We start from the raw sequence: 57,671 nt of genomic DNA on the forward strand, positions 1-57,671 counted from the left end.
TAATTCAGCGGGAAGGGAAATGCTGGCATCAGGGTTAGCCTGCCGTAATCGTTGAATATCAGCCTCAATACGCAGCTTCAATACTGGATTGCTGCCCGCCAGATTACTTCCTCCGGAAGAGAGCGAGTTGTAAGGTTCGGTGGCGGTGGCAGAAGGGCGCCCGCTAAAGTAGCTCGCCTGACTGAAAGCCTGTCCAATCAGGGCTGAGCCCACAATTTTATTCTGCACCGTGATTAAGGAACCGGCGGACTGCTGAGGAAAGAACAAGTGAGCCAGTCCGGTTACCGCCAGAGGATAAATGAGTCCGGTAATCAGTGTGATAAATAACAAAAGCACGATAGAGGGACGTAAATAGTTCATATACAGGTATCCAGTTTAAGGTGTTATGCCAGACCAATCAGGGTTAACAACATATCGAGCAGTTTGATGCCAATAAATGGCACCAACAGACCACCCAATCCATAGATAAATAAATTGCGGCGTAGCAGCGCTGGAGCCGTCATTGATTGATAACTCACGCCTTTTAATGCCAGCGGAATCAGAAAAATAATAATCAGCGCATTAAAGATAACCGCAGCAAGAATGGCGGAAGTCGGCGAACTTAACTGCATAATATTCAGTACATTAAGTTGAGGATAGGTGGCCGCAAAAGCAGCCGGAATAATGGCGAAATATTTGGCAACGTCATTAGAGATGCTAAATGTGGTCAATGCTCCCCGGGTCATTAGCATCTGTTTACCGATATGTACTACTTCAATCAGTTTGGTAGGATTTGAGTCCAGATCCACCATATTCCCGGCTTCTTTCGCTGCCTGAGTACCTGAATTCATGGCAACGGCAACATCGGCCTGAGCCAGCGCAGGGGCATCATTGGTGCCGTCTCCGGTCATGGCGACCAACCGACCTTCCGCCTGATATTGACGGATCAGCGCCAGCTTAGCCTCTGGCGTTGCTTCCGACAGAAAATCATCGACACCGGCTTCGGCTGCAATAGCGCCAGCGGTCAAGTGATTGTCACCGGTGATCATCACGGTTTTTATACCCATTAGCCGTAACTGAGCGAAACGTTCTTTGATGCCACCTTTAACAATATCTTTCAGCGCCACGACCCCTAAAACGGTAAGGTTGTCCGCCACGACTAACGGGGTTCCACCAGTACGAGCCACTCGCTCTACCAGTTCGTTAACCTCCACAGGAAAAACCTGCTGATTAGATTGCAAATAGTTACGGATCGCATCAACGGCACCTTTACGTATTTTTCTCTCCTGAATATTCACGCCGCTCATTCGGGTTTGAGCCGAAAAAGGTATAAAAGAGGCATTCAGGTTGCTGATATCCCGCTCACGCAAATTAAAGCGCTGCTTTGCCAGTATCACAATGCTGCGACCTTCCGGGGTTTCATCAGCCAGTGAGGCGAGTTGAGCGGCATCTGCCAATGTTTTTTCACTCACTCCGGGAGCGGGTAAAAATTCCGATGCCTGACGATTCCCCAGTGTGATGGTGCCGGTTTTATCCAGAAGTAAAACATCAACATCACCCGCCGCTTCAACGGCGCGGCCGCTGGTAGCGATAACATTGGCCTCCAGCATTCTGCTCATACCGGCAACGCCAATAGCAGACAACAAGCCGCCAATGGTGGTAGGAATTAAGCAAACTAACAGCGCTATCAGAGTAATCACGCTAACCGCAACGCCTGAATGGTTACTTTCAACGCTGAAGATAGAAAATGGCAGAATAGTGACGGTCGCCACTAAAAATACAATAGTTAATGCAATGAGCAGAATACTTAGCGCCACTTCATTTGGTGTTTTGCGGCGTTTAGCTCCCTCAACCATAGCGATCATTCTATCCAGGAAGGTTTCTCCCTGATTGACTGTACTGCGAATGATTAACCAGTCAGACAGTAGGCGGGTACCTCCGGTAACCGATGAAAAATCACCACCCGCCTCACGGATAACCGGAGCGGACTCACCGGTGATAGCACTTTCATCGACGGAGGCTCCTCCCTCAACGATCTCCCCGTCACAGGGAATGGTTTCGCCTGCTTTAACCAGTACTACATCTCCTTTTTGCAGCTGTTCAGATGTGACTTGTTCAGAGGAAGCATCAGGATGAGGTTCCAGTAATCGGGTAGCCCAACTGGTTTTCTTGACCCCTTTCAGGCTTTCAGCCTGTGCTTTACTGCGGCCTTCGGCCAACGCTTCAGCCAAATTAGCGAACAAAACGGTAAACCACAACCATAGCGCAATACTGCCGGTAAACAGGGCGTTGCCGTCAGCCATATCGGCCAGAATTGCCAGCCAGATAACACTAGCCATCAGGCTTCCCAGATAGACCACAGACATCACTGGGTTTCGCCACTGAACGCGCGGATCCAGTTTCTTTACTGCTTCCAGTAGCGATTGTTGTATCAGTTTGGTCGCAAATAATGTGTTGTGTTGACGAGTCATAATGATTTCTCTTTGTTTACCTGCGGAATTAAAACTGAAGGTATTCAGCGATTGGCCCCAGTGCCAGAGCGGGAACAAAGGTCAGCGCTCCCACTAACAAAATGGTGCCAATTAACAGGCAAATAAATATCGGGCCATGAGTGGGTAATGTTCCGCTGCTGACAGGCTGTTGCTTCTTCTCTGCCAGCGAGCCAGCGATGGCTAATACCGGTACAATGACGCCAAAACGGCCCGCCAGCATTACTAACGCAAGCAACAGGTTATAGAACGGGGTATTGACGCTAAGTCCGGCAAAAGCGCTACCGTTATTATTGGCAGCAGAAGAAAGGGCATACAGGATTTCGCTAAAACCATGAGCGCCGGGGTTGAGGATGGCTGTTTTGCCGGCATCGACACTAACCGCCAGTGCAGTACCTGCCAGCACCAGAGTTGGTGTAACCAGTATTGCTAAGGCCGTCATTTTTATTTCAAAACTTTCGATCTTTTTGCCTAAATACTCGGGGCTGCGACCAATCATTAATCCGGAGACAAATACCGTTAATAAAACAAACAGCAACATGCCGTAAAGGCCAGAGCCAACGCCGCCAAATATGACTTCGCCAATCTGCATTAGCCAGAGGGGAACCATTCCACCAAGGGCGGTAAAAGAGTCATGCATAGCGTTCACTGCGCCGCATGAAGCTGCGGTAGTGACGACAGCGTATAGTGCGGAAGCCACTAAGCCAAAACGGCTCTCTTTGCCTTCCATATTGATGTTGTTGAGCCCTAACGCTGTCAGGTAATCGGAACCATTCAGTTCAGCATAGAAAACCGCAATAACCGCCACGATAAATATCAGCGACATACAGTATAACAATGCATTGCTTTGGCGGGTGTCACCCACTGCGCGACCAAAAGCCATACACAAGGCACAGGGAATAAGAAATATTGCCAGCATCTGTGCCATGTTGCTAAGGGCGGTTGGGTTTTCAAATAGATGAGCTGAATTGGCGCCAAAGAATCCACCTCCGTTAGTTCCCAGTAATTTTATTGCCTCCTGAGAAGCTACTGGCCCCATTGGCAGAACTTGCGATGTTCCCTCCAGTGTTGTCAGATGAAGATAAGGGCTGACATTTTGGATAACGCCCTGACTGACAAAAAAGAGTGCCAGTAACAAAGAGATCGGTAGCAAAAGATAAATAACAATTCGCGTCAAATCGACCCAGGCATTACCGACCGTAGGAGATAACTTTCGGCTAAAGGCGCGGATAAATACCAGCGCAACGGCAATACCGGTTGCTGCGGATAAGAAGTTCTGCACCGTTAAGCCAACCATTTGACTGAAATAACTGAGGGTGTTTTCACCGCTGTAGGCCTGCCAGTTGGTGTTGGTAACAAAGCTAACGGCAGTGTTTAGCGCAAGATGCCATGACAGGTTAGGCATCTTTTCCGGATTGAGCGGGAGCCATGCCTGAGTCATCAGTAAGACGAAAAGCAAGATGAGCCCACAGAGATTAAATATCACGATGGCCAGAGCATACTGATATTTAGTCATCTCTCTTGGCTTAACGGTACCACAGCGCCACAGCTTTTTTTCTATCTGCATGATGTGGTAGGGCAGTTCACCATCAATTAATCGTACCAGTAAGAGGCTCAATGGCAGCGATAAAATGAGTAATGTGCCCAGGAATGCAGCGATAGTCAGTAGCAGGGTAATGGTCATTAGAAATCCTCCGCATGAAATAGCGCATAAATGAGGTAGCCGAGTAGGGCAACAACAATTAGCACTCCGACAATAAGGCTTAGGCTCATGGTAATTTCCTGAATGGCGTTTTTATGGGTAGTACGAGAAGGGTAGCTATCGGGGTGCAAAGATTTTGATAAAAGACATTTAAAAAACGTAAAAATAATATAAGAATTGAGGAATAACGATGGGTTAACGACAGGATAGGTGTTGTCTGGCAGCAATGGTCAGCCAATTCCTCTTTTCAGGGGATTTCTCCGAGGCTATTAATTGCTATAGTAACCGGGCTCTCGCAACAGAATTCAGAGCCAGGATAACAGGGTCAATTTTAAGCAGTAATAAATTTATCTCTTTTTGGGCTAATTTCATTTTTTATTCTAATTTAAGGTTTTTTTCATGCTAAGACGCATTTCCTGGATTTTAGGAGCATTATCCCTGCTGATTCCCTTTGCTTTATATCTATGGCAATGGTCGCAGCATCAAAAATTACTGGCGTCTGGTTTAGCTGGCGATGAGCTGGGCTGGACCTTAAGCGTGGTATTGGTTGATGTATTTGTTGCTGGCTTTATTGCGTTTATCGCTTTACTGGTGAATGCTATTTCACTGTACCGCTTGCCGGAAGGTGAGGAGTATAATCCGGTGATCAGAATTATTGAGCTGGTACTTTTAGGCCTGCCTCTATTAGCCTGTCTGTTCTTTTTGGGTGTGTCGATGATGCACTAATTTCGGGCGTCAGTGCCACTGCTGCTTTATTAATCCGCTTATTGTTGTTTTCTTACCGAATAGCACAACAATAAGCGGTTTTTGTTTCCTCAAATTACCTCCCGCGTAAAAATCTCTCAAAATTTGATAATAAAAGTTGAAATGGGGGTATATAAGCTCAGATAATCGTTTGCCTTAACTGTTTATATTGATTTTTACTCCTTTTGAGGACATCACCAATGTCGAATGTTAACGATCGGGACACGAGTTCTTCCGATCAGAAAGGTTCTCTTGACCGTTATTTTAAGATTTCTGCTCGGGGCAGTAGCGTCCGTCAGGAAGTTTTGGCTGGCCTGACAACTTTTCTGGCGATGGTTTACTCTATCGTTGTGGTTCCGAGTCTGTTAGGGCAAGCGGGTTTTCCGGTTGAAACCGTGTTTGTTGCCACTTGTCTGGTTGCGGGGCTGGGTTCTTTAGCGATGGGCCTGTGGGCTAACTTACCGATGGCGGTAGGTTGTGCTATTTCTCTCACCGCGTTTACCGCATTTAGTCTGGTGTTAGGGCAGGGGCTGTCTATTCCGGTCGTGCTGGGAGCGGTATTCCTGATGGGGGTACTGTTTACGCTAATCTCTGCTACCGGCATTCGGGCATGGATTTTGCGTAATATTCCTATTGGTATTGCTCATGGTACCGGTATTGGTATCGGGCTGTTCCTGTTAATGATTGCTACCAGCGGCATTGGTGCTGTAGTTAAAAACCCGGGTGCGGGTTTACCGGTACAGTTCGGTGATTTCACGTCATTTCCTGTGATGATTGCTTTTATTGGTCTGGCGGTGATTATTGGTTTAGAACGTCTGAAAGTACCGGGTGGCATTCTGCTGGTGATTGTCGCCATTTCTGCATTAGGTCTGATCTTCGATCCGGCAGTCACCTATAAAGGTATGAGTTCAATGCCATCGTTGGTGGCAAAAGATGGTACCTCGCTGATTTTCAGTCTGGATATCATGGGAGCGCTTCAACTGGCAGTTCTGCCGAGTATTCTTGCATTGGTCATGACGGCGGTGTTTGACGCAACAGGTACTATTCGTGCCGTTGCCGGGCAGGCTAACCTGCTGGACAAAGATGGTCAGATCATTAATGGCGGTCGCGCACTGACAACTGACTCCGTCAGCAGCATGTTATCTGGTCTGGTAGGTGCTTCTCCTGCTGCCGTTTATATTGAATCTGCTGCGGGTACCGCTGCGGGTGGACGTACCGGATTAACCGCGCTGGTGGTTGGGGTACTGTTTCTGCTGCTGCTGTTTTTCTCGCCATTAGCTGGTCTGGTTCCGGGGTATGCCACAGCACCTGCGTTAATGTATGTGGGTCTATTGATGTTGAGTAACGTTGCCCGTCTGGATTTTGACGACTTCGTTGATGCGATGGCCGGGCTGATTTGTGCGGTATTTATCGTATTAACCAGCAATATTGTAACCGGTATTATGCTGGGCTTCGCTTCGCTGGTGATTGGTCGTGTCTGCTCGGGTGAGTGGAGAAAGCTGAATATCAGTATTGTGCTGATTGCTGCGGCACTAGTGACCTTCTACGTTGGTGGTTGGGCTATCTAAGGTTATTTTCTGACTGGCTTCGTTGTTTTATCGTATTTGGGGTAAATCAGCGAAGTCAGTAACACCTTCAATTTCCTTTCTTTTTTTCATTATTTCCTTCTCTCTCTATTCTTGCTGCACTTACCTGATACACGAGTTGTGTTGTAAAAGGCACGTTTTACTTTTAGCTATAAAAGGTATGGTGCTATTTTATTACTACCGCTTTTTAAATGGGTGGCAGGGGCGTTTTTGTCCGGTAGTTATGAGGGATTTATGGAAATATTTTTTACGATTCTGATTTTAATTTTGGTAGTTTCTCTTTCGGGGGTAGTGACCCGAATGTTGCCTTTCCAGATCCCTCTTCCTTTGATGCAAATAGCCTGTGGTGCACTGTTGGCGTGGCCAACTTTTGGTTTGCACGTCAATTTTGATCCTGAGCTGTTTCTGGTTCTGTTTATTCCGCCTTTGCTGTTTGCTGACGGTTGGCGTACTCCGCTACGTGAGTTTTTGCATCATGGCCGTGAAATTTTAGGCTTGGCGTTAGTGCTGGTGGTACTAACGGTGGTTGGTGTTGGTTATCTGATTCATCTGATTATTCCAAGTATTCCACTGGTAGCCGCGTTTGCTCTGGCTGCGGTATTGTCACCAACGGATGCGGTTGCGTTGGGCGGCATTGTAGGGGAGGGCAAGATCCCTAAATCCATCATGGGGGTTCTGGAAGGGGAAGCATTAATGAACGATGCTTCCGGCCTGGTTTCTCTCAAACTGGCGGTTGCTGTTGCCATGGGGGTGATGGAATTTACGGTTTATGGCGCAACGGTGGACTTTTTAATCGTTGCTGTTGGTGGCGTACTGTCGGGTATTGCAATTACCTGGCTATACAGCAAATCCTTACGGCTGCTTAGCCGCTGGAGCAGCGATGATCCGGCAACCCAAATCGTACTGATGTTATTGTTACCTTTTGCTTCCTATCTGGTGGCAGAACATCTTGGCTTCTCCGGTATTTTGGCATCGGTGGCGGCAGGTATGACCATCAGTCAGTCTGGGGTTATTCGAAATGCCCCTTTAACCATGCGTTTAAGGGGCAATAGCGTTTGGGCGATGCTGGAGTTTGTGTTTAACGGCATGGTCTTCATTATGTTAGGGCTACAACTGCCAGATATTCTCTCTGCCTCAATACTTCAGGCGGAAAGCGATCCTAATGTTGAGGTCTGGCATTTGTTTATGGATATCGTCTGGATCTATTTTGCGCTGATGATTATGCGTTTCTTATGGATCTGGCTGATGAAAATCTACAGTAAGCGTTTCCTCAAAAAGCATCCTTTGCTGTTTTCTACCTATGGCATCCGTGAAATCTTTATTGCGACGTTTGCCGGGGTTCGTGGTGCGATTACGCTGGCGGGTGTGCTTTCAATACCGTTGCTGTTAACCAGTGGTCTTCCTTTTCCTGCCCGTTATCAGTTGGTATTCCTGGCGACAGGGGTGATCCTGTTTTCGCTGGTAATGGGGGTGATTATTTTGCCTCTTCTGCTTAGAGGATTAGTGGTGACCGACAAGGCTACTCTGGAGGAAGAGGTTCGAGTGGCCTGGGCATCCATGGCGGAAGTGGGCATTGTGAGTCTGGAAAAACTACGCGACCGTATTGAGGCCAGTAGTGAGGAGAACGTTGATCCCCATATGCTAACGGAGGTCAGTTCAAGGGTTATTGGTACGTTGCGTAAACGCATCTATACCAGTGATGAGCGAGCCAGAGCACTGGAAGATGAACAGCTGGAACGGCGCTTTCGCTTAACGGCACTAAGAGCCGAACGCGGTGAGCTTTACCACCTGCGGGCAACCCGCAAAATCAGCAATGAGACGTTACAAAAGGTGCTGTATGACCTGGATCTGCTGGAGACGTTGTTGGTGGATAAGGTACATTGATATGGTTCGCTGGTAGCGTACTCTGTTTTTTTAGATGTAAAAGGGGCTTTTTAGCCCCTTTTATCGGTGATGTTGATTTCATTACCGGGTCGTTTATTTCCGCCTGAATTATTTCAGACTTTGAGCATTTTCACCGTAGCATCCACGTCTATCTCATCTTCTGAGAAAATTAACGTCGTTCCCTGAAAGGTGGTGATCGCGAGTTTTTTTAGCGTGCGCATTTCACCCGATTTAACGGCTGGTTTCGGTCTGATGCTATTCATCAGTATACCCACAGACAGCACCACATTATCTTTATCAATATGGGGATCGGCGGACACGTCTTCGCTGTAAACCAGATAAGACCGAATCGACGTAAGTTTAATGCGCTCACCCGCGATATAGATGTATTTGCTTTCCGGTACAACTTTCACCGAATGAGCAGATAAACCTTTGTTATTTGTGCCGGGTTCAAAAGTTACTGCGGCATCTTTCTTAATCAGCTCAGGGTTGGCGACTTTAATCACATGAAAATAACGGTTATCACCGTTTTCATCTTTGATAAATCCAAAACCTTTATCTTCAAACCATGTTGTGATCGTTCCATTCATCGCCATTTCCACCTGCTTAATCGTTTATTAACTCAGTTTTTGCAACGCGCAGTGTAAAGCACAATGGCTGCGCAGACTATGTCTTTGGTTTAAGTATGGATGATAAATTTTGGGGATGCGTGGGAAACAATCAGATTCGCCAGTTGGTTTAGAATTGGTTATCATCCGCTCCCACTCTCCATCCGGATAGCCTGATGTCTAAGATTATTGATACCTTTATTGCCCCGCCGTGTCATGAAAAGATAGAGATTCTCTATCAGGATGATCACGTGGTGCTTATCAATAAACCAGCCGGGTTGCTCAGTCTATCGGGAAAAAATCCGCAAAATCTCGATTCGGTACATCATCGGCTGGTACAGATATTTCCTGGTTGTACTCTGGTTCACCGCCTTGATTTTGGTACGTCCGGGCTGATGGTGATTGCCCGCAATAAGGCTATCAATGTTGCGCTCTGCCAACAGTTCAGCCAGCGCACTGTGACCAAAATATACAGCGCACTGCTCTGCGGACATTTGGCCAATAATGAAGGCGTGATAGATATGGCGATTGCCAAAGATCCCGCATTGTTCCCGCTGATGTCAATTTGTGCCACCCACGGCAAACCCGCTCGTTCCTGCTATCGGGTTGTTGAGCGCTTTTATCATGAGTTGAAAGACGGGATATTACTGCCGTTAACGCGGGTAGAGCTAACACCGGAGACCGGACGCACCCATCAGCTTCGCATCCACTGTCAACAGTTGGGGCATCCTATTTGGGGCTGTGATTTGTATGGCGGTCGCCAACTGCCAGGCACTGAATGGACACCACGGCTGATGCTGCATGCCAGTGAGCTGCATTTTATTCATCCTGTCAGCGAAGCGTGGATCAAAGCCCATAATGCCAGTCCGTTCTGAAAGGGAAAGTGTCTGTAATGATGTCGCAACGAAAATATCTGAAGTAATGCTGAAATTCTTAATTAATTGATTTTTATCATATCTTTTGGTTAAAATGGCGACGCGCAAAATACCAATAAGCGAATTTAACCCTTCTTATTAATTATTCAGATGCTAACCGACAAACTGTTTTTTGTGATGTCCCATTTGCATTATTTACATTATGGAACCATTCATTATTGCTGATTTCGACCTGTTCATAGGGAACGGAATAGCCCCTATCTTTATATCTGTTAATAAACATCAGCTCTAACTCTTTGCTTGGTAAACCAGTAATGCTGACATTATCAAATTTCATCATTGAGGCAGAGTCTGAGAACGTAGTGGTTTGAGTACTACTTATTGTTATCGTTTTCCCATTCATAAAAGTCATCATTTCTTTCAGATCGTACGTTATGACATCCTTATCTTTTCCAATTAAAGTCGCGGTGGCTACTTTGGTTACCATTAGCTGAGTGACATCATTGACCTTTTCAAAAAATTCAGTCTGGCAGGTAGCTTCACTTCCAATGACCTGTTTAAAATAAAAGTCTTTAACTTCTTGTTGGGTTGATGCTAAGGCGGATGCTGATACGCTAACCAATAAAATGGTTAAGTAATATTTGCGAGAGATATCCATAATCATTTTTCTATCTTCCATGAATAAAAGCGCTTTCATCATAAACGACAAAAGAGTGACTAAGAAATCTTACATAAGCATAATTTTTTTGCCAGATAGCCTGTTAATAAAAAAGGCGCTTAGCCAAACAGCATAAGCGCCTTCTTAAATCAGTTAACTGATAGTTATCAGTTCATACCGTATTTTTTCAGTTTCTTGCGCAGAGTACCACGGTTGATACCCATCATGGTCGCAGCACGGGTTTGGTTACCGCGGGTGTACTGCATAACCATATCTAACAGAGGTTGTTCAACTTCGGCCAGTACCAGTTCATAAAGATCGTTAACGTCTTGACCGTTAAGCTGAGCAAAGTAGTTCTTTAATGCCTGTTTAACCGAATCACGCAGAGGTTTTTGAGTGACCTGGTCTTGTGAATTTACGGTAGCGACTGTTAGTACGTCAGAATTTACGCGTTGTTCGAACATAGTTCTGTTAGCTCTTCTATCTGTTTAGGCAAAATTTCAAAATATGCCCCCAGTGCATCCAGTTGCTCATTGGCATTCTCGATTGCATTGAAGGTGCGCCGAAACTGGTCATTTGGGGCATGTTCCTGCAAGTACCAGGAGACGTGCTTACGTGCGATGCGGAGTCCTTTGCCTTGACCGTAAAAGTCGTGCAATTCTCTCACATGCGAGGTTAACAAGCGTTCCACTTCGCCGAGTGGCATTGGTGGTAACAGCTCCCCAGTGTCCAGATAATGCTGGATTTCCCGGAAGATCCAAGGTCTTCCCTGAGCCGCTCGTCCTATCATCAGAGCATCGGCTCCGGTATAGTCCAAAACGGTTCTGGCTTTATGCGGGTCGGTGATATCCCCGTTAGCGATAACCGGAATATCTACGTTCTGCTTAACCGATCGAATGCTGTCATATTCAGCCTCACCGTTGAATAAACAACGACGAGTACGTCCATGTATGGTAATGGCCTGAATACCACTGCGTTCTGCCAGTTGGGCAATTTCAACACAATTACGGTTTTCCGGATCCCAGCCAGTGCGGATCTTTAATGTGACCGGAACGTCAACGGCGTTCACCACAGCACTAAGGATCTTCCCAACCAGTTCCGGATACAGCAACAGTGCAGATCCTGCCAGCTTGCGGTTAACTTTTTTGGCCGGACAGCCCATATTGATATCAATAAGCTGTGCTCCGTTTTCCACATTGATGCGCGCCGCTGCCGCCATATCTTCCGGATCGCATCCGGCGATTTGAACGGCCCGAATACCGAGCTCATCAAGGTGTACCATACGCAATCTTGACTTATCGGTACGCCAAACTTCCGGGTTGGAAGAAAGCATTTCCGAAACAGTCATTCCAGCTCCCATCGCATAACACATCGTTCTAAAAGGGCGATCTGTTATTCCCGCCATTGGAGCGGCGATTAAACGATTTGTTAGCTGAAGGTTACCAATGCGCATCGACAACGAAGACCATATATGTCTGCAAGGGCGCGTATATTACGCATTTTTTGAATCAGATGAAAGGACAAACTTTGAACAATCGACGACTAAAATCAAAGAAATAAAAGTGCTGAAGTGATTTATGATTTATTCGCTATATTTAACAATGGGTTATTCTATTGGGCTACTCAGCAGTCTTTTGCAAAAATTCCGCACTATAGGCTAATGGAAAAACGCTTTAGCAGGTTATTCATCTGCACTGGCAGGCAATTGTGGGTAAGTATCAGAGGATGTGCAAAAACTGAAGGGGTGATCTGGCTATACAGACAACCCCTTGCTTATGTTAAGATTTTAGCTAATTTAGTTGGTTTTTACTTTTACGCCAGTGATGCGGCACCACTCTTCTTTTTCCGCGACCGGATCGAGTAGGAACATCTCCTGATAGGCCTGAGCCACACCCTCAGCCTGAGTAGCTAACACGCCTGATAAGCCTAAATGCCTGCCAGCTAATGGCAACTGACTAATAATTGGCGCCAGTTCTCTTAGAGGGCCGGCAAGGATGTTAGCAACCACGACATCGGCTTGTAAGTCCTGAGGTTGGTCTTTGGATAAATAAAGAGATAAACGCTCAGAGACGCCGTTACGCTGCGCATTATCGCGGCTGGCCAGAATGGCTTGTGGATCGATATCAATACCAATAGCTTTTGCAGCACCTAACTTAAGAGCGGCGATGGCTAAAATACCGGAACCACAGCCGAAATCGATAACCGTTTTTCCTGTCAGATCCAGACTATCCAGCCATTGCAGGCAAAGTGCTGTAGTGGGGTGAGTTCCGGTACCAAAGGCTAAACCCGGGTCGAGCATCACGTTGACGGCATTAGCATCAGGTACCTCGCGCCAGCTTGGGCAAATCCATAGCCGTTCGCCAAAACGCATAGGGTGGAAGTTATCCATCCATTCCCGTTCCCAGTCTTTATCTTCCAATTGCTCGATTTTATGTACAAAATTGTTGCCCAACAGAGGGTTGTATTCCAGCATGGCAACCACTTGCTTCATATCTGTTTCTGCATCATACAGACCGATAACGTCAGTATCGCCCCACAGACGTGTTTCCCCCGGTAGTGGTTCAAATACCGGTACGTCGTGGGTATCCTGAAACGTGACAGAAACGGCACCACTCTCAACCAGTGCATCACCAATCTCTTCTGCTTTATCACCGGTGGTATTTAATTTTAACTGTATCCAGGGCATAGCAATTCTCTTTAAGGGATAAGCAAGTTATCCCGGTTGTGTAATGTTTATTTTACCGGAATCACCGGCGCATTGACCGAACGTTCACCCAGTTTATTACCTATCAGGAAGGTAATAATGCCGATGCTTAAGGCGGGAACAATAGGATGAAGGTCGAAAATTTGGATTTTGAGGGTGGCCAATACTGCGTAGCACAGGGCACCACAAACCATTGAGCACAGTGCCCCCTGAGCATTAGCCCGTTCCCAATATAAGCCTAATACTAATGGCCACAGGAATACGGCTTCTAATCCACCAAAGGCTAACAGGTTCCACCAGATAATCATTTCCGGTGGACGCCAGGCTGCCAGAATTAACAACAGCCCCAGAATAAAGGTCACGCTGCTTGATATGCGCGCCAGACGACGCTCATTACGGGCCTGTTCTGGTTTGAGGCTAAGATAGAGATCTTTGATTAATGTTGCCGATGACTGAAGCAACTGGGCATTAATGGTAGACATAATAGCTGCCAGCGGCGCGGCCAGAAAAATACCGGCAGCCATCGGCGGCAGAACTTTAATCATCAGCGTAGGGATCACCTGATCGGGAATGGTCAGGTCAGGCATTATTGCTCTTCCCAACGCACCCGCCAGATGCATGCTGAACATCAGAATCGCAACAATGATTGTTCCGATAATAATACCGCGATGTACTGCCTTACTGTCTTTATAGGCAATACAGCGCACAGCCGTATGCGGCAAACCGATGACGCCAAAACACACCAGTATCCAGAAGGAAGCCATAAACGGCAGGGATAGAAAGTCGTCTGCACCGGTGGGTGATAACAGTTTAGGATCGATTTGTTGTAGTTTATCGACGGCGGTACCTAATCCTCCGGCTGCATAGATTACGGCAACCAGCAGCAAAATGGCACCAATCAACATCACCATTCCTTGCAGGGCATCGTTCAATACGCTGGCGCGAAAACCACCGAAAGCGGTATAGAGCGCAATAGTCACGCCAAATATTAACAGACCAATGTCGTAAGGTACTCCGGCGGCTGTTTCCAACAGACGCGCACCACCGATAAACTGTACTGTCATTGCACCAATAAAGGCTAACAGCAAACTGATACTGGCGAACCAGACCAGCGTTTTACTTTGGTAACGGGCATACAGCACATCATTCAGCGTTACGGCATTGTAACGTCGGGCTAAGATGGCAAATTTCTTGCCTAATACGCCAAGTGACAGCCAAACCGCAGGCAACTGAATCATGGCTAACAGTACCCAGCCCAATCCATATTTATACGCAGCGCCGGGGCCACCGATAAATGAGCTGGCACTGATATAGGTAGCGGTCAGGGTCATTGCCAGAATAAAACCACCCATTGAACGGTCGCCAAGGAAATAGTCGTTAAGAAAATTTCCTTTCTGTCGTTTGGTATAGGCGTAAATCGACAGCCCAAACACCAGTACCAGATAGGCAACCAGTGGCAGTACGATATCAAGTTGCATCGTTATTATCCTCCAGCGGAATATCCCGGAAGACAAAACGCACCATAAACCAGCATAAGAGAATAAAAACCAGAGGAACCAGCAGACAGGCCATCTCAAACCAGTGAGGTAATCCGGTTATTCCCTGTTGGGTGTCTGGCAGATAAGCCGCCAGCGTCCAGGCTATCAGATAGGCTATGGTTAGCCACACTGCCCAGCGCGCTTCTTTATGAGCCTGAAGAAAACGAGGATCCAATATGTACTCCATCACGTTAAACAGTCAGAGGTTATGGGCCAAAGGATAGAATTGTACGGAAACGGATACGTTTGCCTAGGACTTTTTTGTGTTGCAAGAAAAACCAACAGTTTCGACAGATAGCAAGGAAGAGAAGATGCGCTTTAGGGTAGAAAAAAGGCCGATAATTATCGGCCTTTTCGGATGAGATGCTTCAGAAAAATTACTTCTCCTGAATACCCAGCATTTTTTCCAGATAGTGAATGTTGGTTCCGCCTTTCTCGAATCCTTTGTCATTCATAATCCGCAGTTGCAGGCTAACGTTGGTTTTGATGCCATCGATGATCAGCTCAGCCAGCGCATTCTTCATGCGGGAAATGGCGACTTCACGGGTTTCACCATAAGCAATCAATTTACCGATCATGGAATCATAGTATGGCGGTACGCTATAACCGGCATAGATATGAGATTCCCAGCGAATACCGAAACCGCCCGGAGCATGGAAACGGGTAATCTTGCCCGGAGAAGGCAGGAAGTTATCCGGATCTTCTGCGTTGATTCGGCACTCAATAGCATGACCATGCACCTGAACATCTTTTTGTTTGATAGACAGTTTTTGGCCATCTGCCACACGCAGCTGTTCTTTAATCAGGTCAACGCCGGTGATCATTTCGGTAACCGGGTGTTCTACCTGAATACGGGTGTTCATCTCGATGAAATAGAACTCGCCGTTTTCATACAGGAACTCAAAGGTACCTGCACCACGGTAGCCGATTTCTACGCAGGCTTTAGTACAACGTTCACCGATGCTGCGACGCAGTTCTTCAGTGATGCCAGGTGCTGGCGCTTCTTCAACCACTTTCTGGTGGCGACGCTGCATAGAACAGTCACGTTCTGCCAGATACACCGCATGGCCCTGGCCATCCGCCATAATCTGAATTTCGATATGGCGTGGGTTTTCCAGGAATTTTTCCATGTATACCATGTCGTTGTTGAAAGCCGCTTTGGCTTCCGCACGAGTCATGACAATGGATTCTTCCAGATCTTTGTCGCTACGCACTACGCGCATACCGCGACCGCCGCCGCCGCCGGAAGCTTTGATGATAACCGGATAACCGATGCGCTTAGCCAGCTCACGGTTTCTTACCATATCATCATCCAGTGGGCCATCAGAACCAGGAACACAAGGAACCCCAGCTTTCTTCATGGCATGGATAGCGGAAACTTTATCACCCATCATACGAATGGTATCGGCTTTAGGGCCGATAAAGATAAAGCCAGAGCGCTCTACCTGTTCGGCAAAGTCTGCGTTTTCAGACAGAAAACCATATCCCGGGTGGATCGCATCGGCGCCGGTGATTTCGGCAGCGGCAATTAACGCAGGGATATTCAGATAACTTTTAACTGACTGAGCAGGGCCGATACAAACGGTCTCATCTGCCAGCAGTACGTGTTTTAAATCGCGATCGGAGCTGGAGTGAACGGCGACAGTTTTAATGCCCAGTTCTTTACAGGCACGCAAAATACGCAGGGCGATTTCACCCCGGTTCGCGATAACCACTTTTTCGATTTTGTCCATTTTTTTAGACATAGCTCGCCTCGTTATTCAATGATGACAAGCGGCTCGTCAAATTCTACCGGCTGCCCGCTTTCTAACAGGATCGCTTTTACCACGCCTGATTTATCAGCTTCAATTTGGTTCATCATTTTCATCGCTTCAACGATACATAAGGTATCGCCAACAGAAACGGTTTGACCCACTTCAATAAACGCTTTTGCGTCCGGGCTCGGTGTACGGTAGAAAGTACCAACCATTGGCGAGCGAACGATGTGGCCACTGATAGCCGCTGGTGCAGCGGCTTCAGCTGGCGCAGCAGCAACAGGTGCTGGCTGAGCAGCTGGTGCCTGAGGCAGGGCATATTGCTGCATTGGCATAGCATAACTACCAGCAACAGGGCCGCGGCTGATACGTACTGACTCTTCGCCTTCAGAGATTTCCAGCTCATTGATGCCAGACTCTTCAACCAGTTCGATCAGTTTTTTAATTTTACGAATATCCATAGGTGTGATTCCGTATTCTCTTGTTACGTGGAATAAAAAGTTATTGCAAACGGCGCAGGGCAGCTTGCAGAGCAAAGTCATAACCGTCGGCACCGAGGCCACAAATCACACCCACTGCAATATCAGAAAGATAAGAGTGGTGTCTGAATGGCTCACGAGCATGGACGTTAGACAGGTGGATTTCAATAAATGGAATATTGACGGCCAGCAACGCATCCCGAATGGCTACGCTGGTATGGGTAAACGCTGCCGGATTAATCAGAATAAAATCAACTGAGCCACGAGCTTGATGAATCGCATCAATAATCTCGTACTCGGCATTTGATTGCAGATGAGAAAACGCTACGCCTGAGCGCAGAGCTTCACTCTCTAATTTGGTCACGATGTCAGTCAGGGTCGTATGTCCATATTTATCAGGCTCACGCGTCCCTAACAGATTCAGATTAGGGCCATTTAACAGCAAAATGTGCGCTTTCTTCGTCATTGTGCTGACATCTCCGGCAATCAAACAATAATCGGTAAAAATAACTCGATGTCAGCCAATTGTCACTCTTCTTCTTGTGAAATTGTATGAACGGATCAAATTAAAGTGCGCCATTATAACTATTTCGCCGAAATTAGCAGCTGTTTACTGGTCTTATCAGCGAAGATAGTTTAGGCGGTATCAGGCAAAGCCTTGGCAGAGAAGCCTTCTCGGGTCAAAATTATTTGCCTCTTTGGTACTTTTCCCACCACTTTCTCAGCTTTTTATAGCGATATGCCAACAAGAATAGCGAGATTCCGGCATAGATCACCAGCTCCAGCGAGAGCACTTTAGTGGATAACAGGGCGTGTATTGGTGCCAGTATTGCTACCACATAGATAAAGTTATGGATAGTTTGCCAGTTAGAGCCTAATTTTCGCTGGAAGTTCTGTGTTGAAGTCAGAGCCATTATCAATAATATTAACCAACTGATAATACCCAGAATAAGGTAGTTACGTTTAATCAGCTCTTGTAATAGCAGAGAGATATCTAAACCCAGCTCTAAAACGCTGTAGCAAATCAAATGTAAGGTTGCCCATGCAAAACACCATAACCCAAGCAGTCGTCGGCAGCGAATCAGTATGGGCTGATGAAGCATTTTGGCCAAAGGGGTTACTAACAGGGTTGCCAGCAATAGCTTGAGTGCCATTCTGCCGGTGTAATGTTGAATATCTTTTGCTGCATCAGCACTGAGCCACCCCTGATTAATGGAGAGTAGCAACCACAGCAGCGGAATAAACGCCAACAGATGTAATATCAGTTTTAGCCATTTAATGTTTTCTGACCTGATTTTCACTAAAAGTGGCTCCGTAAATCTAACCCTTGATAAAGTGAAGCAACCTGATCGCCATATCCGTTGAACAAGAGTGTGGGCTGACGTTTTACATCCAACAGTCCGCTACTACCAATAACGCGTTCCGTAGCCTGAGACCAGCGGGGGTGATCCACCTGAGGATTCACGTTGGCGTAAAATCCATACTCATCTGGCGCACCTAAATTCCAGGTGGTAGGTGGCTGCTGTTCCACCAGTTTGATCTCCACGATGGATTTAATACTCTTAAAACCATATTTCCAGGGGACAATCAGTCGAACGGGAGCACCATTCTGATTTGGCAATGTTTTGCCGTATACCCCGACAGTTAATAGTGTAAGGGGATGCATGGCTTCATCCATACGCAAACCTTCAACATAGGGATAGTCAAGCCCCCCACCAATATAGCGGCTTTTTTGTCCCGGCATACTTTCCGGATCGTAAAGAGTCTGAAAGGCCACATAGCGCGCTTTGCTGGTTGGTTCTGCCAGTTTGAGTAGTTTGTTTAGTTCAAAACCGAGCCATGGAATCACCATTGACCAGGCTTCCACACAGCGCAGGCGATAAATACGCTCTTCCAGAGGAAAACGTTTAAGGATGTCGTCCATATCCAGCGTTATCGGTTTGGCCACTTCACCGCTGATACGAATTTTCCATCCTTCAGTTTTTAGCGTTCCGGCATTAGCGGCCGGATCGGCTTTATCCAGACCAAATTCATAAAAATTATTGTATCCGGTGACTTTTTCTTCTGGTGTCAAAGGCAGGTTGGGGTGGTAGTTAGCGGATGGGGTAAATACCAGTGTTTTGCCTGCCGGAGTTTTAGGTTTGTTTCCACCGGTTAACCATGAGAGCAGTTCAGCCTGAGCGTGAAGAGGAAGCGCTAATGCAGCAGCACTGATGCCTAACGCCTGCAAAATTTTGCGGCGTTGATAAAACAGGTGCTCAGGTGTTACGGCGTTTTCAGTTAAGTGTGTTTTTCTGACCATGATAGATACTCTGTTAACAGACAATATTACGGATGATTAGACAAATCATTGTCCCAATCGTCCTGTTTTTCCAGAAATTAGGATGGGAATATTCTTATCGAGGGAGAAAGATGATGGTTTGATTTACCCCACCCAGAGACCGGTGGGGTATTATTTAAAGCGAAAAATCAGGCGATACTTACCAGTACCCGGCCGGTAACTTTGCCTGATAATAAGTTCTCTGCCGTTGCAGGTACATCTTTCAGTGTGATTTCGCTGGTGGCTAACTGGTAGAAGTTTTCTGGTAGTAACTCTGCCAGACGTTTCCATGCCTCAATTCGACGCTCTGTCGATATCATGACGGAATCCACACCCTGTAAACGCACATTACGCAGAATAAATGGCATTACGGTAGTGGGGAGTTGGTACCCACCTGCCAGACCACAGGCAGCAACGGTTCCGTTATAATTCATTTGTGCGATAACTTTAGCCAGCAGATCGCCACCGGCAACATCTACGGCACCTGCCCAGCGCTGTTTTTCCAGTGGCTTAGCGGCTTCACTAAAACTCTCTCTTTCCAGTACATACTTCGCACCGAGAGATAACAGATATTCCGCATTATGTAAGCGCCCACTGACAGCGGACACCTGATAGCCCAGCTTATGCAGCAGGGCAACGGCAGTACTTCCTACGCCACCACTGGCTCCGGTAACCAATACTTCACCGCTCTCAGGTAAAACACCACCTTCTTCTAATGCCATGACACACAGCATGGCGGTCAGACCTGCGGTACCAATGATCATTGCTTTGCGCTGATCCAACCCTTCAGGCATAGGAACCAGCCAGTCAGCGTTAACGCGAGCGCGTTCCGCTAAGCCGCCCCAATGAGTCTCACCGACACCCCAACCAGTGAGTATGACATTTTGTCCTGGTGAAAAGCGTGGGTCGTCACTGCTATGAACGGTACCGGCGAAATCGATGCCGGGCACCATTGGAAAATTACGAATAATTTTTCCTTTACCGGTAATCGCCAATGCGTCTTTATAGTTGATGCTGGACCAGTTGATATCAACGGTAACATTGCCTTCAGGCAGCTGTTCGGAGGTGACACCCTTTACTGATGCCAGTGTTTGTCCATCTTGTTGTTCAAGAACCAGAGCTTTAATCATTGTGTTTACTCTTATTCGAAAGTGAAGGGAGGTGAATGAAATAAGGGTCATATCATTCAGAGCAACTTAGCCATTGCCGTTATTATTCTCTTTTGTTGCGCAGGGGGCAATCGGTAAGGTGTGGGCTTTTGCTATGATGATCGAAATAAAAAAAAGCCATTATTAGCTATATTGCTATATGTATAGAAAATGGCTATCACTTTTTGTAGATAAAAGAGTGTTTAAATCTTATTAAAATATGACGTTAAGTCTCGTGTTTTGATAAAGTCTGCTAGAATGTCAGTCAGTTAAGTTGCGATGTAGAGCATTTGTTCTGCAAATTTTGTATTGCTTTCCAGCAAATTAGAATAATTTACTATGGGAATGAGATTTACCGCCAGATTATCTATTTTTATTTCTTTATTAGTTTTTCTTACTATGATTTTGGCACTGATGACCAGTATGTTAAGTGTCTATTTTGTTGGTGAGGAAAAGATGGAGAAGCATTGGTATGCGCTTACTACAACGGTAGATCAGGCATTGATTTATCAATCTCCAGGCGTTTATGACCGTTGGCTTCCGGTGGTGATGTACGCCACAGGCGTGCACCATCTGGTGATTAAAGACGAAAAAGATAAAATCATTTATACCCATAGCAGTGATAATCGTCCCGGTTTTTGGGAAAGATTTCACACCCTTAGCGAGACCGATCTGGAATTACCTCAACATCCCGGTTATCGCATGCAGATCCTCTATGTTAATCCCATTCTCAGCACACTCTTTTCATTACCGATTCTGCTAGCCATTATCACGGTCATTGTTTTTATTGGTTTAGTTATGTTTTGGTGGATTCACTGGCTTAAACAGCAATTCAAAGGATTATTACTGTTGGAGGAGCGTTCCCAACGAATTTTAGCCGGAGAAAGAGAGGGCGCTGAAGTCTCTGATGAACATGAATGGCCCGTGAATACCAGTGCTGCGATTAACCGACTGTTGTCTGAGCTGAGTAATATGAGTAACGAACGGGTCAGGGTAGATAAGCTGATTCGATCGTTCGCCGCTCAGGATGCGCAAACCGGACTGAATAATCGTCTGTTTTTTGATAATCAATTGGCTACCCAGCTTGAAGAACCAAATGCCCATGGTGTCGTAATGATGATTCGCTTGCCTGAGTTGGAGTTGATGGCGAGCGAGCATGGCAAACAGGTGATTGACGATTTGCTGTATACACTGGTGAATATGTTATCGACCTTTATTATGCGCCATCCTGCGGCATTACTGGCGCGTTATTTCGACAATGATTTCAGCGTAATGTTACCTCACCGCTCATTGAAAGAAGCTGACGCGATTGCCGCGCAATTGGTGAATGCGGTGGATATGCTACCGCTATCATCCGGCATTGAAAAAGAGTCACTGATTCATATAGGTATTTGTCTTTACCACGTTGGGCAGACACCGGAACAGATTATGGATAATGCTGAGCAGGCTGCTCGTACCGCAGTATTACAGGGTGGTAACGGTTGGTTTATCTATGACAGTCAGGTAACCAGTACCGCCAGAGGCAGCGTTCGTTGGCGGACTTTGTTAGAACAGATGCTGGATAAAGGTGGGCCGGATATTTATTACAAGCCTGCGGTAACGGTGAAAGGTGAATTGAATCATCGGGAGATACTGCTTCGCATCCATGATGGTAATGATGAATTACAGCCCGCAGAATTTATGCCGTTGATACAGCAGTTTGGCCTGACCGAACGCTTTGACCGTTTAGTATTGAGTAAAACACTGCCTTTGCTCGATCGCTGGCCCAATGACACTATCGCCGTATCGGTAACGGTCGACTCTCTGCTTAAACACTCTTTTCAGGTGTGGTTGCGGGATAATCTGTTGGAAAAAGAAAAATCGTATCGTAAGCGAATAATATTTGAACTTGCAGAGGCAGATGTTTGTCAATATAGCGATCGTTTACGTCCGGTGATTCGATTACTGCATCTTCTGGGATGTCGTTTAGGCATTGTTCAGGCGGGATTGACGGTAGTCAGCACTATTTATATTAAGACCATGCCTATTGAAGTGATCAAACTTCATCCGGGGTTGGTGCGTAATATCGATCGACGTCCCGAGAATCAACTATTTGTTGATAGCCTTATCTGCGCCTGCGAAGGAACAAATGTGGTGGTGATGGCTGCGAGTGTAAGAACTCATCTCGAATGGGAAACCCTGTGTTCCCGTGGGATTGGCGGTGGTCAGGGTGAGTTTTTTGCCTCGCCGGTGTTGATTCCACCTCCTAAAGAGAAAAATAGTGGTAAAAATCGTCATTATTAACTCTGAAATATTGATGATTTTCACGTAGAATAGCGTTCCCTACTTATTGGTTTCCGTTTGCCTGTATCAACAATACGTGTAAATCATTAAATCAAGTGGAAAAGTTTATGTGGCGTGTGTTTGGTTGAGGTTGAGCCCAACATGCGTATTGAGCTCACGTTGGATGCGTTCATTAAATGAACGCTTTTTTGTGCCTTGTAGCCGTCCTTCGTGGTTGGTAAAGTAGGCGGATTAATATACCGCCTCAGCTTTCAGGATTACTTTCTAGAATGTTTAAGAAATTTCGTGGCATGTTTTCTAATGACCTGTCCATTGACCTCGGTACCGCAAATACCCTGATCTATGTAAAAGGACAAGGAATCGTATTGAATGAACCTTCTGTGGTTGCCATTCGTCAGGATCGAGTTGGCTCGCAAAAGAGCGTTGCTGCTGTAGGCCATGAGGCTAAGCAGATGTTAGGTCGTACTCCTGGATATATCTCTGCAATCCGTCCAATGAAAGACGGTGTAATTGCAGATTTCTTCGTAACCGAGAAGATGCTACAACACTTTATTCGTCAGGTTCATAGCAACAGCATTCTGCGCCCAAGTCCGCGCGTGTTGGTGTGTGTGCCGGTAGGCGCTACTCAGGTTGAACGCCGTGCAATTCGTGAATCTGCTCAGGGCGCTGGTGCCCGTGAAGTATTCCTGATTGAAGAACCAATGGCTGCTGCCATCGGTGCTGGTTTGCCAGTCTCTGAAGCAACAGGTTCCATGGTCGTGGATATCGGTGGTGGTACTACCGAAGTTGCCGTTATTTCCCTGAATGGTGTGGTTTATTCTTCTTCTGTGCGTATTGGCGGTGACCGTTTTGATGAAGCTATCATCAACTATGTGCGTCGTAATTATGGCTCACTGATCGGTGAAGCGACTGCCGAACGCATTAAACATGAAATTGGATCGGCTTATCCTGGTGATGAAGTTCGTGAAATTGAAGTCCGTGGTCGTAATCTGGCAGAAGGTGTGCCGCGCGGATTTACATTAAACTCAAATGAAATCCTTGAAGCCCTGCAAGAACCTCTGGCGGGTATCGTGAGTGCAGTAATGGTGGCATTAGAGCAATGTCCTCCGGAGCTGGCTTCTGATATTTCCGAGCGCGGAATGGTTCTGACCGGTGGTGGTGCACTGTTACGTAATTTAGATCGCTTGCTGATGGAAGAAACGGGTATCCCTGTCGTTGTGGGCGATGATCCTCTGACTTGCGTTGCCCGCGGTGGTGGTAAAGCGTTAGAAATGATCGATATGCACGGCGGTGATTTATTCAGCGAGGACTAATTTCATTTTTGTTCTCTTTCTCTGACAGTGATTGTTCTATAAGAAGCAACCGGTTACCGGGAACATTATTATAATGCCGCCCGGTTCTGACTTGCAGAACGTCACTGTAGTGTAAGCACAGATAGAAATTAAGTTGTCCCTGCCAGAAGGGGTCGCGCCCCTTCTTGTCGACAAGGATAATGCAATTTATGAAGCCTATTTTTAGCAGGGGGCCATCCCTGCAGTTACGTCTTTTTCTGGCCGTTATCTTTGCTATCGTCCTGATTGTTGTCGATAGTCGGTTAAGTATTTTTTCAAAAGTACGTAGTTATCTGGACACCGCCGTTAGCCCATTCTTTTTTGTGGCAAACGGACCTCGTGACATTTTGGATGGTGTTTCTAACACCTTCACTTCTCGTGAAGATCTACAGAAAGAAAATGAATTGCTGCGTAATGAATTATTGCTGAGAAACAGTGATATTCAGCTATTGGGGCAACTCAGACAAGAAAATAACCGATTACGCGAGTTACTGGGTTCACCGCTGCGCGGCGATGAACATAAAATGATTACTCAGGTGCTTTCAACGGAGTCTGATCCTTATAGCTACCAGGTAGTTATTGATAAAGGGTTTCAGGACGGCGTATATGAAGGCCAACCGGTTATCAACGATAAAGGTGTTGTTGGGCAGGTGGTTGCCGTTGCCCGTAATACCAGTCGGGTTCTATTAATCTGCGATACCTCTCACTCTTTGCCTATTCAGGTTTTGCGTAATGACATTCGTGTTATTGCGGTAGGAACTGGCTGTACGGAAGATTTACAGCTGGAATATTTACCGCGGGATACTGATATTCGCGTAGGTGACGTTTTGGTAACGTCCGGCCTGGGGGGGCGATTCCCTGAAGGTTATCCGGTCGCCGTTGTTTCTTCTGTGACTATTGACGATCAACGGGCTAATACCGTGATTCAGGCACATCCAACCGTAGCGCTACAGCGCTTACGCTATTTATTGTTGCTGTGGCCGAACGATCGTGATGGGCTTCAGCCTTTGCCTTCAGAAGAAGTACGACGTATTGCAAAAGAGCGCCTGCGCCAGATGATGCCTCAGGTACTGCCTCCGGATACCACACCGCCAGTACCGCCAGCAAATTCAACACCGTCTTCAGCGGTACCCGGTGCCACTCAACCGCCAACGCCACTAAGACAACCCGCGCCAGGACAACCGGTACAACAGCCAACAGCTGCACCAGCTAATCGGAGTCAGTGATGAGCAGTTATAATAGCTCTGGTCGTCTGATTGTCTGGATCACCTTTTTGCTGGCCATGGTGTTACAAACCATGCCCTGGCCAGAGGAATTTCATCAGTTCCGTCCTTCATGGGTGATGTTGATTTTGGTGTATTGGGTGATGGCTTTACCACACCGGATTAACGTTGGAACGGCTTTTATTCTTGGCTTAGTCTGGGATTTAACGCTGGGAGCCACACTTGGTGTCAGAGGATTAGCGCTGGGCATCATTGCCTATGTGGTAGCGTTCCGCAGCCAATTATTGCGTAACATGGCGCTGTGGCAGCAGGCACTGATTGTGGTATTACTCTCTTTAGTCATGAGTGTGATTGTCTTTTGGGCTGAGTTTTTGGTGCACAATGTGACATTTCGCCCGGAGATTTTGTGGAACAGCGCAATTAACGGTTTGTTATGGCCGTGGCTATTTTTATTAATGCGTAAAGTGCGTCGACGCTTTGCTGTCCGATGAGATTTTATATGCAGCCTATTTATCTGGCTTCTGCCTCTCCCCGCCGTCGTGAACTGTTAACATTGTTGCAGATCCCCTTTGAACGCTTAAACACCGAAGTTGAAGAGTGCCAACTGCAAGGGGAAAAGCCATTAGACTATGTTTGTCGCTTAGCAAAAAGCAAAGCACAGGCTGGCGTTCTGGTGGCAGAAAAGGATTATCCGGTTTTAGGTGCTGACACTATTGTGGTGTTGGACGACCGGGTTCTGGAAAAGCCAAAAGATGCCGAAGATGCCACCCGCATGTTGCAAATGTTGTCGGGCCGTCAGCATTTAGTCATTACGGCGATTGCATTTGCTAATCAACAGGATGTGATGTGTTATTCTGTTAGCACAGACGTTATTTTTCGTCAGTTGAGTGAGCAGGATATTACCGCTTATATTGCCAGCGGCGAACCGATGGATAAGGCCGGTGCTTATGGTATTCAGGGGTTTGGTGGCACTTTTGTCAGGACAATTCATGGTAGCTATCATGCCGTTGTCGGTTTACCTTTGGTTGAAACCCGTGAGCTTCTGGATGCCTTTTTGGTAGCTCAGGCTGGGCGTATAAAATAAGGAATAATAATGACGGCGGAACTGTTAGTTAACGTTACCCCTTCTGAAACGCGAGTTGCTTTTATTGATGGCGGTATCCTGCAGGAAATTCACATCGATCGGGAGTCCAAACGCGGTATTGTAGGTAATATTTATAAAGGTCGAGTCAGCCGGGTATTGCCAGGAATGCAGGCGGCTTTTATTGATATTGGTTTGGATAAAGCTGCTTTTCTTCATGCATCAGATATTATGCCGCACACAGAGTGCATTGCTGATAATGAACAAAAGCAGTTTCACGTACGTGACATTACTGAGTTGGTGCGTCAGGGGCAGGATTTGGTGGTTCAGGTGGTAAAAGATCCACTGGGAACTAAAGGTGCCCGTTTGACTACTGATATCACGCTACCTTCCCGCTATCTGGTATTTATGCCAGGCGCTGCTCACGTCGGCGTTTCTCAACGTATTGACAGTGAAGAAGAGCGTGAACGCTTAAAGCAAATTGTGGCGGAATACTGCGATGAGATGGGGGGCTTTATTATCCGCACCGCAGCAGAAGGTGTGGGTAATGAGGAACTGGCTCAGGACGCCGCTTTTCTTAAACGCTTATGGGGTAAAGTGATTGAGCGTAAAAGCCGTGGCGGCACTAAAAATATGCTGTACGGTGAGCTGGCGCTAACCCAGCGCGTGTTGCGTGATTTTGTTGGCGAATCACTGGATCGTATCAGAGTGGATTCCCGCCTGACTTATGATTCTCTGGTGGAATTTACCGCAGAATTTATGCCGCAGATGACCTCTAAACTGGAGCGTTATACCGGCAAGCAGCCAATTTTTGATTTGTACGATGTTGAAAACGAAATTCAGCGAGCATTGGATCGAAAAGTAGAGTTAAAGTCTGGCGGCTATCTGATTATTGACCAGACAGAAGCCATGACCACCATCGATATTAATACCGGTGCATTTGTTGGTCATCGTAATCTGGATGAAACTATCTTTAATACCAATATTGAAGCGACTCAGGCGATAGCCCGCCAGCTGCGACTGCGTAATTTAGGCGGTATCATTATTATTGATTTTATTGATATGACCAGTGAAGACCATCGCCGCCGGGTACTGAATTCTCTTGAACAGGCATTGTCAAAAGATCGAGTGAAGACCAGCGTAAATGAATTTTCTGCGTTAGGGCTGGTTGAGATGACCCGCAAGCGCACTCGTGAAAGCCTGGAGCATGTTTTATGCGGTGAATGTCCAAGCTGTCGCGGCCGCGGTCGAGTGAAAACGGTGGAAACGGTCTGTTATGAAATCCTGCGGGAAATTGTACGTGTGCACCACGCTTACGATGCGGATCGCTTTCTGGTTTATGCTTCCCCGGCGGTTGGGGATGCATTAAAGAGCGAAGAGTCATACTCTTTAGCAGAAGTTGAGCTCTTTGTTGGAAAACAGGTTAAAATTCAAATAGAACCACTTTATAACAGGGAACAGTTTGACGTGGTGATGATGTAGTGGGCAGATGAGACATTAAACCCGTGTAGTAGCCAGAGGAGGAAGGATGAGGCGAACGAGCCGCATGCTGTTTAAAATAGTGATACTGCTATTAGTGCTGCTTACGCTGGTTGTCGGTGGTTTGCGCTTTGCCTTGCCCCGAATTAATGAATATCGACAACCCATTCTGGATACCGTTAACCGATTTACCGGCATTCCTGCTCAAGTGGAGCAGATGGAAGGTAAATGGGAAATGTTTGGTCCCGCGCTTGATTTACGCAGTATCTCATTAGAAACCTCCGCCGGAAAAATTGATATCTCCCGGGTCACTATTGCCCTCGATGTTTGGGAGTCTTTGCTGCATTTTCGTTTTCAATTCAGAGATTTGACCTTTTATCAGGTGAAAGGCGATCTTGATTATATGGTGGGGCAGTCGGATGAGACTCAGGAGTCTTCTGATTTAACCACGCTGGAAAATATCTTTTTAAAACAGTTCGACCATTTCATTTTACGCGACAGCAAACTCTCTTTTCTGGCCTTATCTGGCGATCGGGTTACGGTTGAGCTCCCGCGATTAACCTGGTTAAACAGCCGTAACCGCCACCGTGCTGAAGGGCAGGTTCACGTTTCGACAGAGAATGGCCCACACGGTTTATTAGAGGTTCGCCTCGATCTCCGAGATGAAGAAGGGCTGTTAGATAATGGCACCGTCTATCTTCAGGCTAATGATGTCAATATGCTGCCGTGGCTCAGCCACTGGTTTAAATCGAATTCCGGATTTGATAACGCTCAGTTTAGCCTGGCTTCCTGGCTTTATATTAAGAAAGGGGTTATTGACGGCGGCGATGTATTACTGAGTCAGGGTAGAGCTAACTGGCATAACGATGAAAACATGCACCAGTTAGACGTTAACCAATTGTCAGTACATCTGGCCCGACAGGAGAAAGGCTGGCGATTAGATGTACCTTCGCTCAATTTGAAAACCGATGGCGTCGTCTGGCCGGATGGCCGTGTCAGTCTGTTCTGGCAACCTGATGGCATCGCTTCTAACGGCGATAAGTGGGAGGAGATGCTGCGCATTCGTGCAGAAAACCTGAGCCTTGACCATATCAATCCGTTGTTGCCTATTTTTAGTTTCCTGACACCGGATGCACTGGATATCTGGTTTAAGATGGATCCTCATGGCAACTTGCCGCTTCTGGCGTTGGATATTCCATTAAAGCAGCCAGAAAACCTTCATTTTCAGGCGAAATGGCAGGACGCCAGCTGGCAACCGTGGGAATTAATTCCGGGTAGTAATCACACTCAGGGAACTATCGCCGGGAGTACCCGCGAAGGAACCATGAGTGTTGCATTGAATAACAGCACGCTGCCATACAGCAGCGTATTCCGAGCTCCTCTGGAAGTTAGCAAGGCTAATGCCACATTAAACTGGTTGAATGACCAGAATGAATTTCGTTTATGGAGCGACCATATCGATGTTCAGGCTAAATCTTTATGGGTCAATGGTGGGTTTGATTATACTCAGCCCGAAGGTGGCGCTCCCTGGTTAAGCATTCTGGCGGGGATTCGGGTATATGATGCCGGCGATGCCTGGCGTTACTTCCCTGAGCCGCTCATGGGCAAAGATTTAGTCGATTACCTCTCTTCAGCCATTATTGCCGGTAAGGCGGATAACGCGACTTTGATTTTTTCCGGCGATCCTCATCAGTTTCCTTATCCTGAAAAAGATGGTCTGTTTGAAGTCTATGCGCCATTAACTGAAACCACTTTCAAGTTTCAGCCTGACTGGAAACCGCTGACTGATATGACCATAGATTTGGATTTTATCAATGCGGGATTATGGATGAATGCGCCAACGGCGAAGCTGGGAAAGGTGAATGGGCGTAACATTGAAGCCATTATTGCCGACTACGCTAAACATCAACTAGAGATTACCGCGGATGTGGATGGTGATGGCATTGATGTTCGTGACTATATGAATGGTTCACCGTTGAAGTCATCTGTAGGTGCGGCGTTGGAAGAGGTTGAAGTTCAGGGTAATGTTAGCGGGCGCTTACAGCTGGATATCCCCCTTGATGGTAAAGATGCGATTGCTAAAGGGGATATCACCCTGAAAGGTAATAGCCTGCATATTAAGCCGATTGATTCCACGATGGAAAATGTCAGCGGAACCTTTAGTTTTGATAATGGTGATCTCATCAGTAAACCATTAACTGCCCAGTGGTTTAATCAACCGGTAGGTTTGAATTTTTCTACCAAACAAAATGCCAAAGATTATGGCGTTAAGGTTGGCATAACCGGTAACTGGTCGGTGGCTAAGTTACCGTGGTTACCAAAAGAGATCGCTTCAGAAGTCTCGGGGAGTGCTGGCTGGAAGAGCGACGTTGCTATCACGTTGCCACCAAAAGGCAGCGCTAAATATGATGTGCTGTTTACCGGCGATCTGAAAGGTGTGAGCAGTCGCTTACCGGCTCCGCTAAATAAGTCAGCGGGGTCTGCGCTGCCGATCAAACTGAAAGCCAGCGGTGACCTGAAAGGCTTTAATATGGATGGAACCATTGCGGGTAATCAGGCAATCAATAGCCAGTGGGCATTCACTAAGGATCAAACCCGGTTAACACGCCTTGCCTGGCAGATGAATAGCCAAAAAATACCGGTTCTCTCTTCCGATGAACGCCTCGATATGCAACTACCGGCGCTAGATGGTGAAAAGCTTATGGCAGTACTTGGTTCGCTGAGTGCGGCAGATACCACTGGAAAAACAGGAAAGTTTGCCATGCCGCCGCGTTGGATTTTCCGTTCTCCACAGGTTGAACTGGCCGGACAGTTCTGGCGTGATGTTGCCGTTGAGGTGGATAACCGTTCTGCTAACACAGCGGTAGGGATCAAAGGCAAAGAGATCGATGCCCGACTCAGTATTAACAATAACCAGCCGTGGCGAGCAGATATTGATTATCTGTATTTCAATCCTAAAAAAGAGAGCCTGTTGGGCAGCACGAGCAATAGTAAAGGGAAAACAGGTAAGTCCTCACTCTCTTCTATCAATTTCGGTCGTCTACCCTCTCTCATGATCCGCTGTAAAGAGTGCTGGGGAATGGGGCAACGTCTGGGGATTGTTGAGGCTGATGTAAAATTCCGTCCCGAAAGTTTAAGCCTGAGTAATGGGGTGATTGACACCGGTAATACCCGATTAACATTCAGTGGTGACTGGTTGCGTTCAGCGGCGGGGGCTGCCACTCGGGTCGATGGCAAATTATCCGGACAACAAATTGATCGCAGTATGGATTATTTTGGTGTTTATACTCCGCTTAAAGATGCGCCTTTTGATGTGAATTTCAGTCTGGCGTGGCAGGGAGATCCCTGGTCACCTCAGGTAGATACTCTTGATGGTCAGGTCGTTACCAAATTGGGTAAAGGGATGGTTGATAACGCCGGCGGAGGCCATGCCGGACAAATCCTGAGGCTGTTAAGCTTTAACGCATTAATACGTAAACTGCAGTTTGATTTTAGCGATACGTTTGGTAATGGTTTTTACTTTGATACTATCAGTGGAAGTCTCAAACTGGCTAAAGGCGTTGCAACTACCAGTGATACTTTGATTGATGGCTTATCTGCGGACATTGCTGTTGATGGCTCTATTGATTTAGCCAAACAACGCCTCAATCTTAATGCTGTAGTCGCACCTGAAATTTCGGCTACGGTAGGCGTAGCAACCGCGTTTGTGGTAAACCCTATCGCAGGCGCCGCAGTATTTACGGTGAGTCAGGTTCTTGCTCCTTTGTGGAATAAGATTTCACTGATTCGTTATAAAATTGATGGTAGTTTCGATAATCCAAATGTGAACGAAGTATTGCGTCAACCGAAGGGAGAAGGCGATTAATGAGAAGTGCTAACGTAGCTCTGTTACAACTCTGTAGTGGGGATAATGTGCGTGCCAATCTGGCGCAAATTGAGCAACAAATTAAGCAGTTGAAGCCCCATGTGAAGTTGGTTATGACGCCGGAGAATGCGTTACTGTTTGCTGATACTCAAACCTATTATAAATATTCCGAAACAGAAGGAACCGGGCCACTTCAGGATGCTATCAGGGAAATGGCAATACGCTATGGCGTATGGATTTTAGTAGGTTCAATGCCGCTTATCAGCCGTGAAGATCCGGATCGTTTAACCGCCAGTAGCCTGTTGTTTGATGACAAGGGTGAAATCAAAGCCCGTTATGACAAAATGCATATGTTTGATGCTGATGTTGCCGACGGACACAACCATTACCGTGAGTCGGATGCTTATGCCTATGGCCAGCATTTAACGGTGGTTGATACGCCAGTTGGCCGACTGGGGATGACTATTTGTTATGATTTACGTTTTCCTGGCTTGTATCAGGCGTTGAGAGAGCAAGGTGCTGAACTGATCTCTATTCCGGCGGCCTTTACCCGCGTAACGGGGGAAGCGCACTGGGAAATTCTGCTGCGCGCCCGCGCGATTGAAAACCAGTGCTGGATTCTGGCTCCGGCTCAGGTTGGGCGCCATGGTTCAACCCGTCGCACCTGGGGCCATACGATGGCCATTGATCCATGGGGAAGCGTGGTTGGCATTAATGCGGATGCGGTTGAAGGCATCAAGGTACATGTAGATACTTCCGGCATGCAGAAACTGCGTGAGCAAATGCCTGTCGTTAAACACAATAGATTTCAGCCGGTGCTGAAAAATCCACTAAATAAGAGTGAATAACCATTATGAATCTGACGCTGGTCAGTGAGCAGCTATTGGCTGCGAATAAATTAAGCCATCAGGATCTGTTTAACGTTCTGGGGCAATTGTCTGAACGGCGTCTGGATTATGCCGACCTCTATTTTCAATCCAGCTACCATGAATCCTGGGTAATTGAAGACGGTATTATTAAAGATGGTTCCTACAATATCGATCAGGGTGTTGGGGTTCGGGCAATCAGCGGAGAAAAGACCGGTTTTGCCTATGCGGATCAGATTACATTAAATGCCCTGACGCAAAGTGCTCATGCGGCTCGGTCTATTGTCAGTGATAAAGGAAACGGTAAAAGTCATGTGTTGGGTTCGGTGCCTTACTCTTCACTCTATCCGGCCATTGATCCGCTGCAAAGCCTGTCTCGCGAAGCCAAAATTGAATTGCTGTATCGGGTCGATAAAGTGGCCAGAGCTGCAGATAAGCGGGTACAGGAAGTCAATGCCAGTCTGAGTGGCGTGTACGAAATGGTACTGGTTGCCGCAACGGATGGTACTTTGGCTGCGGATATTCGGCCTTTAGTCCGCTTGTCTGTCAGCGTGCTGGTGGAAGAGAATGGTAAGCGTGAGCGTGGTTCCAGCGGCGGCGGTGGTCGTGTCGGTTATGAATATTTCCTTGAGCCGACCGAAATGGGTGTTCGTGCAGAAGTCTTTGCTCAGGAAGCAGTAAGAATGGCGCTGGTGAATCTTTCTGCTATTGCTGCTCCTGCGGGCGCGATGCCTGTGGTTCTGGGCGCTGGCTGGCCTGGCGTATTGTTGCATGAAGCCGTTGGTCATGGCCTTGAAGGTGACTTCAACCGTAAAGGTTCATCAGTCTTCAGTGGCCGCATGGGAGAACTGGTCGCATCAGAACTCTGTACCGTGGTTGATGACGGTACCATGATGGGACGTCGCGGTTCTTTGTCTATTGATGACGAAGGGGTTCCGGGGCAGTACAACGTGCTGATTGAAAACGGTATTCTCAAAGGCTATATGCAAGATAAGCTAAATGCCCGACTGATGGGGTTAGCGCCAACGGGTAACGGACGCCGTGAATCTTATGCCAGCCTGCCAATGCCGCGGATGACCAACACTTATATGTTGGCGGGTAAATCCAGCCGGGAAGAGATTATTGCCAGCGTAGAATATGGCCTGTACGCCCCTAATTTTGGTGGTGGTCAGGTGGATATTACTTCAGGCAAGTTTGTGTTTTCTACTTCCGAAGCCTATTTGATCGAGAATGGTCGAATTGGTAAAGCGGTGAAAGGGGCAACGCTGATTGGCTCAGGCATTGAGGCAATGCAGCAGATCTCGATGGTAGGTAACGATCTGGCGCTGGATAAAGGGGTTGGTGTGTGTGGTAAAGAGGGGCAAAGTGTCCCCGTCGGTGTCGGACAGCCAACGCTGAAGCTGGATAATTTAACCGTGGGCGGAACGGCCTAAGGTTCCTAATAAAAACAGGTCGGGTAACGGTTTATTTATTACCCGATCTTATTTCATGCCGCTAATCAGGGATATTGTCCTCCTGAGTTCGACAACATTCATGTCATCTTTCGACGGGGTATTAAAATGAGTATTTCCTACTACCAGTTAGCTACGCAAAGTACCATCCGTGTTCTAAATAATCTTGATCATCTAATCGATATGGCGATGATATTTTGTGCAGAGCGCAAAATTGATGAGTCGGTATTGTTCAATGACCGTTTAGCGCCGGATATGTTTCCTTTGTCGCGTCAGGTTCAGCTGGTTAGTGATATGACTAAAGGTTGTGCTGCTCGTTTGGCCGGTATCGAACCACCGAGCTTTGCCGATACCGAAACATCATTTGAGCAGTTGAAGGAACGTATCAAGAAAACGGTCGACTTCATTGCCTCGTTAAAAGAGAGCAATTTTGCCGATTGTGAGAAGCGTGATATCAAACTGCCGTGGTATGAAAATGCCCTTCCGGCTGAAGTCTTCTTATTACAGCATGCTCTGCCGAATATCTACTTCCATATCGCTACGGCATATAACATTTTACGCCACAATGGTGTGCCGGTAGGTAAACGCGACTATCTCGGTAAGATCTAATCTAATCCTCTGGTCTTCTTATGCTTGATGAGAGGGCCAGAGGATAAAACAATTATTTTCCCCACTTCACATTCCCTTCACTCACTTCACACATAGCCTGATTATATTGCTGACTATTCTAACTTTAGTGAGATTTCGGCCATGTCAGCAATAGATACTTACTCTTCGTCATCGGTAATGGGTTATGCGCGTCCCTGGTATATACAGGGATGGATGCGCACTTTGCCTTTGCCGTTACTGGAGTTTTGGAGCTTTGGCGTCAAAGAGGCGGTAAGCTGTATTTTCGCCGTTTCATTTTTTATCACGCTGGCACTATCTAAATTTCTTCCACTGGGTGGATTACCACGCTATGACTTTGTGTTGATTGTTGCGCTGGTGGTTCAGTTTGCGCTGGTATACAGCGGGCTGGAAACTAAAAAAGAGCTGATTGCCATCTCACTGTTTCACCTGTTGGGGCTGGTGTTGGAGATCTTTAAAACGGCTCCGGGAATTGGTTCATGGAGCTACCCTGAATTTGCCTACAGCAAGGTATTTGGTGTACCGCTGTACAGTGGGTTTATGTATGCAGCGGTAGGTAGCTATATGTTACAGGCATGGCGTCACTTGTCAGTACGCCTGACAGGGTATCCATCTCATCTTGCAGTAATAATTCTGGCGGCAGCTATCTATCTTAACTTCTTTACTCACCATTTTATTGGTGACTATCGCTGGCCGCTCACCTTAATTTTGATTGCGGTATTTTGGTATACCAAAGTACATTTTAAACCGATGGCGCGTGAGTTCTGGATACCACTACCGTTAGCGTTCTTGTTGATAGGATTCTTTATTTGGATTGCAGAGAATATTGTTACTCTGTTTGGCGGCTGGCAATATCCTAATCAGGTAACCTCATGGCAGATAGTACATTTAGGCAAAATTAGCTCATGGGGATTACTGGTTGTGATTACCTTTGTTATCGTAGCAGAGTTAAAATTTCTCAATAAATGTAAAGAAAGCGAAAATAAGCTGACTAATTAATCGAGATCGAATATTTTTATTCAATGTATTCTTTGGATACACACTGTGACATCTTATTCGTTGAGAGTGTGAAATAATACATATTGGTAAAAAGGCTGATATAAGCTAAATATTAATATAGGGTGAGTTATCGTAATTCGTAACTGAGAGAGCATGAAGAGAAATACCATAGGGATACTGATATTTTGTGCATTACTGATTATTGTTGGCGTTGCTTTCAATAAAATAAATAGTACAAAGCACTCTTCAATCGAGCCTCGCTCAGCAGAGAACTCATCACAAACTGTTGATGGTAATAAAGGTAAGCCATCCCCTGCGGATATATCAACCCAGGGAATTGATAAGCTTACCCGGCAAGATGTGGTGGCGGCATATGTTCGTCAGAATAAGCGTTTGCCGGATTATTACATCACTAAGAGTAAGGCCCGTTCGCAAGGCTGGGATGCTCGCGATGGTAATCTTTGTTCTGTTCTACCGGGTAAGGCTATCGGTGGCGATCGCTTCTCTAATCGGGAAGGGGGGCTGCCTGAAGCATCCGGAAGAGTCTGGTATGAGGCGGATATTAATTATCGCTGCGGACATCGGGGAGCAGACAGATTACTGTATTCAAATGATGGTCTGATATATGTTTCACGCGACCATTATAAACGATTCATGGAGGTAAAAAGCTAATGAGAAGCGTCGTTTTTGATTTTGCTGATATTCGTTCAATGCCGGACTTTTATTTACAGTTCGCCGATATATTCCTGTTACCAGACTGGTTTGGTAATAATTTAGATGCATTATGGGACGCATTAACCGCAGGTATTCGATTACCGGTTCAAATTGTGTTTACCCATTTTGACCGTCAGTCGATGGATTTTGTCCCATTGTATAATCTGTTTGAAGAAGCAGAGCAGGAGCTTGAGGGTTTATTAAGTTTCAATAGTCTGGGAGATAAAGCCTGATTCAGTTTCTGTTTTGGGTTTCCTGACTAAATATATCCTTAGTAATACCCAGCTTTTTCATTTTGCTATACAACGTATTACTGTTGATTTTAAGTATTTCTGCTGCACCGCCTTCACCGGATATTTTCCCGTTGGTTTGTTTCAGCGTTTCAATAATATGCCTTTTGACGATTTCGTTAAGAGGGAGAATAGGCTGTCTGATATCCGGATAATTTTTGTCATATTCTCCCGGTTTAATATCTAAAACATTGGCTCCGGAAGAGATAATGGCCTTTTCCAGACGGGCAATTAACTCTGAAATATTTCCCGGCCAGTCATAGTTTAATAATGATTGTTGAAAGCGGGTAGAGAGCAACGGTAACTTGTGCTGACGGCTTTTTCCCAGTTTTAATAAATAGTGTGTTACTAATTCCGGAATATCTTCGCGGCGTTGTCTTAAAGGAAGCAGAGTAACGCTCAGGCAGAACAAATTATAATAGCGAATACACCTTAATAAATTACCGGGATCGGTATGTACCGGTTTAAGTTGGGTTTGAGTAATCAAAATTCGGGTGCTATTACCTTTCTCTTTATAAATCTGGATGTTTTTAATTAGCTGGCTGCATATTGCCTCTGGCAAACATTCGATATTTTCTATCAGTAACGTTCCACCATCCGCATATTCAAACAGGGTGTTATCTGTCAGCATGGATTCGGTTAACGTTATTACTCTTGTGCCTTGATCTGGCGTGGAAATAAATAGCGTCAGAGTTTCGGCATACAGTGCTGCTAATTGAGACTGTACACCGGCGGATTGTTGGTGGAGGTGATGCGCTAACATGGACTTACCGGTACCTTTTTCACCATAAATCATAATAGCCTGTTGGCTTTTGGCGATAGAGGGAAGCCGACTAAACAGTGCGGCCATAGGGCTGTTTTGCGTGGAAATAAACCCTTCAGGCAGCTTTCCCCTACTGCCGGATGAGGGCAGATGAGAATATTGTGTGTGAGGTTTTTGCTCACTAATCAATTTCAACTGTGATAGCGCGCGTGACGCTAATAAAGAAAACGATCCGCGAAGTGACTCCACCAAATCGGCATGTTCAGGTTGAAAAGCATTACTCTTATAGCTAAAAAAGACCACGGCACCTAACCGAATATCATCCACCTTCAGGCGCATCACAATAGCGGATTTCACTTTACGAAAGTGATGTTTAATCACGTAATCAGTCAGCGGATCGTCAGCCAGCCGGTTAAGAATGGTGGTGGTGAAGTTATCGCTAACAATAAATCGTGACAGGACATGAATCGGAATAGATAGCACATTCAGCTTTACCCGACTGCGGTTGCGGGTAGCCAGAGCCAAAAACTGAATACTTTGGATATCGTCACGGTAGTAGTTAAGAAAAATGCCATCAATAGGGAATGTCTCCGGCGCAGCCTGAATACAGGCGGAGATTGCTTTCTCTAACTGAAGAGTACTGCACAGGGCTTCATGCATGGTGGTCGTTCCTTAATAAACTATCGCGATAATTTCGACTGAAATTTAGTCGCCTGTAGCTAATGTAGGCTCATATAACCCATGCTTCTCTGATTTAACTCAAAGAGAAGAGTAAATGTTTCTAAATGTTTCGATTGAATGTAAATGACAGGTAACTCAATTATTACAATGAGTTAAATAAGGCTGGTTTTGGATTTATTGTTGAGAAATTGAATCAGAAATGAAGCCCCCCGGCGTAACCCGGGGGACTGATATCACCGTTTTTACAGTTAATCCCCACCACTTTTATGGCGGTGATAACCATCAATCATACCTTTCAGAAGCGTGGTCAGACTATCTCCTGTGGTACACAGATAGAGGTGAACCAACAGGAACAATAATGACATCGCAGCCAGCAGATAGTGGCTATAGGCCACCAACTGTTTACCCGGCAGGCCAAATATTACTTCAGGGGTGTATTCCGGATACAGCATCAACAGGCCAGTGATGATAAGCAGTGGCACTATCAGGTACATTACGCCGACATAACCTAATTGTTGCAAAGGATTAAATTTGCTCTGTGCTGAAGGGTGCTCCGGATGGGCTTCTCCACGGAAGATGCCAAACAGATAATAGCGAGTTTGACGCAGTAGACGCCCCAACAAACCATTAAGTTTTACTACATAGTGATGACCATTACCCAGCAGGTTTACCGCAATAAATAGCACCCACACGGCACACAACGTGAGTCCGGTGATATTGTGCAGATCGGCCCAGGTTGCCAGCTCACCCTGACTAAAGTGCATCGCAATGCCCGATGCCAATAGCAGAATAAAACAGAGCGCATTTAGCCAGTGCCATACCCGAACCGGTAAGGTATACAGATAGGTTTTATGCCATTGACCGCCTGGCTGTGTTTTGCTGATGACCAGACGCAATAAACCGTGTAACGCGAGAATAAGTAGCAGGGCAGCGGCCAGCCACATAATGGCGCGATCCAGTCGTACATCACCGTTAGCACCAATCAGATAGCTGTTGTTAAACAGTGACCCATTAACCCACTGAATCTCTTGTTGGGCCGGAATCCCACCCAGTGAGTTCAGCTTATCCTGTAGCGATTTATCATCAAATAGCCCCTGATTCAGTCGGCTACCTGCGATGTTTTGCTCCGTTGGTGCAAAATGGCGGCGTTGAACCAGAATAGACTCGTCGCTGTGGCACTGATTACAGCTGACGCTCTCTTTTGCCGGCACGATATTGTGTAATGTCAGATCGTTGCTGCCAGCATGACAGTCAATGCAGCGTAATGAACCCAAATGCAAAGCGGCATTAGGAATAGAGGCGTGAGTCAAATCCTGCTCTGTTACTTTTTTGCCGCCAGAAAGCGCCTGATATTCTACTGCTCTGGTGTGACAGTCAGTACACAAGGCATTAGAAGAGGCAACCTGTTGCACGGTAGGTTTGGTTATCACGCTGCTTTGCATGGTATGTGCATCATGACAGGATTCACAACTGAACTTATTCTTCCCATCCTTCTCAATCTTGCTGATATGAACACTGTTTTTCCATGCATCGGTGATTTTATGCTGTACCAACCCATGACAACTTTCACAACTGTTGGTAGCAACAGTTGTTTGCGTATGAGGAAGCGCATCAAATCCGGCATTGCCTTGCTCGCTCTGGTGGCAGGCAACACAGGGAACCGTGGCGTGAACGCTCTCCTGATAGGCTTCTTCTGCAATGAACAGTTTTGCCCCTGCATTATCAGAAGTGACCGCGTGAATATCACTGTCACTGTGGCAGCTCAGACACTGACTATTATTGACTTCAGTTGCCAGAGCGCCGTGGCTAAGAGTGAGTAACCCCAACAGGCTCAGTGAACGGATCAGGTGCCCCAGCCATTTCCCCATTGATATTGTTTTCATAACATCCTCATCAGGGTTTCATATTCGGGTATTTGAATAAATGGCAGCTGTTGCAATAGACCTGTGATGGTTTGTGTTCGCTATGGCAGGTGCTACAGGGAACATCTTTACCGTAGTGAATCGAGTTATGCGGATTAGGTTCCGGATGACCCTCTTTTGACTTCGGTTCCGTCATAGCGGCAATTTGGTCGAGACTGCCGTGGCAGGTCAGGCAATTACTGTCGTTAGCGGGTGTGGTTGGCGTTTTGGCGCCGTGGCAAAGCTGGCAACTGGTATCGCGGCCTGTTGCTGCCAGCGGCTGGTGGTAAGGTTTAATGGTAATGTCACTTAACTTTTGCTGAAATGCTTTTGCGTCGTCAGCCGTTGGTTTATCGTTTTGCGCCCAGACAGAAAGGCTAAACAGCGCAACCAAGATGACGGCGATACGTTGATAGATAGACATAAGTTTCTCCCGTCTCCTCAGGCGTTATCTGAATCTGAAGTGCTAAACAGTGGGTTGGCGGTTTGAGTGGCGACATGAGCTCCGGCAATACGACCCAGCACTAATCCATCAGCAACAGCGCAACTGCCTAACCGGCTGGCCCCATGTGGGCCACCGGTGACTTCACCTGCGGCATAGAGCCCTTGAATAGGGTTACCCGTGAGTGAATTTAACACCTGAGCATTTGGGTTAATCTGCACACCACCCATGGTGTAATGCACTTTGGGCCAGACGCGAACCGCAAAATAGGGGCCTTCTGCCAGTGAAATTGCCCGACTAACATCTTTTCCTAAGCGATCGCCACTGCCGTTGGCAACGGCAGTGTTGTACTCATCCACCTCTTTTTGCAGATTTTCATAAGGGAGAGCGAAGTGGTCTGCCAGCTGTTTCAGAGTGTCAAATTGCCAGGCGACCTGATATTTCAATGCGGCAGGTAAGCTTTGGGCATTTTTTGCCCCTTCCTTATTGGTGAAGCAGATGGGATAGACGGGTTTTCCCTGTTCATCGCGCTGAGCAAGGATGGCATCTTCACGGGCTTTACGGTCAGCCAGCTCGTTGGTAAAACGTTTACCGGTACGTGCATCCACCATAATCCCCATGGGATAGCCGGCAATGGTATTGAATTGAGAGACGTTACCGAAACCTTTCTCATCCGGAGACGACCAGGGCCCCAGTTGAATCAGATCGAGCTGTACCGGTGTTGCTCCAATCTTTAGCATTGCCAGAATGCCTTCTGCGGTAGCGCCCTGATGGTTAGTGGTATCTAAATCGCTAACCAGTTGAGGATCCTGAATCATGCGAAAACGCAGGTCATTACTGAAGCCGCCGCTACACATAATGACCCCATAGCGAGCGCCATAGTTTTTTTGTAATCCGGAGTTTTCATCGGGAAAGTAGTAATTCTCTTTGACTTCAATGCCCACTACGGTTTGCTGATTATCCTGAATAAAGGATTCAAACTTACAGCGAGACTTAAAGATAACCCCCAGCTTTTGTGCTGATTGACGCATCGGCATGATAATTCCGGCACCAGAACTTTCAACGGTTTGCAGGGTACGGGGAACAGAATGCCCCCCGAAATGTTGAACAAAAGGTTTATACCGGACACCGTGTTTAAGCGTGAATTCATAGGCTTCCTGAGTGCCATTAACCAGGACATGCAGAATGTCCCGATGATTCAACCCACGACCCGCTTTTAGCATGTCCTGATACATCAGCTCCGGAGAGTCCTGAATACCGGCCTCTTTTTGCTGTGGCGAACCGGCAACGGCGAAAGCGCCGCCGTTAATGGTCGAGTTACCGCCAAATACGGCCATTTTCTCTATAACTAAAACGCTCAGTCCGTGACTTTTTGCCTCCAGTGCGGCAGCAAGGCCGGCAAAGCCGCTGCCAACCACAATCACATCATAGATTTGATGAAAACGGGTTCTGCCACCGGTGACCGTCTCTGGCACATTGATGGTTACCGGTGCTGCCTGAGTCGGTGCCATAGCCAGAGACATAACACCTCCCGTTGCCAGCAGCGCTCCTTTTGTCAGGAAGCTGCGCCGGGTTGGGTTATTTATGCTGTCTGGCGGTAACGTTTTTTTGCTGTTACTCATAATAATTCCCTTTCCACCTCTATTTCTGGCTGTGATAACCGGCAACCATATCGGCACCGTTTTTGATGTCATCGCTGTAAATACGGTCTTGATCGACAAAAGGAACCACTTTGCGATAAGCCTGATACAGCGCCTCAGTCTGTTTCCCCATGGTCATCTTCGGCATGATCGCTTTGCGTAAATCAATAGCCTGAGTGGAATGCAGCAACTCCAGGCCATATATCACATTCATGTTGTCGACAATGCGCTGTAAGCGTTGAGAGGCGTACAGATTATTGGTGAAGGTATCTTCAATGGTGCCAGCCATGACTTGCCCATCCAGAGAGACCGGATTAGCTAAATCAACAATCTGAGAATGCAGTGCAACCTGAGGCTTCTGGATTGCGCCAAACGCATGACCGGGATTATCTTTTGCTGTCAGGAAACGGCTTAAACCAGTGAAGTGGTCATCAGATAAATGCAGCGTGCGCTGCACGCTGTTGTGGGAAAGATGGCCTAATGACAGCGACAGTTTCTGTATTGCTAAAGCCAGCGGCAGCGGCTCAAAGTTGGCGCTGGGGTAGATGGCCCCTTTAACGTCTTTACCCTGTACGTAGTACTGTTTAACCTGGCTATTGTCTGCATACTCCTGAGTTGCGTCCAGAATCACGGCAGGGTTATCGTCAGAGCTGTTCATTTGAACTGATAGCATCTGTTGAGCATTAACCAAATCACGTTTTGCTTCATTTAAGGCAAACACGGTAGTGCGGAAAGAGAGCGGGTCTTGCAGCGGGCGAACATCATTTTTCTCCCACAAATAGGAACCGGTCAGAACATCACGGATTGATTTAGCGCTGTCATCCAGTCCGGAGAATGGGCGAACTTTAATATTCTGTGGCAGCACCGGAGAGACATTACCGTTTAGCCCTTCCAGGCTCAGACCAAATACCACCGGCGTAATATCGACAATTTGCTGTGCATCCATAATCGCTTTTGCAGAGTAAGCGGTAGAGATAGCGTTGGTGGACAGAATGGAAAGGGCGTCTTTACCAATAGGATCCAGCGGGGTGATACCGGCATTTTTCAGCGCCTCTCCGGCAGGGATTACGTTGTTGTTTACGCTAACGCGCCACTCTCCCATCATGGCATCGCCGATATGGGAAGCCAGAGTAATGTCCGCTTCCCCGACCGACCCTTGGGAAGGTACTACAGGTGTAATACCCTGATTGAGGAACTTCTCATACAGTTCTGCTACGTAAGGCTGCGCTCCGGTGGCTCCGGTTAACATAGTATTCAGACGAATCACCATGGCCAGACGAACCATATCTACGGGCATATCCGGGCCAACACCTGCTCCGTGGGCGCGTAGCGCATTACGGTTAAAGGCTTTAGATGCCTCCATCACCTCCGGGCTTAAACGACCGTGGGCATCGAACAGTGATTTGTCTTTGTTCAAACCAACGCCAACGGTTAAACCATAAACCGGCACGCCTTGTTCTGCCGCCAGCATCAGTAGTTGATTTGATTTTTTTACCCGTTCCATTGCCGCAGGATCGATTTTTACACTCTTGCCCTGAGCGGCTACGCTCCAGGCATCGGCTAATGTCAGATTGTGCCCGTTGAGTACCAGTGATTCCTGTGCCATTAAGCTTCCACTAAATAAAGAGCCAGCGACCAGAGCACCGGTAACGAGGGTAAACATTGTGTTATTTTTCATTTTTTGATTCCCCATAATAAAGTTATGGGTATTCTAATTATTTATAGGTAGGTGGACTTAGAGGTTACGGGCACATCCAGAGTGGGGATTTTTGATATTTCGTCATTGATGGTCAGAAAGAGTAACGCTAAAAATAGCGTAGGAAGAGCGAGGATGCTTAGGATGGGGATGAATGGCATCATGATGTTACCAGAACTTCAGCAGAGCAAGAGTGCTGGTAACATCAGATAGCGGATAGTTATTCCTGAGGGGCTTCAGCCAACTCTTTTAAATACTGGAATATTAAACGTGAGTTTTTTGGTGGTTTATTTCCTGCACGCTCTTTTTGTGCGGCACGTACCAGTGAACGCAGCTGTTGGCGGTCGCCGTGAGGATAAAGCTCCAATACATCAGAGATAGCATCATCACCGTGGTCAATCAAACGGTCACGCAGGTTTTCCAGTTTATGGAACAGAGATACCTGTTGATTATGGCGATTTTTCAGCTTATCCAGCGCGGTTTGAATGGGTTCTACATCCCGTGAACGCAACATTTTACCAATCAGTTGGATTTGACGGCGATAGCCTTCTTTTTTAATCCGCTGCGCCAGATTAATGGCCGCGCGCAGATCTTCATCCAATGGGATACGTTCCAGAGCGTTTTTCCCCAGCTTAACTAACTCGGTGCCGAGATCTTTGAGTGCTTCAGCGTCCCGCTTAATTTCACTTTTACTGACCCAAATGATCTCATCGTCTTCCTGCTCTTCGCCGGGAAGCTCGTCATCAAGCCATTCGTTGTCATTATCGAATTTATTCATATTGTTACTTAACCTAAATCAGGATGCTTAAAATGGGTAATCCATTAATCTCTTTCTGTTTTTCCATTATTATAGGATAAACAGCGTCCGAATAGGCTAGTGCCGGGGACGAAATCTGGAGATTAATCTTAACAGGTTGTTGGCTTTCTGCGAAATCGGACGCATATCCTGTTAAACTTCATTCAATTCTTTTCTGATGATGGCAGAGCCCTGAACAATGAAAATAGTCACTCAAGTTGCAGAACAACGTAAAATGTTAGAGCAGGCGGTTGCCCAGGCTCTGGAGCTTGCTAAAGTCGCTTCAGACGCAGCGGAAGTTGCCATTACTAAATCTACCGGTATTGGCGTATCTACCCGGTTTGGTGAAGTGGAAAACGTGGAGTTTAACAGCGATGGTGCGTTAGGCATTACGGTTTATCACCAGCAACGTAAGGGCAATGCCTCGTCTACGGATTTAAGTCCGGACGCTATTGCCCGTACCGTTCAGGCCGCACTGGATATTGCTCGTTATACTTCGCCGGATCCTTATTCCGGGCTGGGTGAACGTGATCTGATGGCTTTTGAATCGCCGGATTTAGACCTGTTCCATCCAACGGAACTGGATGCGGAGCGTTTTATTCAGCAGGCAGCACTGGCAGAACGCAGCGCCATGTCTGCGGATAGCCGTATTACCAACAGTGAAGGCGGCAGTTTTAACAGTCACTACGGCATCAAAGTATATGGTAACAGCTACGGTATGCTGCAAAGCTACTGCTCCAGCCGCCATTCCATGTCGTGCTGTGTGATAGCAGAACATAATGGCGATATGGAGCGGGATTACGCCTATACCATTGGGCGCGATATTGCCGATTTGAAAAGCGCTGAGTGGGTTGGGCAGGAAACCGCTCGTCGTACGCTGGCTCGTCTGAACCCGCGTAAGCTGGCAACGATGCAGGCACCGGTTATGTTTGCCGCTGAAGTGGCTACCGGGCTATTTGGTCATTTAGTTTCTGCCATCAGTGGTGGAAATATTTATCGCAAATCCTCTTTCTTATTGGATCACTTAGGTCAACAGATTTTGCCTGACTGGCTGACGATTGGTGAATATCCACATCTGCTGAAAGGTATGGCTTCAACGCCGTTTGACAGTGAAGGTATCCGTACTCAAACCCGGGATATCGTCAAAGCCGGAGTGCTGGAAACCTATCTTCTGACCAGTTATTCAGCACGCAAATTAAATATGACCAATACCGGCCATGCTGGTGGTATCCATAACTGGCGCATCAAAGGCCAGGGCAATGATTTTAATGCCATGTCAAAACAGCTGGATCGCGGTCTGTTAGTCACGGAGCTGATGGGGCAGGGAGTGAGCACAGTAACTGGCGATTACTCCCGTGGTGCAGCTGGTTTTTGGGTTGAAAATGGTGAAATCCAGTATCCGGTTAGTGAAATTACTATTGCGGGTAATCTGAAAGATATGTTCCGTAATATGGTGACTATTGGTGATGACATCGAAACGCGCAGCAATATTCAATGCGGTTCCGTTCTGCTGGAACAGATGAAGATTGCTGGTGAGTAAGTGAGTGTTGCCAGAAGATAGAACATAAGATGAAATAAGCTGGTTACAGTAGCTTGAATTTACTTCCTGTTGCTGTACCAGCGTTAAGTTTTAACTAATTTAATCAGCTTTAGCCCTCCTCCTTCCTGTTCATATTCCAATAACTGACTTTTACCGGACATACTGTTTTGTGAATGCTCTGGTAATCGTTTTGTTGATTGTTATCTTTCAATAAAGAATTAATTTAAATAATTTCCTTTTTTTTAATACTCGAACTATCTTTATCCGGGAAATAAAGGAATAATCATAATCATTAAACAAGTAAGGCATGAATAAAATAATTTAAGTAAATGGAAATTAATTTATTGTATTGGCTTATATAAAATGTATAAATTCTTAGCAATAAGGTAATGATATTTACTGTCATATTATTAAATAAAATCAATATAAATTTAAAGTAAAGAGCTTGTAAATGACAAGTGTTTTATATTGGCCATAACAATATGATGCATATATTGTTTTTGATTTTTTATTCGCTGTAACACTATCATATCTATTGTTTAATATGGTTTTTTAAATTATAAGGCGTTGATTTATTTTCTCTACGTTGTTATTAAATCGTTAAAATACCATGGGTGATAAATAGCTAAGATGATTTAAGTATTCTCAAAAATATATTTTATGGAAACTTGATTATATTGTCGTGACTTGGTTTTTATCGTCATGCATACTGATAAATAAATATCGATAAGATAATTAATAGATAATCCATTCTATGGAGTTGCTCCATTTCGCTATTTTATTTTTATGGAAAAGGATAATTCCCTGATGTTCTCTTTATCACTAAAATTCACTATTAAATTTAAAAAATTAGCAGTGTGTATTTTATTACCCTGGTTGATTTCAGCTTGTGATAATAAAAATGAATTGTTGATCCAGGGGTATGTAGAAGGAGACTTTATGTATATTGCTGCTCCTGCCTCCGGTGTTTTAAAAGTACTCTCCGTCAAAAAAGGCGATCGGGTTCAGCCTGATGCATTATTGTTTGCTTTAGAAAGTGAAAGCGAAACTCAGCAATATTTACAGGCACAGCATCAGTTAGATGTAGAGCAATCAAATCTTGCTGATTTACAGTCTGGCAGAAGAACAACGGAATTAGATGTTTTACGTGCCCAGCTTAACGGTGCAATCGCTGCAAAACGGCTTGCCTATTCAAAATTGACCCGCAATGAGAAACAGGCTAAAAGCGGAGCTATCTCCGAGTTCGAATTGGAGACGCATCGCTCCGACTATAATCAAAAAGCGGCGGTGGTTGAGGAGCTACAAAATCGCCTTTCTGCTGATAAGTTACCTGCCCGCGATGCCCAACAGCAAGCTCAAACTGCCCGCATTGAAGCAGCAAAATCGGCGCTTCACCAAAGCCAGTGGGCACTTGACCAGATGACGCGCTATGCGTCAGTAACCTCTCAGGTATTTGATACCTTTTATCAGGTTGGTGAGTGGGTTCCTGCAGGCAGTCCTGTTGTTAGCCTGCTGCCGCCGGGTAAACATAAAATTCGCTTTTTTATCTCCGCGACACAGTTACCGCTGGTAAAAGTCGGGAAAGAAATTAAAGTGATTCTGCAGCCCGGAACCGCGCCAATCGGTGCGACCATTGACTATATCTCCGCTGATGCGGAGTACACTCCACCTGTTATTTATAGTAATGAACGCAGAGATAAACTGGTCTTTTTAATCGAAGCCAAAGCTTCCGAAAGTCAGGCGGAGGATTTACATCCCGGAATGCCTGTGACGGTGGATCTTTCGTTATGAGTGGGCTGGCTATCAGCGTCCAGAATATGAATAAGTATTTTGGCGATCGTCATGTAGTCAAAGACCTCACTCTGGAGATCAATACCGGCAAGATTTGCGGCTTTCTCGGCCCTAATGGCAGCGGTAAAACCACCTCTATTCGTATGATGTGCGGCCTGCTGACGCCGGATTCCGGCTCCGGTCATTGTCTCGGTTTTGATCTTTATCGTGAAAAAGAGACGATCAAACGTCATGTAGGCTATATGACCCAACATTTCTCTCTGTGGGAAAACTTAACGGTACAAGAGAATTTACGCTTTATCGCCCGGTTACAAACTATCCCGCAACGAGAGAATAAAGTTGAAGAGATCCTGCAACAAATGGGCTTACAGGATTATCGCCATCAACTGGCTAAACGGTTATCTGGCGGCTGGAAACAGCGGTTAGCGCTCTCTGCCAGCTTGCTACATAACCCGAAACTCTTATTGTTGGATGAACCTACCGCTGGGGTTGACCCTAATGCCCGGCAGGAATTCTGGCAAATATTGCACCAACTGGCAGACAGTGGAGTGACTATTTTAGTTAGTACTCACTATATGGACGAAGCCGAACGCTGCCATCAAATTGCCTATATTGCCTACGGCAATCTGCTGGTTCAGGGCAGCGTGGATGAGGTGATTAAACAACAACGGCTTATCACCTGGGCGGTACGCGGTGAAAAGCTCAGCCATCTGGAACTGCAGTTGCTACAACTACCCGGCGTTGAACATACCACCCTGTTGGGCAATGTACTGCATGTCACCGGTAGCGATTCCGTGTTACTCGATCGGTCACTTGCTCCATTTCATCAGGATTATCGTCTGACTCAGGTGGATACCGGGCTGGAGGATATTTTTGCCCGCTTAATTAAACAGCATCAACAAAATATCGTCGTCAGGAATTAACCCATGCATCTATTTTCTATAACCCGCTGGTGGGGAATTGTCGTCAAAGAATTGCAGGAATTACGGCGAGACGAGTTAAGCGCCGGGATGTTGATCATCATTCCTTTGATGCAAATTATTATGTTTGGCTATGCCATTAATACGGATCCTCACCATTTACCCACCGCGGTTATTGATGCAGATAAAAACGTGATGAGTCGCAGTATGCTGTATGCACTGCATAATTCCGGCTATTTCTCTTTTGAAACGGAATTCACCACCGAGCAACAGGCGGCAGAGGCGTTGGCTCAGGGAAAGGTACAGTTTGTTATCAGTTTCCCTTCTGATTTTACTCGCAAAATATTACGTGGTGAAAAGGCCAATATGCTTATTGAAGCGGATGCCTCAGATCCTGCTGCCATTACGCTACCGCTGATGGCTGCGAATATGTTGCCGGAGCTGGTACTGAAAAGAAACTTGCCTAAAGCACAGCAGACATTGACACCACAGGTTTCCATCGATGTGCGCCAGCATAAGCTGTTTAATCCGGAGGGAATAACGCAATACAACATTGTGCCCGGATTACTGGGGATTATCCTGACGATGACATTGGTATTGATGGCGGGTCTTGCCATTGCCAGAGAGAGTGAAAACGGCACCATGGAGAGCCTGCTGGCAACGCCAGCGACGCCTCTGGAGGTGATGATCGGAAAAATTACTCCCTATGTGATTATTGGTGGCGTTCAGTCAGTAGTGATCTGCTTTATGGTGGTTTATCTGTTTAATGTGCCGATTCTGGGGGATCTGTTTTCGCTGTTTATCGCTATTTTACTGTTTATCGCTTCTAGTCTGGCGGTGGGTATTGCGCTGTCCGCTTTTGCTAAAAACCAGTTGCAGTCAATGCAGCTAACCTTCTTCTACTTCTTGCCTTCGGTGTTGTTGACCGGATTTATGTTTCCATTCCGCGGGATGCCTGAGTGGGCGCAAATCATTGGTTCTTTTTTTACCCTTGACCTATTTTCTCCGGCTGATCCGAGGCGTGATTCTGAAGGGGAATACCATCTTTGAAATGTGGTCCGATGTTTGGCCTCTGATTGGATTTACTTTCGGATTTATGCTGCTTGGTCTCTATTTCTATCACCGTACTTTGGATTAATACATACCGCTATCCCGTTGTTCAAAACCAGATGAGAGTTATTTATGAAAGATGATGGAATATATAAAAAACCGCTAATACAGCGTTTTATGCTATGGATACATGAACGTTTTCCTCTGCCAAATGCCCCTTTCTTTTTTCTGTTATTTATCGTTGCTTACGCCGTAGCGGCCTGTTCAGAAAAGAGAGAGGTAATTTTCTCATGGAATATCATTTTGGGCTGTCTGGTGTCCTGGTCCTATTTTCTGCTATTGCGGATTTTTGATGAACATAAAGATTATCTGATTGATTGTAACAACCATCCTCAGCGAGTACTTCAACGGGGATTGATCACGCTTAAGCATCTTAAAGTTGTAGGAGTGGGATGTATTGCACTACAGCTATTCGGCAGTATGGTCATTGATGGTGGTATCGCAGGGGCGACTTTAGCCTGAGTGCTGTTGTTCATCTGGACTTGTCTGATGGGCAAAGAGTTTTTTATTGGTCAGTGGCTCAATCAATCTCTGACCTGTTACGCGATCTCCCATATGTTGGTTATGCCATTAATCATCTGGTGGTTGGCTAACATAGCGGTTCCGGGCGTTACACTCAGTGTTCCGATGCAAATATTGATGTTGCTCTCTTTTACTGCCGGATTCATTTTTGAAATTACTCGTAAATTCAAAGGCCCGGATGAAGATCGAAAAGAGGTTCCTACCTATTCCTCAATTTATGGGATCAAAACCGTCTTTATTATTCTGGTGATACTGATCTCGGTGATGTTACTTATCCAACTGTGGTTGATTATGGCAACTATCGGGGAAATGCCTTCTTTATCCCTAATTCCGTTAGCCATGTTCTATATTTTGAGCCTGTATCAGCTTACTTCGTTTTTACGCCATCCTTGTATCCGCAACCGAAAGCGCAATGAAGCCATTGTTGGTCTCTACATGGCGGTTGGTTATTTGGTCTGTGCAATAACCATTTTCACTGCCGTAAACGTTTGACATGAGTAGGATATTTTTATGTCGATAAAACAGTTATCACCACGTCATCTGTATACCTATACGGAAAAAGCCCGACAACAGCGTTTGGCCTATCTGTCGAAACATATGCAGTGTTCGCTGGATAAGGTTGCGAATAACTCGTTCGATGCCAGCGCACTATCTAACACGATTGAAGGGTTTATTGGTTCAGTGGAGGTTCCGGTCGGTATTGGCGGCCCGTTGCAAATTCACGGCCTCCACGCTCAAGGTCTGTTTTATGCTCCTTTCGCAACAACGGAAGGTGCACTGATCGCTTCTATTTCACGGGGTGCAACGGCTATTACCCGCTCCGGCGGAGCAACGGCTCGGGTGTTGGGTCAGCGCATGATGCGCGTACCACATTTTGAATTTGGTAGTGTGATACAGGCGATGGCATTCAGTCACTGGGTAGTAAAATACCTTGATGATTTACGCAGCGAAATCGCTAATCACTCACGTTATGCGCAATTGGTGGCCTTAACGCCCCAGATTATCGGGCGTAGTGTTCATCTCCATTTTATCTACGAAACCGCCGCGGCCGCCGGGCAGAATATGACAACAACCTGTACCTGGCATGCCTGCCAGTGGATTCTCGACAGGTTAGCGGCGACTACGGATCTCAAGCCGCATCACTTTATGATTGATGGTAATTTATCCAGCGATAAGAAAGTCTCTTACCAGTCTCAGATTCATGGTCGGGGAACGCGGGTGATTGCTGAGGTTCACTTGAGTGCAGCAGTGTGTAAATCTATCTTGCGCGTCACTCCTGTTCAGTTAATTAATGCTTACCATCATGTGGCGGAAGGCGCTGTCGCTGCCGGTATGGTAGGTATGAATATTAATGTGGCTAATGTTATTGCTGCGCTATTTACCGCTCTGGGACAAGATATTGCCTGTGTCCATGAATCTTCCGTAGCGCATTTACGCATGGCTCTGAACGACGATGGAGAGCTTTATTGCAGCATCACACTACCTTCTCTGGTTATCGGAACTGTTGGTGGCGGCACTCATCTCCCTCATCAGCGTGAGTGTTTAAATATGTTGGGATGTTCCGGGCCAGAGGGAACCGGCAAACTGGCTGAAATTATTGCCAGTTACTGCCTGGCGCTGGATATCTCTACGCTGTCGGCCATTGCTGCGGATGAGTTTGCTAAATCCCATGAAAAACTGGGACGTAATCGTCCACAGCTTGCAACCGCTCCGGTAGCGTTAACCGATCTCAATGTGGCTTTTTTCCACACGGCGGCCTATAACCCGGTTTGGGGGAGTAAACCACCGGTATCTGTTGAGATACAGTCGAGCTCAGATGATAAACACAGCCTGCTGACCACGCTGAGTGCCCGGCATTCCAACAGGTTGATGGGACTGATTCCTGTTACCCTGACTAATGCCGCCCGGCAGGATATTCCGGTGATGTTGAAGCTTAAGCCACTGGATCAAGATATCTTCACCATGATGAAGTTTCTTGCAGAAAAATGTTCTCCGGCTCTGCTTCAGGCGATTTCAGATTCGACACACCTGATAGAGTTTTTTAACACTCACTGCCGGGAAGTGGTGGTGATGAATCAGCAGGATCCGCGTTTGACACGCTACATGCCAATGATTTATGGCGTGATTCGCGATGATAAAACGCAAACCTATGCCTTAATTGAAGAGCGACTCCACGGTTTAGCGCTGATGGATACCACCGATCAAATTGACCAGTGGCAACCCTGCTATATTGAAACGGCAATCGCGGGTATGGCAGAAATCCATGCCGTTTGGTTGGGGCAGGAACAAGCATTGTTACAGAAATTTCCTGAAATCTGCTTACAGGACACAAAGAGTACTCTGGCGCAACGCCCTCTGCTGCATGCATTTGCGGATTTCATGGCCGAAAAATTAACCCATTACTTTACCCCTTCAGAACACGATTATTTCTTATCATGGGTAGAAAACGCAGAAGTTTGGTGCCGTGAGATAGAGCAGATGCCGCGCACTTTGGTGCATAACGATTTTAATCCACGCAATATTGCTTTTCGTCAGGTTGATGAGCAACTGGAGCTGTGCGTCTGGGATTGGGAGTTGGCTACATTACACTTGCCTCAGCGGGATTTGGTTGAGCTGCTGGTTTTTAGCCAGCAGGCTGACATTAGCCCTGAAACCGTGACGCACTACCTCGAACTTCACCGTCAGCAATTAGAGCAGCATAGTCAAACCGCTATTGATCCTATTCAGTGGCAGAGAGGCTATGTGTTGGCGCTCCACGACTTTTGGCTACGGCGTATTCCATTCTATTTAATGGCTCATCATGTCAGCCACTACCCATTTATCGATCGCGCTATGCAGACCCTGCGCAAACTTATTGAGCTGACGCGAACTCCGCTTCAGTCATAGCGCCACGAATTCATTTTAACTAAGGGAGGCGTGCAAGGTTTGCCAGTTTATTCAGTGGGTTTTCTATTGGATAGCTGACTTCACCGGAGCGCTCAAATGGACTCTATGACAGACTTATATTCACAACATCAGGCCGTACAATTAACTCAGGATCAATTGGGTGGAAAAGCCGCCAACCTTTTATGGCTATCGCTGGAGCAGTATCCGGTACCAGAATGGTGGGTGGTACCCAGCGATACCCTGATTCAAATCGTTACTCAGGATCCGATTAGCGCCGAAATGGTGCAGCGTTTAACCACTGTGACTGCAGATATCACCCTTGAGGCGCTGGAAAGGCTTGCCGCTCCGCTGCGTCAGCGAATACAACAGGCAGCATTGCCAGAAGGCCTGCAACAGCAGCTCTGCACTTTGCTGGTGGACTATCCCGATACCTTTTTCTCTGTTCGTTCATCCGCGGTAGGTGAAGATGCGGATAATGCCTCTTTTGCCGGGCAGATGGACAGCTATCTGTTCCAGCAGGGTTTTGAAGCGATCGGCGCAAGCATCTGTGCTGTGATGGCTTCTGCTTTTAATACAAGGGCTCTGCAATATCGGCTGCACAGGGGACTTCCGATGGATAATATCCGCTGTGCCGTGATTATTCAGAAAATGGTGGACGGTGAAGTGTCCGGCGTGATGTTTACCGCACATCCGGTGACCGGGAGTCGGCAGCATGGGTTAATCTCCGCGGCATGGGGCGTTGGTGAAGGAGTGGTTTCCGGTGAATGTGATACCGATGAGTTTAGTGTTCATCTGTTTAAGGATGAGATAGAACGCCGTATTGTCGAAAAACGTGTTGCGTTAGTGTTTGATAAAGTCAGTCGGCGAGGTACTGTCACTCAAGATATTGTTCAGGACAACCAGTGGGCCGAAACCCTCACCGATGCACAAATTTATGCGTTACGGGATACGGGCAATAGCATCGCCCGCCATTGCGGTTGCCCGCAGGATATTGAGTGGACGATTAAAGACCAGCAGCTCTATATATTACAAACTCGTCCGATTACCCGCTTGCCGAAAGTTGCCGATCCTGTTGATCGTAATCTGGTATTTAATAACGCCAATATTCAGGAGTCCTATTGTGGAGTAACCACGCCGCTGACTTTTTCTTTTGCCAGCGCCGCCTATGCGACGGTATATGAGCAAACCATGCGTATTCTTGGCTGTTCTGATAAACAGGTTAATCAGTCTCAGGACATGTTAGATAACATGCTGGGGCTGATTAAAGGGCGAGTTTATTACAATATTAATAACTGGTATCGCGGCTTGCTGATGTTGCCATCATTCAAAACCAATAAGCAGGATATGGAACGGATGATGGGACTGACGGACCAGGTGGATTTTATCCAATCCCGTGAGTTTAGCCTGTGGGAGAAAGCCAGTAAATTGCCGGGCATGGCCAAAGCTTTGGTTCGACTGCTGGCCGCATTCCGTAATATGGATAAAAACGTAGAGCAGTTTTTACAACAGTTCAAAACCCTCACGGCAAACATTCCTCGTGACCGCCTGCATACGCTTACCGCGAACCAACTGACAGAACAGCTTAAGTATCTGGATACTCATCTGCTACAGCGTTGGACGACGCCAATTCTTAATGATTTTTACGTCATGATGTATAACGGACGGGTGTACCGTACTCTGGAAGCTGCGGGTGTCGAAAAAACCGCGGCCCTGATGGGCGATTTACTCTCCGGCGAAGAGGATATTGAGAGTACTCAGCCGACCAAAGAACTGTTGGTCATGTGTCAGTATGTCCGCTCTAAACCAGAATTGCGTAAACTTATTGAGCAGGGGCAGGGGGATACGCTGTTAAGCCAGCTTAAAACGCAGAATCCTCATTTCTACCAGCAGTGTAATGATTATATTGAAAAATATGGCGATCGCACTATGGGGGAAATGAAGCTGGAAACCTTAACGCTTCGTTATGACTCCCGGTTTCTGTTCACCATCTTAAAAAACTATCTGACGTTGGACGACTTAACGCCAGAATCACTGGCTGCCAGAGAACGAGGGTTACGTACCGAAGCGGAGAATCGGGCATTTAGCGCCGTTGAGCAAAAACTGGGTAATCGCCGTATGCGCTCGTTTAAACGCCATTTGAACCGACTTCGCCAGGCCATTCGCCATCGGGAAAATATGCGCTTTACTCGTACCCGAATGATTGGACTCTACCGTGACCTGTTTAATCAACTTGGCCGTCAGTATGCGCTGGAAGGTATTCTCTCTCAGTCTCGTGATGTTTTTTATCTCACCCTGAATGAGATCTATAGCGGCTACGAAGGAACTGCGGTTCAAACTCAGCTTAAGCCGTTGGTTGAATCCCGTCAGCAGGAATATGCCGGCTATGAGGCAGAAGATTTATCCCATCATTTCTATTGTCATGGTTCTTTGTTCCAGCAGCATGACTTTGCCTATCCTCATCAGGTGGAAGAAACTTCATCAGATATCAATCAGTTGCATGGTATTGGTTGCTACCCCGGTATCGTGGAAACCACGGTGCGCTTAATTAAATCACCTGAAGATGAGATTGTCCGGACAGATCTTGTGCACTGAGCGAACCGATCCCGGCTGGGCGCCGCTATTTCCAACGGCTGGCGGGTTGCTGATAGAGCGAGGTTCTACTTTGTTTCACTCTGCGGTGGTAGCCAGAGAGATGGGAATCCCTGCCATTGTCGGTATTCCTAATATCACCCGTTTATTGCGTAATGGTGAGTATGTCCGTATGGACGGGGGAGCCGGTACGGTGACGCGTCTGGATCTGGAGGAAAAGATCCAGACTGTGGTCGAAGAAAATATATCGGAGGATGCGCTGGCATGATTAACGCCTCTGAATGGCTGCCCCACCAATCGCTATCTGACGCTTTCTTGTCGCTTCCGCAGGCGATTTATCGCCATGATCCGCTTTGGCCAGGAGAAAATCAGCCGTCAATTGAGCAACAGTTTAGCCAGCAGAATCCATGGTTTGAGCAGGGGAAGGCCTGGATAGGCACTATCCCCGGAAAGGCTCGTCTGGCGGGTTTTCTACCCTCCCATTTGGTCGAGGGACAGAAGGTGGCGTTTTTTGGTTTTTGGGAAAGTATTAACGATCTGTCCTGCAATCAACATTTGTTCAACGCCCTTGCCGGATGGGCAAAGCAATACGGTATTACTCAACTATACGGGCCGATTAATTTTTCCACTTTTGGTCAGTATCGCATTCGCCTGAACCAGTTTGATAAGGGTGCTTTCTCAGGGGAGCCTTACAATCCACCCTACTATGGAACTTTGCTGGAACAGTTAGGATTTAGCATTAAGCATCGCTATATCTCTACTTTCGATGATGCCAGCACCGCAGCAAATAACTGGTCACAACACTATCGGCGGATCAAAAGGCTACCCATGCCAAATATTGAAATTCATCCGCTGACTCCAGCTTTATGGATGCGCGAACAGCGTCGATTGTTTGAATTTGTCGATCGCCTGTTTAGCCATGGCTTCGCTTACACTCCGCTAAAGTGGGATGAGTTTCAACAGCGTTGTGGTGAGCCCTTTATTCAACGTTTTTGCCCCCATTCTTCTATGTTGGCTCAAACCGCGAGTGGAGACATTGCGGGTTTGACCATCGCACTCCCGGTTTATCGGGACGGCAAAGCAGAGGCCAATTTGTGCAAAACCGTGGCGATACACCCTCGTTTCCGACGTTCGGGTGTGCTTGGCCATTTGTGTAATCAGTTTTTTCAATATACTCGCCAGCACTACCCACGTATTGGCGGGGCGATGATGCGTGACGATAACACAAGCCTGCTTATGTCCAGATCCATGCTTAGTGGAGTCAATCAGAGCCATCATCACTATGCACTTTATAGTAAGGAGCTATCCTGATGAATCTGTGTCAGCTTATCGTTCAGTCCGCTGAGCGTGGCCCCGATAACATGGCGCTCAGTATTCCACTATCTGACAACGAGAGTGTTCACCTGAGCTATCGGGATTTTATTAATCTGGCAGGACATTATCAGTGCCAGCTTATTCAGTCCGGTTTTACTACCGGCGATCGTCTGGTGGTGCTGATTCCCCCCGGGCGATATCTCTATCCTCTGCTTGTTGCCATGTTGGGTTTGGGGATTGTCGCTGTTATGCCGGAGAGAGGCTTGCCCAAAGCGCAATTTCGGGCGGCACTGCGACATTGTCAGCCTAAGGGGATTATTACCATCGCGACAATAGGTAAGTTTTGGCCGTTGTTCCCTGAGCTCTGGCGGATAAAACGATGGGTCGTTGACGGGCCAATACT

51 protein-coding genes (2 of these 51 cut by a window edge) are annotated in these 57,671 nt (G+C 46.6%); 28 read left to right on the plus strand and 23 right to left on the minus strand.

Annotated features, from left to right (window positions below; genetic code table 11):
* The 4 genes in view from kdpC to kdpF are tightly spaced (at most 28 nt apart) and all read right to left on the minus strand, a layout consistent with a single transcriptional unit that may run on beyond the window.
* Positions 1 to 360: the 5' portion of a potassium-transporting ATPase subunit KdpC gene (kdpC, locus tag I2494_RS15745; protein WP_218467818.1), read on the minus strand. 219 nt of this gene lie to the left of the window's left edge; 360 of the gene's 579 nt are visible here — the first part of the coding sequence; its start codon is at positions 358 to 360; its stop codon lies beyond the left edge, outside the window.
* Between the two features lie 23 nt (positions 361 to 383).
* Positions 384 to 2,450 carry a potassium-transporting ATPase subunit KdpB gene (gene kdpB, locus I2494_RS15750; RefSeq protein ID WP_218467819.1) on the minus strand — a complete coding sequence of 689 codons (2,067 nt, stop codon included), beginning with the start codon at positions 2,448 to 2,450 and terminating at the stop codon, positions 384 to 386.
* A gap of 28 nt (positions 2,451 to 2,478) precedes the next feature.
* Positions 2,479 to 4,152, minus strand: a complete 1,674-nt coding sequence (gene kdpA / locus I2494_RS15755; RefSeq protein ID WP_218467820.1) for a potassium-transporting ATPase subunit KdpA — start codon at positions 4,150 to 4,152, stop codon at positions 2,479 to 2,481.
* On the minus strand, positions 4,152 to 4,241 hold the full coding sequence (gene kdpF / locus I2494_RS20725; protein ID WP_218467821.1) for a K(+)-transporting ATPase subunit F: 90 nt from the start codon (positions 4,239 to 4,241) through the stop codon (positions 4,152 to 4,154). The genes kdpA and kdpF overlap by 1 nt, the downstream gene beginning before the upstream one ends.
* Positions 4,242 to 4,569: 328 nt before the next feature.
* On the opposite strand from kdpF, the gene I2494_RS15760 reads away from it, so the two are divergent.
* From I2494_RS15760 to I2494_RS15770, 3 genes are all read left to right on the plus strand, one after another.
* Positions 4,570 to 4,896, plus strand: coding sequence for a 1,4-dihydroxy-2-naphthoate prenyltransferase (locus I2494_RS15760; RefSeq protein WP_218467822.1), 327 nt, complete (start codon positions 4,570 to 4,572; stop codon positions 4,894 to 4,896).
* Positions 4,897 to 5,114: 218 nt separating this feature from the next.
* Positions 5,115 to 6,482 (plus strand): NCS2 family permease, encoded by a 1,368-nt coding sequence (locus I2494_RS15765; protein ID WP_218467823.1) that lies wholly within the window; start codon positions 5,115 to 5,117, stop codon positions 6,480 to 6,482.
* 252 nt (positions 6,483 to 6,734) lie between these two features.
* Positions 6,735 to 8,384, plus strand: a complete 1,650-nt coding sequence (locus tag I2494_RS15770; RefSeq protein WP_218467824.1) for a Na+/H+ antiporter — start codon at positions 6,735 to 6,737, stop codon at positions 8,382 to 8,384.
* A gap of 113 nt (positions 8,385 to 8,497) precedes the next feature.
* Here the strand turns inward: I2494_RS15770 and I2494_RS15775 are convergent, their stop codons facing one another.
* Entirely contained in the window at positions 8,498 to 8,980 is a 483-nt protein-coding gene (locus I2494_RS15775; RefSeq protein ID WP_218467825.1) for a cold-shock protein, read from the minus strand.
* A 188-nt stretch (positions 8,981 to 9,168) separates the two neighbouring features.
* On the opposite strand from I2494_RS15775, the gene I2494_RS15780 reads away from it, so the two are divergent.
* The gene (locus I2494_RS15780; RefSeq protein WP_218467826.1) at positions 9,169 to 9,867 is read left to right on the plus strand and encodes an RluA family pseudouridine synthase; all 699 of its coding nucleotides are present in this window, start codon (positions 9,169 to 9,171) and stop codon (positions 9,865 to 9,867) included.
* A 142-nt stretch (positions 9,868 to 10,009) separates the two neighbouring features.
* Here the strand turns inward: I2494_RS15780 and I2494_RS15785 are convergent, their stop codons facing one another.
* From I2494_RS15785 to acuI, 12 genes are all read right to left on the minus strand, one after another.
* Entirely contained in the window at positions 10,010 to 10,546 is a 537-nt protein-coding gene (locus I2494_RS15785; protein ID WP_218467827.1) for a hypothetical protein, read from the minus strand.
* A gap of 146 nt (positions 10,547 to 10,692) precedes the next feature.
* Entirely contained in the window at positions 10,693 to 10,989 is a 297-nt protein-coding gene (gene fis, locus I2494_RS15790; RefSeq protein WP_029096993.1) for a DNA-binding transcriptional regulator Fis, read from the minus strand.
* Positions 10,971 to 11,978 (minus strand): tRNA dihydrouridine synthase DusB, encoded by a 1,008-nt coding sequence (gene dusB, locus I2494_RS15795; RefSeq protein WP_218467828.1) that lies wholly within the window; start codon positions 11,976 to 11,978, stop codon positions 10,971 to 10,973. Before dusB ends, fis begins: the two co-directional genes overlap by 19 nt.
* A 342-nt stretch (positions 11,979 to 12,320) precedes the next feature.
* The gene (gene prmA, locus I2494_RS15800) at positions 12,321 to 13,211 is read right to left on the minus strand and encodes a 50S ribosomal protein L11 methyltransferase (RefSeq protein ID WP_218467829.1); all 891 of its coding nucleotides are present in this window, start codon (positions 13,209 to 13,211) and stop codon (positions 12,321 to 12,323) included.
* Between the two features lie 47 nt (positions 13,212 to 13,258).
* Entirely contained in the window at positions 13,259 to 14,707 is a 1,449-nt protein-coding gene (gene panF, locus I2494_RS15805; protein ID WP_218467830.1) for a sodium/pantothenate symporter, read from the minus strand.
* Positions 14,697 to 14,942: a YhdT family protein gene (locus I2494_RS15810; protein ID WP_218467831.1), complete on the minus strand. Its 246-nt coding sequence runs from the start codon at positions 14,940 to 14,942 to the stop codon at positions 14,697 to 14,699. The genes panF and I2494_RS15810 overlap by 11 nt, the downstream gene beginning before the upstream one ends.
* 202 nt (positions 14,943 to 15,144) lie before the next feature.
* Complete coding sequence (gene accC, locus I2494_RS15815; protein ID WP_218467935.1) at positions 15,145 to 16,500, minus strand: acetyl-CoA carboxylase biotin carboxylase subunit; 1,356 nt, start codon at positions 16,498 to 16,500, stop codon at positions 15,145 to 15,147.
* Between the two features lie 23 nt (positions 16,501 to 16,523).
* A complete protein-coding gene (accB, locus tag I2494_RS15820) occupies positions 16,524 to 16,982 on the minus strand; it encodes an acetyl-CoA carboxylase biotin carboxyl carrier protein (protein WP_130592770.1) in 459 nt (152 codons plus the stop codon).
* A gap of 40 nt (positions 16,983 to 17,022) precedes the next feature.
* On the minus strand, positions 17,023 to 17,466 hold the full coding sequence (gene aroQ / locus I2494_RS15825) for a type II 3-dehydroquinate dehydratase (protein ID WP_218467832.1): 444 nt from the start codon (positions 17,464 to 17,466) through the stop codon (positions 17,023 to 17,025).
* A gap of 220 nt (positions 17,467 to 17,686) precedes the next feature.
* The gene (gene msrQ / locus I2494_RS15830; protein ID WP_218467833.1) at positions 17,687 to 18,301 is read right to left on the minus strand and encodes a protein-methionine-sulfoxide reductase heme-binding subunit MsrQ; all 615 of its coding nucleotides are present in this window, start codon (positions 18,299 to 18,301) and stop codon (positions 17,687 to 17,689) included.
* On the minus strand, positions 18,301 to 19,302 hold the full coding sequence (gene msrP, locus I2494_RS15835; protein ID WP_218467834.1) for a protein-methionine-sulfoxide reductase catalytic subunit MsrP: 1,002 nt from the start codon (positions 19,300 to 19,302) through the stop codon (positions 18,301 to 18,303). Before msrP ends, msrQ begins: the two co-directional genes overlap by 1 nt.
* Before the next feature lie 167 nt (positions 19,303 to 19,469).
* Positions 19,470 to 20,447 (minus strand): acrylyl-CoA reductase (NADPH), encoded by a 978-nt coding sequence (gene acuI, locus I2494_RS15840; RefSeq protein WP_218467936.1) that lies wholly within the window; start codon positions 20,445 to 20,447, stop codon positions 19,470 to 19,472.
* A 366-nt stretch (positions 20,448 to 20,813) separates the two neighbouring features.
* Between acuI and csrD the strand changes: the two genes are divergently transcribed.
* The 13 genes from csrD to I2494_RS15905 all read left to right on the plus strand — a co-directional run bounded on the left by csrD (position 20,814) and on the right by I2494_RS15905 (position 36,620).
* Entirely contained in the window at positions 20,814 to 22,751 is a 1,938-nt protein-coding gene (gene csrD / locus I2494_RS15845; RefSeq protein ID WP_218467937.1) for an RNase E specificity factor CsrD, read from the plus strand.
* A 269-nt stretch (positions 22,752 to 23,020) separates the two neighbouring features.
* Positions 23,021 to 24,064 (plus strand): rod shape-determining protein MreB, encoded by a 1,044-nt coding sequence (gene mreB, locus I2494_RS15850; RefSeq protein ID WP_108900499.1) that lies wholly within the window; start codon positions 23,021 to 23,023, stop codon positions 24,062 to 24,064.
* 188 nt (positions 24,065 to 24,252) lie between these two features.
* Complete coding sequence (mreC, locus tag I2494_RS15855) at positions 24,253 to 25,308, plus strand: rod shape-determining protein MreC (RefSeq protein ID WP_218467835.1); 1,056 nt, start codon at positions 24,253 to 24,255, stop codon at positions 25,306 to 25,308.
* Complete coding sequence (gene mreD / locus I2494_RS15860) at positions 25,308 to 25,796, plus strand: rod shape-determining protein MreD (RefSeq protein ID WP_218467836.1); 489 nt, start codon at positions 25,308 to 25,310, stop codon at positions 25,794 to 25,796. Before mreC ends, mreD begins: the two co-directional genes overlap by 1 nt.
* 8 nt (positions 25,797 to 25,804) lie before the next feature.
* Positions 25,805 to 26,389, plus strand: a complete 585-nt coding sequence (locus I2494_RS15865) for a Maf family protein (protein WP_218467837.1) — start codon at positions 25,805 to 25,807, stop codon at positions 26,387 to 26,389.
* Between the two features lie 9 nt (positions 26,390 to 26,398).
* The gene (gene rng / locus I2494_RS15870) at positions 26,399 to 27,868 is read left to right on the plus strand and encodes a ribonuclease G (protein WP_218467838.1); all 1,470 of its coding nucleotides are present in this window, start codon (positions 26,399 to 26,401) and stop codon (positions 27,866 to 27,868) included.
* Between the two features lie 46 nt (positions 27,869 to 27,914).
* Positions 27,915 to 31,730: an AsmA2 domain-containing protein YhdP gene (gene yhdP / locus I2494_RS15875; RefSeq protein WP_218467839.1), complete on the plus strand. Its 3,816-nt coding sequence runs from the start codon at positions 27,915 to 27,917 to the stop codon at positions 31,728 to 31,730.
* A complete protein-coding gene (gene nit1, locus I2494_RS15880) occupies positions 31,730 to 32,578 on the plus strand; it encodes a deaminated glutathione amidase (protein WP_140920199.1) in 849 nt (282 codons plus the stop codon). Before yhdP ends, nit1 begins: the two co-directional genes overlap by 1 nt.
* Before the next feature lie 5 nt (positions 32,579 to 32,583).
* Positions 32,584 to 34,029 carry a metalloprotease TldD gene (tldD, locus tag I2494_RS15885; protein ID WP_218467840.1) on the plus strand — a complete coding sequence of 482 codons (1,446 nt, stop codon included), beginning with the start codon at positions 32,584 to 32,586 and terminating at the stop codon, positions 34,027 to 34,029.
* A gap of 126 nt (positions 34,030 to 34,155) precedes the next feature.
* Entirely contained in the window at positions 34,156 to 34,656 is a 501-nt protein-coding gene (locus I2494_RS15890) for a DUF1993 domain-containing protein (protein ID WP_218467841.1), read from the plus strand.
* A gap of 141 nt (positions 34,657 to 34,797) precedes the next feature.
* On the plus strand, positions 34,798 to 35,673 hold the full coding sequence (locus I2494_RS15895) for a DUF817 domain-containing protein (RefSeq protein ID WP_218467842.1): 876 nt from the start codon (positions 34,798 to 34,800) through the stop codon (positions 35,671 to 35,673).
* A 153-nt stretch (positions 35,674 to 35,826) separates the two neighbouring features.
* Entirely contained in the window at positions 35,827 to 36,345 is a 519-nt protein-coding gene (locus I2494_RS15900; RefSeq protein WP_218467843.1) for a ribonuclease domain-containing protein, read from the plus strand.
* On the plus strand, positions 36,345 to 36,620 hold the full coding sequence (locus tag I2494_RS15905; protein ID WP_218467844.1) for a barstar family protein: 276 nt from the start codon (positions 36,345 to 36,347) through the stop codon (positions 36,618 to 36,620). The genes I2494_RS15900 and I2494_RS15905 overlap by 1 nt, the downstream gene beginning before the upstream one ends.
* Position 36,621: 1 nt before the next feature.
* Here I2494_RS15905 and I2494_RS15910 read toward each other — a convergent pair whose 3' ends face one another.
* The 6 genes from I2494_RS15910 to yjgA all read right to left on the minus strand — a co-directional run bounded on the left by I2494_RS15910 (position 36,622) and on the right by yjgA (position 44,578).
* Positions 36,622 to 38,100: a sigma-54-dependent Fis family transcriptional regulator gene (locus tag I2494_RS15910; RefSeq protein WP_218467845.1), complete on the minus strand. Its 1,479-nt coding sequence runs from the start codon at positions 38,098 to 38,100 to the stop codon at positions 36,622 to 36,624.
* 269 nt (positions 38,101 to 38,369) lie between these two features.
* Positions 38,370 to 40,004: a thiosulfate reductase cytochrome B subunit gene (gene phsC, locus I2494_RS15915; RefSeq protein WP_218467846.1), complete on the minus strand. Its 1,635-nt coding sequence runs from the start codon at positions 40,002 to 40,004 to the stop codon at positions 38,370 to 38,372.
* A gap of 10 nt (positions 40,005 to 40,014) precedes the next feature.
* A complete protein-coding gene (locus I2494_RS15920) occupies positions 40,015 to 40,446 on the minus strand; it encodes a cytochrome c3 family protein (RefSeq protein WP_218467847.1) in 432 nt (143 codons plus the stop codon).
* 17 nt (positions 40,447 to 40,463) lie between these two features.
* Positions 40,464 to 42,086: a flavocytochrome c gene (locus I2494_RS15925; protein ID WP_218467848.1), complete on the minus strand. Its 1,623-nt coding sequence runs from the start codon at positions 42,084 to 42,086 to the stop codon at positions 40,464 to 40,466.
* 19 nt (positions 42,087 to 42,105) lie between these two features.
* Positions 42,106 to 43,782 carry an HAL/PAL/TAL family ammonia-lyase gene (locus I2494_RS15930; protein ID WP_228350986.1) on the minus strand — a complete coding sequence of 559 codons (1,677 nt, stop codon included), beginning with the start codon at positions 43,780 to 43,782 and terminating at the stop codon, positions 42,106 to 42,108.
* Between the two features lie 238 nt (positions 43,783 to 44,020).
* Positions 44,021 to 44,578, minus strand: a complete 558-nt coding sequence (gene yjgA / locus I2494_RS15935) for a ribosome biogenesis factor YjgA (protein WP_218467849.1) — start codon at positions 44,576 to 44,578, stop codon at positions 44,021 to 44,023.
* Between the two features lie 217 nt (positions 44,579 to 44,795).
* Here yjgA and pmbA point away from each other — a divergent pair, with 217 nt between their 5' ends.
* The 11 genes from pmbA to I2494_RS15990 form a co-directional block, all read left to right on the plus strand.
* Entirely contained in the window at positions 44,796 to 46,136 is a 1,341-nt protein-coding gene (gene pmbA, locus I2494_RS15940) for a metalloprotease PmbA (protein ID WP_218467850.1), read from the plus strand.
* 939 nt (positions 46,137 to 47,075) lie between these two features.
* Positions 47,076 to 47,927: an HlyD family secretion protein gene (locus tag I2494_RS15945; RefSeq protein ID WP_218467851.1), complete on the plus strand. Its 852-nt coding sequence runs from the start codon at positions 47,076 to 47,078 to the stop codon at positions 47,925 to 47,927.
* Entirely contained in the window at positions 47,924 to 48,850 is a 927-nt protein-coding gene (locus I2494_RS15950; protein WP_218467852.1) for an ABC transporter ATP-binding protein, read from the plus strand. Before I2494_RS15945 ends, I2494_RS15950 begins: the two co-directional genes overlap by 4 nt.
* Positions 48,851 to 48,853: 3 nt before the next feature.
* Positions 48,854 to 49,897, plus strand: coding sequence for an ABC transporter permease (locus I2494_RS15955; protein WP_218467853.1), 1,044 nt, complete (start codon positions 48,854 to 48,856; stop codon positions 49,895 to 49,897).
* A 132-nt stretch (positions 49,898 to 50,029) separates the two neighbouring features.
* On the plus strand, positions 50,030 to 50,419 hold the full coding sequence (locus I2494_RS15960; RefSeq protein ID WP_228350987.1) for a UbiA prenyltransferase family protein: 390 nt from the start codon (positions 50,030 to 50,032) through the stop codon (positions 50,417 to 50,419).
* A 27-nt stretch (positions 50,420 to 50,446) separates the two neighbouring features.
* Positions 50,447 to 50,971: a UbiA prenyltransferase family protein gene (locus I2494_RS15965; RefSeq protein WP_228350988.1), complete on the plus strand. Its 525-nt coding sequence runs from the start codon at positions 50,447 to 50,449 to the stop codon at positions 50,969 to 50,971.
* An 18-nt stretch (positions 50,972 to 50,989) separates the two neighbouring features.
* Entirely contained in the window at positions 50,990 to 53,365 is a 2,376-nt protein-coding gene (locus I2494_RS15970; protein WP_218467854.1) for a hydroxymethylglutaryl-CoA reductase, read from the plus strand.
* Positions 53,366 to 53,461: 96 nt separating this feature from the next.
* Positions 53,462 to 55,957, plus strand: coding sequence for a phosphoenolpyruvate synthase (locus tag I2494_RS15975; RefSeq protein ID WP_228350989.1), 2,496 nt, complete (start codon positions 53,462 to 53,464; stop codon positions 55,955 to 55,957).
* Positions 55,947 to 56,222 (plus strand): PEP-utilizing enzyme, encoded by a 276-nt coding sequence (locus tag I2494_RS15980; RefSeq protein ID WP_267081316.1) that lies wholly within the window; start codon positions 55,947 to 55,949, stop codon positions 56,220 to 56,222. Before I2494_RS15975 ends, I2494_RS15980 begins: the two co-directional genes overlap by 11 nt.
* Positions 56,219 to 57,265 carry a hypothetical protein gene (locus I2494_RS15985; protein ID WP_218467855.1) on the plus strand — a complete coding sequence of 349 codons (1,047 nt, stop codon included), beginning with the start codon at positions 56,219 to 56,221 and terminating at the stop codon, positions 57,263 to 57,265. The genes I2494_RS15980 and I2494_RS15985 overlap by 4 nt, the downstream gene beginning before the upstream one ends.
* A protein-coding gene (locus I2494_RS15990; RefSeq protein WP_228350991.1) for an AMP-binding protein crosses the window boundary here: on the plus strand, positions 57,265 to 57,671 show its 5' end (the start). It continues 1,180 nt past the right edge of the window; only the first 407 of its 1,587 coding nucleotides appear in the window; its start codon is at positions 57,265 to 57,267; its stop codon lies off the right edge, out of view. Before I2494_RS15985 ends, I2494_RS15990 begins: the two co-directional genes overlap by 1 nt.

Source organism: Limnobaculum allomyrinae (assembly GCF_016649425.1).
In the GTDB taxonomy this organism is placed as follows: domain Bacteria; phylum Pseudomonadota; class Gammaproteobacteria; order Enterobacterales; family Enterobacteriaceae; genus Limnobaculum; species Limnobaculum allomyrinae.

What these genes read in the sequence shown, in the direction of transcription:
- kdpB (WP_218467819.1), bottom strand. Translation starts at nt 2,450, where the DNA reads ATGACTCGTCAACACAACACATTATTTGCGACCAAACTGATACAACAA.
- kdpA (WP_218467820.1), bottom strand. Translation starts at nt 4,152, where the DNA reads ATGACCATTACCCTGCTACTGACTATCGCTGCATTCCTGGGCACATTA.
- kdpF (WP_218467821.1), bottom strand. Translation starts at nt 4,241, where the DNA reads ATGAGCCTAAGCCTTATTGTCGGAGTGCTAATTGTTGTTGCCCTACTC.
- I2494_RS15760 (WP_218467822.1), top strand. Translation starts at nt 4,570, where the DNA reads ATGCTAAGACGCATTTCCTGGATTTTAGGAGCATTATCCCTGCTGATT.
- I2494_RS15765 (WP_218467823.1), top strand. Translation starts at nt 5,115, where the DNA reads ATGTCGAATGTTAACGATCGGGACACGAGTTCTTCCGATCAGAAAGGT.
- I2494_RS15770 (WP_218467824.1), top strand. Translation starts at nt 6,735, where the DNA reads ATGGAAATATTTTTTACGATTCTGATTTTAATTTTGGTAGTTTCTCTT.
- I2494_RS15775 (WP_218467825.1), bottom strand. Translation starts at nt 8,980, where the DNA reads ATGGCGATGAATGGAACGATCACAACATGGTTTGAAGATAAAGGTTTT.
- I2494_RS15780 (WP_218467826.1), top strand. Translation starts at nt 9,169, where the DNA reads ATGTCTAAGATTATTGATACCTTTATTGCCCCGCCGTGTCATGAAAAG.
- I2494_RS15785 (WP_218467827.1), bottom strand. Translation starts at nt 10,546, where the DNA reads ATGGAAGATAGAAAAATGATTATGGATATCTCTCGCAAATATTACTTA.
- fis (WP_029096993.1), bottom strand. Translation starts at nt 10,989, where the DNA reads ATGTTCGAACAACGCGTAAATTCTGACGTACTAACAGTCGCTACCGTA.
- dusB (WP_218467828.1), bottom strand. Translation starts at nt 11,978, where the DNA reads ATGCGCATTGGTAACCTTCAGCTAACAAATCGTTTAATCGCCGCTCCA.
- prmA (WP_218467829.1), bottom strand. Translation starts at nt 13,211, where the DNA reads ATGCCCTGGATACAGTTAAAATTAAATACCACCGGTGATAAAGCAGAA.
- panF (WP_218467830.1), bottom strand. Translation starts at nt 14,707, where the DNA reads ATGCAACTTGATATCGTACTGCCACTGGTTGCCTATCTGGTACTGGTG.
- accC (WP_218467935.1), bottom strand. Translation starts at nt 16,500, where the DNA reads ATGGACAAAATCGAAAAAGTGGTTATCGCGAACCGGGGTGAAATCGCC.
- accB (WP_130592770.1), bottom strand. Translation starts at nt 16,982, where the DNA reads ATGGATATTCGTAAAATTAAAAAACTGATCGAACTGGTTGAAGAGTCT.
- aroQ (WP_218467832.1), bottom strand. Translation starts at nt 17,466, where the DNA reads ATGACGAAGAAAGCGCACATTTTGCTGTTAAATGGCCCTAATCTGAAT.
- msrP (WP_218467834.1), bottom strand. Translation starts at nt 19,302, where the DNA reads ATGGTCAGAAAAACACACTTAACTGAAAACGCCGTAACACCTGAGCAC.
- csrD (WP_218467937.1), top strand. Translation starts at nt 20,814, where the DNA reads ATGAGATTTACCGCCAGATTATCTATTTTTATTTCTTTATTAGTTTTT.
- mreB (WP_108900499.1), top strand. Translation starts at nt 23,021, where the DNA reads ATGTTTAAGAAATTTCGTGGCATGTTTTCTAATGACCTGTCCATTGAC.
- mreC (WP_218467835.1), top strand. Translation starts at nt 24,253, where the DNA reads ATGAAGCCTATTTTTAGCAGGGGGCCATCCCTGCAGTTACGTCTTTTT.
- mreD (WP_218467836.1), top strand. Translation starts at nt 25,308, where the DNA reads ATGAGCAGTTATAATAGCTCTGGTCGTCTGATTGTCTGGATCACCTTT.
- I2494_RS15865 (WP_218467837.1), top strand. Translation starts at nt 25,805, where the DNA reads ATGCAGCCTATTTATCTGGCTTCTGCCTCTCCCCGCCGTCGTGAACTG.
- rng (WP_218467838.1), top strand. Translation starts at nt 26,399, where the DNA reads ATGACGGCGGAACTGTTAGTTAACGTTACCCCTTCTGAAACGCGAGTT.
- yhdP (WP_218467839.1), top strand. Translation starts at nt 27,915, where the DNA reads ATGAGGCGAACGAGCCGCATGCTGTTTAAAATAGTGATACTGCTATTA.
- nit1 (WP_140920199.1), top strand. Translation starts at nt 31,730, where the DNA reads ATGAGAAGTGCTAACGTAGCTCTGTTACAACTCTGTAGTGGGGATAAT.
- tldD (WP_218467840.1), top strand. Translation starts at nt 32,584, where the DNA reads ATGAATCTGACGCTGGTCAGTGAGCAGCTATTGGCTGCGAATAAATTA.
- I2494_RS15890 (WP_218467841.1), top strand. Translation starts at nt 34,156, where the DNA reads ATGAGTATTTCCTACTACCAGTTAGCTACGCAAAGTACCATCCGTGTT.
- I2494_RS15895 (WP_218467842.1), top strand. Translation starts at nt 34,798, where the DNA reads ATGTCAGCAATAGATACTTACTCTTCGTCATCGGTAATGGGTTATGCG.
- I2494_RS15900 (WP_218467843.1), top strand. Translation starts at nt 35,827, where the DNA reads ATGAAGAGAAATACCATAGGGATACTGATATTTTGTGCATTACTGATT.
- I2494_RS15905 (WP_218467844.1), top strand. Translation starts at nt 36,345, where the DNA reads ATGAGAAGCGTCGTTTTTGATTTTGCTGATATTCGTTCAATGCCGGAC.
- I2494_RS15910 (WP_218467845.1), bottom strand. Translation starts at nt 38,100, where the DNA reads ATGCATGAAGCCCTGTGCAGTACTCTTCAGTTAGAGAAAGCAATCTCC.
- phsC (WP_218467846.1), bottom strand. Translation starts at nt 40,004, where the DNA reads ATGAAAACAATATCAATGGGGAAATGGCTGGGGCACCTGATCCGTTCA.
- I2494_RS15920 (WP_218467847.1), bottom strand. Translation starts at nt 40,446, where the DNA reads ATGTCTATCTATCAACGTATCGCCGTCATCTTGGTTGCGCTGTTTAGC.
- I2494_RS15925 (WP_218467848.1), bottom strand. Translation starts at nt 42,086, where the DNA reads ATGAGTAACAGCAAAAAAACGTTACCGCCAGACAGCATAAATAACCCA.
- I2494_RS15930 (WP_228350986.1), bottom strand. Translation starts at nt 43,782, where the DNA reads ATGAAAAATAACACAATGTTTACCCTCGTTACCGGTGCTCTGGTCGCT.
- yjgA (WP_218467849.1), bottom strand. Translation starts at nt 44,578, where the DNA reads ATGAATAAATTCGATAATGACAACGAATGGCTTGATGACGAGCTTCCC.
- pmbA (WP_218467850.1), top strand. Translation starts at nt 44,796, where the DNA reads ATGAAAATAGTCACTCAAGTTGCAGAACAACGTAAAATGTTAGAGCAG.
- I2494_RS15945 (WP_218467851.1), top strand. Translation starts at nt 47,076, where the DNA reads ATGTATATTGCTGCTCCTGCCTCCGGTGTTTTAAAAGTACTCTCCGTC.
- I2494_RS15950 (WP_218467852.1), top strand. Translation starts at nt 47,924, where the DNA reads ATGAGTGGGCTGGCTATCAGCGTCCAGAATATGAATAAGTATTTTGGC.
- I2494_RS15955 (WP_218467853.1), top strand. Translation starts at nt 48,854, where the DNA reads ATGCATCTATTTTCTATAACCCGCTGGTGGGGAATTGTCGTCAAAGAA.
- I2494_RS15960 (WP_228350987.1), top strand. Translation starts at nt 50,030, where the DNA reads ATGAAAGATGATGGAATATATAAAAAACCGCTAATACAGCGTTTTATG.
- I2494_RS15965 (WP_228350988.1), top strand. Translation starts at nt 50,447, where the DNA reads ATGGGCAAAGAGTTTTTTATTGGTCAGTGGCTCAATCAATCTCTGACC.
- I2494_RS15970 (WP_218467854.1), top strand. Translation starts at nt 50,990, where the DNA reads ATGTCGATAAAACAGTTATCACCACGTCATCTGTATACCTATACGGAA.
- I2494_RS15975 (WP_228350989.1), top strand. Translation starts at nt 53,462, where the DNA reads ATGGACTCTATGACAGACTTATATTCACAACATCAGGCCGTACAATTA.
- I2494_RS15985 (WP_218467855.1), top strand. Translation starts at nt 56,219, where the DNA reads ATGATTAACGCCTCTGAATGGCTGCCCCACCAATCGCTATCTGACGCT.